This is a genomic window from Pseudarthrobacter cellobiosi (assembly GCF_023913755.1).
Classification (GTDB): domain Bacteria; phylum Actinomycetota; class Actinomycetes; order Actinomycetales; family Micrococcaceae; genus Arthrobacter; species Arthrobacter cellobiosi.
Genome location: NZ_JAMXBJ010000046.1, coordinates 57,672 through 114,820 on the forward strand (window position 1 = coordinate 57,672; position 57,149 = coordinate 114,820).

The following is a 57,149-nucleotide window of genomic DNA, read 5'->3' on the forward strand; positions in this document are numbered from 1 at the left end:
ATCGCCAGGCCGGCCCTTGGGGGTCTCCATGGCCACGGAAAGGGCTGCGATGTCCATGCCCAGCTCGCTGCGGGACCGGTCCAGTTCCGCGACGTTTTCCGGCGTCATCGGGATCTGGGAGATCTCGACGGCGTTGTAGCCGATGTCGCTGACCTTGCGGAGCGTTTCGAACGCCCCGATTTCGGTGAAGCTGTCCTTCAGCATCATTGCCTGCACGCCAATTTTGGCCACGTTATTCCTCCATTGTTGTTGCTGTTGAGTTAGTTCGGGCACGAGCCCTAGGCAAGGACAGCGGCCTGCTCGTTCTGCTGGCGCTGTTCTTCGAGCAGCCGGTGACGGTCGGCACGGCGCTTCTCCTGGCGGTCCGGATCCGGCACCGGGGAAGCGAGCAGCAACCGCTGCGTGTAGGGGTGCTCGGGGTTGCGCGTGACGATCTCTGCCGGCCCCTGCTCCACGATTTCTCCACGGTACATCACGGCTACACGGTGGCTGATGTGGCGGACCACGTCAAGGTCGTGGGAGACAAACAGGTAGGAGACGCCAGTGTCCTTCTGGATCTGCAGGAAGAGATCCAGGACGCGGGCCTGGGTGGACAGGTCCAATGCGCTGACCGGCTCATCACAGACGATGAGCTTGGGAGACAGCGCCAGGGCGCGGGCAATCGCCACGCGCTGGCGCTGGCCGCCGCTGAACTCGCGCGGCAGCCGGTGGATGGCATCCGACGGGAGGCCAACCTGGTCCAGGAGTTCCTTCACGCGCTTCTTTGCTGCTGCCTGCTCCATGCCCTGCACGCCCAGGGGTTCGGCCAGAATGTCGCCAATTTCCAGGGCGGGGTTCAGTGACGTGTAGGGATCCTGGAAGACCACTTGCATGTCACGGCTGAGGACGCGCCGCTGCTTGCGGGTGGCGTGGCTGATGTCCTGGCCTTCGAAGGTGATCTTGCCGCCGCTCACCGGCGCGAGACCCAGTACAGACCGGCCCAGGGTGGTCTTACCCGACCCTGATTCGCCCACCAGGCCCAAGGTCTCACCCTGGCCGATGCTGATATTAATGTCGGTCAGGGCGCGGAATTTCCGTGCACGGAATCCTTTGCCGGGGTACTCGACCACCAGGTTTTCCACGCGAAGGAGTTCTTCGCGTGCCGGGGCTGATACCGCGGCGCTTGAGGCTGCAGTTTCCGTCACAGGACATTCTCCTTAGCACTTGATGACGCGGTTGAAGACGAAGCAGCTGAAACCAGCATGGTCATCGGTTCTTTGCCTTCCAGCATCGAAGCCAACAGAGTCTGGGTATAGCGTTCCTTCGGTTCGCGCAGGATCTCCCGCACGGGGCCTTCCTCCACCAGCCGGCCGTTCTGCATGACCACAACACGGTCGCAGAGGTCAGCCACAACGCCGAAGTTGTGGGTCACCAGGATGACGCCGACGCCGAGCCGGCGCTGGAGGTCGCGGATGAGGTCCAGCACATCGGCCTGGACCGTAACGTCCAGTGCCGTGGTGGGCTCATCGGCAATGATGAGGTCCGGTTCGCAGCTGATAGCACCGGCGATGAGCACACGTTGGGCCATGCCACCGGATACCTCGTGGGGGTAGGCCTTGAAGGTGCGCTCCGGGCTGACGATGCCGACGTCGGAGAGGAGCTTCATGGCTCTCTTGGTGGCCTCTGCCTTTGAGATTCCCAGGACGCGCATCATGGGCGTAACCAGCTGGTAGCCGATAGTGAAGGCCGGGTCCAGGTTGCTCATGGGTTCCTGCGGGATGTAGGAAATCCGTTTGCCGCGCAGCTTGGAGAGGCGGTGCTGATTGACCTTGTCCTCACCTGGAGCGACCGTGTAGTTGCCATCGAACTGGATGGCGCCGCCCACGATTCGTGCGGTGTCCGGCAGCAGGCCCAGGATGGAGAAGGCCGTCTGGGACTTACCCGACCCGGATTCGCCCACGATGCCGAGGATTTCGCCGCGGTCAACGTGGAAGGAGACGTCATCCACCACTTTCTTGATGGATCCGTCGGCCTGGGGGTAGCCGACGCCGAGGTTGGTCACCTTAACGAGGTGGTGTTCGGTTCCGGCCTCGACGGCCGCAATGGTCTTGCGCGCCGCCTTGGCGGCGCTGGCTGCGGCCGCATCTTCGGCTTGATGAGCTTTCTGCCTGCGGTGCTTGATCTTTTCGCCGTCTTCCAGGGCGTCGCGGATGGCGTTGCCCAAGAGGACAAGTGCACCGATGGTCAGCGCCATGGCAAATGCAGGCCAGAAAAGCAGCGTCGGGGTGAGGTAGACGTTTTTGAAGCCTTCGCTGAGCATCACACCCCAGGTGGCCTTGGCCGGATCGCCCAGGCCCAGGAACTCGAGTCCGGACTGGATGGCGATGGCCACGCCGGCGATCGCCGCCGTCTGGATGATGATGGGCGCGCGGACCACGGAGAAGATGTGGCGGGTGATGATGCTGAGGTCTGACAGCCCGGAGACGCGCGCGGCGTCAACGTAGAGCTCGTTGCGGACCGACTGCACCGCTGAGCGCGTCAGGCGGAAGTAGGAAGGGCTGATCAGCACACCGAACGCGATCATGGCAATCCACACTGACGGACCGAAAGCGGCCCGGATGGTCAGCAGGACGATCAGGCCGGGGAGGCTCATGAGGATGCTGACAACCCAGTTGGAGACGGCTTCGAACTTGCCGGCGTAGTAGCCAGCCACGAGGCCGGCGGGCAGGCCGATCGCGATGGCGACGGCGGCGCAAAGGAGCGCGGAGCTGAGCGTCAGCTGCGCCCCGAAGAGCAGCCGGCTCCAGACGTCACGGCCTGAGCTGTCAGTGCCCAGGATGTTAACCGCGTCCGGGGCTGCGAGAGTCTTGGAGATGTTGGCGAAGTTTTCGTCGAACGGGGCCAGGACATCGGCGAAGACGGCCATGCTGGCCATGGCCAGAAGGATGGCGATGGAGATGATGCCCATTGGATTCTTGAACAGCCGTTTGAGGACTGTTGACCGGACGACAGTTCCGGTCTGGCCTGACGTTCCGGGGATGGGTGTCAGGGCTGAGGTTTCGACGGACTCGGTCACGAGGCACGCACCTTCGGGTTAAGCCAGCCGTTGAGCAGGTCAACGATGAGGTTGACCACAATGACGACGGCGACAGTGTACATAACAACGCCCATGACCACCGGCTGGTCACTCTGGCTGGTGGCGGCTACGGCCAGCGGCCCCATGCCGGGAAGGGCAAAGATCTGCTCGATGATGACCACGCCGCCCAGCATGCCGATCAACTGGAGGCTGAGCACGGTCAGTCCAGCCGGAGCTGCGCTGCGCAGGACGTGCTTGAACAGGACCTCGCGCTCACCGATGCCGCGGCTGCGCAGGGTGCGGACGTAATCGCGTTCGAGCTGCTTGATGACTGCGCTGCGAATCTGCTGGGCACCGCCGGTGACGCCGTTGATCAGCAGGGCGATCACCGGAAGGGTCAGGGAAAGCACCCAGGCATCCGCGCCGACACCGGGCGAAATGGTACTGGTGGCGGGGAACAGGCCCATCTGGATAGCAAGGATGGTCACCAGGATGATGCCGATGACAAAGCCGGGGACAGAATCGCCGATGATGGCACCGATCTGGACCACGCGGTCCACCCAGCCGCGCTTTACTGCTGCGGCGACGCCGATGAGGGTGGCGATGATGGAGATCAGGAGCATGGCTGCAATCACCATGGTCATGGTCACCGGAATGCGCGTGGCGAGGGCGTGGGAGACGGGTTCAGAGGTGAACCAGGATGTGCCCAGGTCCCCCTGCAGGGCGCCCGTGAGCCAGCTGAAGTAGCGCGTGATGATGGGCTGGTCCAGCCCCAGCTCGGCTTCCTTCACGGCCAGCTGATCCGGCGTGGCCTGGTCGCCCAGGATGTTCCGCGCAATGCTGCCGCTCGATACGTAGAGCAGGGAAAAAACGAGGATCGAGACGGCGAACAGGACTACGAGTCCGCTGCCGAGGCGTTTAAGGATGAAAGTGATCATTGCTGGCTCCATTGAACTGGCATGGATTGGTTGCCCGGTCCGGCAGCCCATCGTTGGTGATGGGCTGCCGGACCTGCGCAGGGTTATTGTGTGGCTACGTACCCGGTATTACTTGGCCGGCGAGTAGTTGTAGATCGACGGAACGGCCTGCTGGACCTGCGGTTCCACGGTGATCTTGGAGTTGTGGTAGTACATCTGGTTCACGCGGAACATCGGGGCGAACCAGGCCTGCTCCACAACGTACTTGTTGACTTCCTGGGCCAGCTTGCCAGCGTCCTTGCCGCCCTTCTCGACTGCATCGATCTTGGCCTGCAGCTCGGGAGTGGTGTTCTTGAACGGGTTGTAGAGGGCCTTCGTGGAGATGATCTGGTTGGTGGCAACCCACGGCTCACCCTGGAAGAGGGAGAAGAACATGGTGGTGAACTTCTGGGCGGCGACATCGCTGGTGAACGTGTTGGTGATGGCGGCACCAATGTTCACGGTGATTCCAACGTCCGCCAGCTGCTGCTTGATCACTGCGAGCTGGGTTTCCCAGCCCGGAACCGACGGGATGTCGAGGACGACGCCGGTCTCGTAGCCGGCTTCCTTCAGGAGGGCCTTGGCCTTGGCCGGATCGTAGCTGTAGTAGTTCTCCAGCTCTTCGGTCCATGCACCGCTGGCCTTGCCGAACGGCTGCGACGTGGGGGTGCCCTGGCCCATCAGGACCTGGTCCAGGATGGTCTTGCGGTCAAAGGCGTAGTTGATCGCCTGGCGGACCTTGACGTTCCCCAGCGCGGGGTTCTTGGTACCGTCGCGGTCCATCAACAGGAGACCCTGCCAGTCCACCTCGGTGGCGACCAGGTTCATCTTGGCGCCTTCAGCCTGCTTGCCGGTCTTGGGGTCCAGCAGCGTGGCGTCCACCTGGCCCGAAACGAGGGCGTTGGTGCGGGCGGTCAGGTCAATCAGGATCTTGAAGGTGACCTTCTCGAACTTCTGGAGGTCCTTGTTCCAGTAGTCCTTGCGGGCGGCGAACACCGACTGCGAGTCCTTCACTGTGGCGGCCTTGTCCATAACATACGGGCCGCTGCCTACGGGCTCGGTCTTGATGGCGTCGGTGCCCAGCGCCTTGGGGCTGCCCATCAGGCCGGCGGCCTGGCTGAGGTAGAACTCCAGGGACGGATCCGGGGCGGTCAGGTTCAGTTCGATGGTGTCGGCGTCAACAACCTTGACGTCTGAGACGGCGGTCAGCTGGGCCATCTGCGGGCCGTTGGCCTTCTTGAAGTGGTCCATGTTGGCCTTGGCGGCCTCAGCGTCGAACTTTGCGCCGTCGCTGAAGGTCACGTCCGTGCGGAGGTCAACGGTGAGCTTGGTGTTGGTCTCGTTGTACTTCCACGCGGTGGCCAGCATGGGGCTGAGCTTGCCGTCCGGTTCCCGCAGGATCAGGGAGTCGTACGCTGCCTGGTAAGGCTGGAGATAGTGACCGACGTGGGCCTGTGCCGGGTCCCAGGAGCGGAGTTCCTGAACTGCACCCAGTGACAGCGTCGCTGTTTTGGCCGTTGCGCCGGCGCCGGCGGGAGCGCCGCCGCCGCAGGCGGTCAGCGCCAGTGCTGAGCTGATGATAAGAGCGGCAGCTGCCGCCTTGGGACCTAACTTCATTGTTGGCTCCTGAATCTGTGGAACGTGAGAGTTGCGATTGGGCCGGTGTGGCGTGGGCCACACCGGCCTTCCGAGATTCAGAGTACGCATGATTGCCAACTTTGGCAACCGATTGTCAATATTGTTGCAATCTAAGCGAGAATCGCCGTGAATGAAACGTTCTAAAGGCCTTCAACCGGTTGCCGCGAGGAGGTCAGGAGTCTTTCGCCGCCGCGTCCGGGTAGCTCTGGCGGTAGATTTCCTTGACGATCTTCAGAGATTTCTCTGCTTCTTCCGGATCGATCCAGAACGGGCCTTCGTCACCGAGCCGGGCATAGAAGTCACTGATGAGCAGCTCATGCGAGACCCCCCAGTAGGCGCGCCCGCCGGACTCCACCACACGCTCGGGGACCACGTCCACGCGGCCGTCCGCATAAGTGACCGTCAAGTCCCCACGAAGACTGAGAGTCGCTCTTTCCGTGACAATGTCCAGCGTGACCGGCGCGTTCACGGCGTTGGCCAGCGTTGCGTAGAAGGCGCTGCGCGCACCGTTGGCGTGCTGGGCAACAAACTCCGCCGTATCCTCCACCTCGATGGTTTCGCCCAGGAACCTGGTGGCCGCGTTGCCGGACAACGAAACGACGTCGCCCACCAGCCACTGCAGCAGGTCCACGGTGTGGATGGCCTGGTTCATCATGAGCCCACCACCGCCACCCGCCCAGGTGCCGCGCCAGGGCCGGCTGCGGTAGTAGTCGGCGTCGCGGTGCCACAGCACCGTAGCTGACGCCCCTAGTACCGCGCCCAGTTCGCCGGAGGAAAGCAGTGCGTGCATGGCCTGCGCGGTGGCGTTGTAGCGGTTCTGGAAGCAGACGGCGATCTTGGCAGTGGACGCTTTGGCGGCCTCCACCAGCCGGCGGCCCTCCTCGAGCGTATGCGCCAGCGGCTTTTCCACAATGACATTCACGCCGCGCTCCAGGCAGTCCGCCGCGATGGAGGCATGCATGTTGTGCGGCGTCGTAATGTGCACAACATCCGGCCCCACGGCCTCGATCAGGCTGAGGTGATCCGGGAATCCCGGGACGCCATAGGCGGCCACAGCGGCCGCAAGGCGGCCGGGATCTGAGTCACAGACACCGGCCAGCCGCGCGCCGTCGAGCTTTGCGATGGCCTCAAAGTGCACTGCCGAAACATCACCGCAGCCGATGACTGCGGCCCTGAGGCCGGTCACGAAAGTACGATTCCGTTCTTGGCAGCCAGGCCCGCGAAGGCGCGGGCGGCGGAGCCAAAGGCAACCGGCCCCGAGAAGCCGCCCAGTTCGTGGTGGCTGGCCAGGTGGGGCTCAAGGGAGGCAAAGCCGGCATAACCGTCCGCCTTCAGGGCGGCAATGGTGGCGTCGAGTTCGCCGTCGCCCTCGCCGGAAGGCACAACTTCACCCGTGGCCATGATGGCGTCCTTAACCTGGAGGTATTCGAGGTACGGGCGCAGCATGGCGTAGCCGTCGGTGTAGGGCCGGACGCCCACCTGGACGAAGTTGGCGTTGTCCCAGGCGATCCGCAGTGCGGGAGAGTCCACGGACTCCATGATGTCCAGGACGCGCTGCGGCGTATCGCCGTAGATGTCCTTTTCGTTCTCGTGCAAAAGTACGACGCCGGCGCTTGCGGCTTCAGCGGCCAGTGCCCGCATGCGCGTGATGACGTCGTCGCGGATTTCCTCCGGCGTCTGGTCTTCGCTCCGGAAGAAGGAGAAGATCCGGATGTACTTGGTGTCCAGGCCCTTGGCCACGGAGATGATCTGGCGGAGGCGCTCCACCTCGTGCTCCACGGGCAGGCTGATGTCCACCTTGCCGATGGGGCTGGCGACGGCGGAGACCTTCAGGCCCTTGGCGTCCAGGAGTTCCTTGAGCTCGGATACCTGCCCAGGCGTCAGTTCGGAGACGTTAACGCCCCAGGCGCTGCGTACTTCGATGTAGCTCGCCCCAAGTGCCAGCAGGACAGCGGCCTGGATGGCGGGGTCCGTATCCACTTCATCGCCGAATCCTGAGAGCGTCCAGACTGTGCTGGCCGCTTCGGTTGTTGCTTCGGTCACGGGAATCTCCTTCGGTATGCCCGCGACGGGACAGCCTTGGTGCCGCTCCGGCGCGCGGGTGACTCAGTTCACAAAAAGTGCTGCCCTAAGTCTAGACACGTCAACCATCAATGACAACCGATTGCCAAATGATTGCATGCTGTGGCAACCTAGAGCTACAGGGATGTGGCAACCGTCACAAGCCCCCTGTCATCCCGTTCAGTGAGGAGCGCGCCATGGCGATGCAAGCAGCCGGAACAGACCGCCCGGCCACCATCCATGACATCGCCGCGATCTGCGGGGTGGCCGCCTCCACCGTGTCCCGCGCACTTTCCACTCCGGACCGGGTCAACATCCGTACCCGTGCGCGGATCGAAGCGGCAGCGGCCGAACTGAACTACACGCCGAACAGCCAGGCGAAGGCGCTGAGCTCCGGCCGCACCGGCGCCGTCGGCGTCCTGGTGCCTGACATCACCAATCCGTTCTATTTTGACCTCATCCGTGGCACACAGCTGCAGCTCAAGGCGGCCGGATACACCCAGCTGCTTGTGGACACGGAAGAGTCCGACGAGGTGGAGGCCTCCACCGTGGAGCAGCTGCGCAAGAGCGCTGACGGAATCATCGTCACCGCGTCCAGGCTCAGCGATGAGGCGCTGCTGGCCGCGGCCGCCAAGATTCCCATGGTGACCATCAACCGCGACGTACCCGGCGTTCCCGCCGTCGTCATTGACACGCCGTCCGCCACCAGCCAGGCACTGGACCACCTGATTTCCCTCGGCCACATCCGGATCGCCTACATGGCGGGACCACTGACATCCCAATCCAGCACCCTCCGCTGGACAGCCCTGGCGGCCGCCGCCGAGGACCGCGGCGTGGATGTGCGCAGGCTGGGCCCGTTCGCCCCTAAGACGCAATCAGGTGCCGCCGCAGCAGACGCGGCCGTGCACTCCGGTGTCACCGCCTGTATTGCCTTCAACGACCTCATCGCCATCGGCATGCTCCAGCGGCTACGCGAACGCGGCATCCGGGTCCCGGAGGACATGAGCGTGGTGGGCTGCGACGACATCTTCGGCGCGGACTTCTGCAATCCCCCGCTGACCACCATGGCTTCCCCGATCGAACAGGCCGGCCGCGTGGCCGTGTCCATGCTCCTGGCCCAGCTCAACCCGCTGGCGGGCGGTGGCAGCCGCAGCCGCTCCCTGATGCCCACGCATCTCACAGTGCGCGGTTCAACCGGAGCGGCACCCGCAGCGCTGTAGCCCCGGGCCCCAAGTGTCCCTTCGCGCTGGGTTTTCAATTGTCCGTTCGCGCCGGGCGGTGAGTGGTTCGGGTGGACACGTGGGTGGTTCGGGTGGACACAGTTGAGCGTTGTTGACAGCGCTGACTAGGCTGGATCACATGCGCGAACTCCAAGCCACCATCATCGAAGAAATGGGCGTGCAGCCCCGGATCGACCCCCTCGGGGAGGTTCGCAAGCGGGTGGATTTCCTGAAGGATTACCTCCGGGCAACCCACACCAAGGGCTTTGTCCTGGGCATCTCGGGCGGGCTGGACTCCTCCCTCGCCGGCAGGCTGGCCCAGCTGGCTGTGGAGGAGCTGGAAGCCGAAGGCGTGGAGGCCAACTTCGTGGCGGTCCGCCTTCCGTACGTCGTCCAGCATGACGAGGACGACGCCCAGGCCGCACTGGACTTCATCCAGGCCAAGACGGAATGGACCTTCAACATCTCCGCCGCCGTGGATGGCTTCGAGGACGAATTCGAGAAGACTGTGGGCAACGGAATCTCCGATTTCCACAAGGGAAACACCAAGGCACGCACGCGGATGATCGCCCAGTACGCGCTGGCCGGCGAACACAACTACCTGGTGATCGGCACCGACCACGGCGCAGAGTCCGTCACCGGGTTCTTCACGAAATTCGGCGACGGCGGCGCGGACATCCTGCCGCTGTTCGGCCTCAACAAACGCCAGAACCGTGAACTGCTGGCCGAACTGGGCGCCCCTGCCCGGGTCTGGGAAAAAGTACCCACCGCGGACCTTCTGGACGGCAAGCCCGGACGCACCGATGAGGACGAACTGGGCCTGAGCTATGACCAGATCGATGATTACCTAGAAGGCCGGGACATCCCCGAGGCGGCCGCCGAGCTGATCGAGCAGAAGTACCTCCGCACGCGCCACAAGCGCACCGTGCCGGTCACCATCTTCGACACTTGGTGGAAATAGGCGGCAGCCGAGGTACGCCGGGTCGGGCTGTCAGCCGAACCGGGGCACTTTGAACCCTGTCTGGACCGGTCCCGCCCGGAACACGGCGTGTCCGTGTCAAAGTGCCCCACAATGGCCCGCGGGGTATCCCTGGCGCGCTCCAGCCGGCGCGCTTCCAGCCGGTGCGCGGGTCAGCCACACTCCGCCGAGCGGTTCAGACGGCGCCCGGCGAACGGGTCAGCACCGTGGTGATCCGGTGGGCTTCCTCCATCAGCAGTTTGCCGAGGAACTCCTGTCGTTCCGGCCGGAACCGGGGTTCGATGCCGGTGAGGGACAGCGCGCCAACCGGCCGGCCCAACTGGTCGAACACGGCCGCCCCCATCCCCCAGCTTCCCTCAAGCACCAGGCCGGGATTCACGGCGAATCCATGCAGCCGGGTCCGTTCCAGATTCCTGCGCACCACGTCCACGCTGTGGCCTGCTGCGAAACTGCCGGCGTGATGGTCCCAGCCGGACAGGATGGCGTCCTGAACGTCATCCGGGAGGAACGCCATGATCGCAGTCCCGGCCGAGGCCACGCCCAGCGGAAAACGGACTCCCTCATGCAGCACAAAGGAGCGTACCGGGAAGCTGCCCTCCTCCCGCAGCACGCAGACCGTCTCCTGGCCCCTGCGGATGGAATAGAAGGCGCTTTCGCCGGTCTCCTCGGCCAGCCGGCGCAGGCTTGGCCGCGCCAGGTCCTCAAACGGGAAGCGGGCCGCCGCCACTGATCCCAGCAGGAAAATCTCCGGGCCCAGGATCCAGTTTCCGCTGCGGGCATCGTGGTCCAGGAGGCCCTCCGCGGCAAGGGATCTCAGGAGCCGGTGGACGGTGGGGCGGGTCAGCCCGGACTCCCGGACCAGCCCGGCAATCGAGCTGCCCTCCGGCTTCCGGCCGACAAGCCGCAGCAGTGACGCCACACGGCCCACCACCTGCGCCCCTTGGACTGGATTTGTCATTCGGCTTACCAACTCTCAAAAATCCTCCACAATGTGGACACCTCAAAGTCTAGCGTCCACGCTGTGAAATATCTGTCATTCTGGCAAGTTTTCGCCGTTGACCAGCTTCAGCGCGCCGTCTAGGCTCCCTTATCAAGACCCGTGTCCACAAAGTGGATATCCCCGAATGGCTCTGCATGCTCGATGACGAGGAGACGGAATGTCCAAACTGAAATCCAACGCCGCCGCTACCCTGGCCGAAGTGCTCCGGGACGGCATGACGCTCGCCGTCGGCGGATTTGGCCTGAGCGGCATCCCGGCTGACCTCATCGAGGCCGTGCGGGACTCCGGCGTGCGTGATCTGACCGTGGTGTCCAACAACATGGGTGTGGACGGGAAAGGTCTCGGCGTGCTGATCGAAGCCGGCCAGGTCCGCAAGGTGATCGCCTCGTATGTGGGCGAGAACAAACTCTTCGCCGAGCAGTACCTCGCGGGCCTGCTTGAAGTGGAGTTCACCCCGCAGGGCACCCTGGCCGAGCGCCTCCGCGCCGGCGGCTCCGGCATCCCGGCCTTCTACACCAAGACCGGCGTGGGAACGCTGGTTGCGGAAGGCAAGCCGCTGGCAGAGTTCGACGGCGAAACGTACGTCCAGGAGCGCGCCATCCGCGCCGACGTCGCGCTGGTCCACGCGCACACCGCCGATACGGACGGGAACCTGATCTACCGCTACACGGCCAGGAACTTCAACCCGGTGGTGGCCACGGCGGGTGCGGTGACCGTTGCGGAGGCCGAGGTCATAGTGGAGCCGGTCTCACTGGATCCCAACCACATCATCACCCCGGGCGTGTACGTCCAGCACCTGGTCCAGGCGAGCGGCCGGGTGAAGGACATCGAACAGCGCACCGTCCGCCCCCGGACCGCGGCAACAATCCCCGCCTGAACGCCACCCCACCGGCGCGAACGAACACTTAAGCCCCCACAAACTTTGAACCCAAGGAGAACCCCATGGCCTGGACCAGGGACGAAATGGCTGCCATCGCGGCCGAGGAACTGAACGACGGCGACTACGTGAACCTGGGCATCGGCATCCCCACGCTGGTGGCCAACAACCTGCCCGACGGCGTCCGCGTGGTCCTGCAGAGCGAAAACGGCCTGCTCGGCATGGGCCCGTTCCCGTATGAGGGCGAGGAAGACGCGGACCTCATCAACGCCGGCAAGCAGACCGTCACGGTGCTGCCCGGCGGCAGCATCTTCGACTCCGCCACATCGTTCGGAATGATCCGCGGCGGCCACGTTAAGGTGGCCATCCTGGGCGCCATGCAGGTCTCCGGCAACGGGGACCTCGCCAACTGGACCATCCCCGGCAAAATGGTCAAGGGCATGGGCGGCGCCATGGACCTCGTCGCCGGCACCCCGCGCGTGGTGGTCCTGACCGAACACAACGCCAAGGACGGCACGGCAAAGATCGTCACCGAGTGCACCCTGCCGCTCACCGGCCTGCGCTGCGTGGACCGGATCATCAGCGACCTCGCGGTTTTCGACATCGTGAAGACCGAACAAGAAGCGGACGACGACGGCGGGCGGCAGCTCACGCTGACCCGACTTGCGCCGGGGGTCACCGTAGAGGAAATCCGCGAAAAGACCGACGCCGGGTTCACCGTCGCCCTGGAATCAACACTGAACGAATCAACGCTGAACGAATCAACGCTGGAAGGAGCCAGGGCATGAGCCTGAAGGAACAGTTCGGCAAGGACGTCTTGCTCACAGGTTGGGGCCACAGCCGGTTCGGCAAGCTCACCGACGAGACCCTCGAGTCCCTGATCGTCCAGGTGGCCGCCGAGGCCATCGGCAACGCCGGGATCGAGCCCGGCCAGATCGATGAGATCTACCTGGGCCAGTTCAACTCCGGCATGATGCCGCTGGCCTTCCCGTCGTCCCTGGCGCTGCAGGTCTCGCCCGACCTGGCCAACGTCGCGGCCACGCGTGTGGAGAACGCCTGCGCCTCCGGTTCGGCCGCGTTCCAGCAGGGCACCAAGTCGCTGCTTGCCGGGACGGCGAAGACCGTGCTGGTGATCGGGGCCGAGAAGATGACCCACGCCGGTGCCGACGTTGTGGGAGCCGCCCTGCTGGGCGCCGACTACGACATGGCCGGCCAGACGTCCACCACCGGCTTCACGGGCCTGTTCGCGGACGTCGCCAAGCACTACGAAAAGCGCTACGGTCGCGGCGACGGACAGCTGGGCGACGTGCTGGGCTCCATCGCGGCCAAGAACCACCGCAACGGCGTGGACAACCCCTACGCCCAGCTCCGCAAGGACCTCGGCGAGGAGTTCTGCCGCACCGTTTCGGACAAGAACCCCATGGTGGCCGGTCCGCTGCGCCGCACCGACTGCTCCCCCGTGTCCGACGGCGCCGCCGCCGTTGTGCTCAGCACCTCGCCAACCGGCGGGGCCGCTGCGCCGGTCAGGCTGGCCGGTTTCGGCCACGCGAACGACTTCTTTCCGGCTGAACGCCGGGACCCTACCGCCTTCGCCGCCACGCGCATGTCCTGGCAGCGTGCGCTGGGGATGGCCGGCGTCGGGCTTGAAGACCTGGACTTCGCTGAGGTGCACGACTGCTTCACCATTGCCGAGCTGCTGATGTATGAGGCCATGGGACTGACCGAACCGGGCCAGGGTGCCCGCGCTGTGCAGGAAGGCTGGGTCTTCAAGGACGGCAAGCTGCCCATCAACGTCTCCGGCGGGCTCAAGGCCAAAGGCCATCCCGTCGGCGCCACCGGCGTCTCCCAGCACGTCATCGCCGCCATGCAGCTCACCGGGACCGCCGGCGACATGCAGCTCGCCAACCCCCGCCGCGCCGCCGTGCAGAACATGGGCGGCGTCGGCATCGCCAACTACGTCAGCGTGCTCGAAGCCGTGTAACCGGGATCTCCGGGATCTCCGGGGGCGGCCTGGCTGCGTCTCCCCACCTTTGACGCCCGACGGCGGCGCGTCGCACCAAAAGTGCGGCGCGCCGTCGTACGTTCATGGCAAAGGTGGGGAATATCAGCGGGGCACTGCGTTACTAACCGTGGCCACGAATCACGTTGGCGATCTCCACAAAGCCCAGCCGTTCGGCGTTCTCCAAGGCGGTCCGCCCCTGGGGATCCCGGATGTTCGGGTCTCCACCCGCATCCAGGAGTTGGCGCACGACGTCCTGCTGCCTTGGCCCGCCGTTGTTGAGCAGGATAGCCTCCTGCATGGCGGTCCAGCCCAGGTTGTTCACATGGTTCACGGGCACTCCGGCAGCCAGGAGGATGCGGACCGTCTCCACATGGCCGTGTTCGCTGGCCGGGATCAGTGCCGTGCCGCCGTACCGGTTGGTACTGGCAACGTCCGCGCCGGCCGCCAGCGTCAGCCGGAGCACCTCGTTGAATCCCTCGGCCCCGGCATAGAGGAAGGCGGAATCCTGGATGGCGTCCTTGACGTTCACGTCGCCGCCGCGGCCAATGAGTTCACCTACCAGCGCCACGTCGTTGGCCTTCGCTGCAGCGATCAGCTCCTGGTCCAACAGGGCCTGGGCTTCGGCCGATAGGGCTGGCGGCTTGGTGGCCGCCGGGTTAGGGGCGGACGGTGATGCGGCCGGCGTGGAAGTGGCCGGAACCGGGGGCTCCGGGCTCGCCAGGACGGACGACGACGGCGACTCCACCCGCGGCAGCTCACCGGGACCCGTCTGGCAGGCGGCCAGGCACACTGCAACCCCGCCCGCGATCGCGAGTATCGCCGCTGCCCGGCCTGCCCGGCACCCGGTCCTGAACCGCGAGGTCCTAAACCGCCAGGTCCTAAACCGCCAGGTCTTGAACCGCCAGGTCTTGAACCGCCTCATGGAGCCGAGCCTACTTGCCTGGGCCGGCAGCCGCAGCGGCAATGGCCTCGGCGCCTGCGGTGGCGCAGGCTTCGTCCAGGTTGCCGTCGGGGGCGCCGCCCACGCCAATGCCTGCTACGGACACACCATTGACCTTGAGCGGCACGCCGCCGGGCAGGAACAGGGTGCCGGGAAGGTCCGCGATGCTGGGGCCGTTGCCGTTGATGCGCTTGGCCAGCTCGCTCGTCGGCGCACCGAAGGCGGCCGCGGTGTACGCCTTCTGCTTGGCTGCTTCGATCGTGTGCTCGGCGGCGTTGTCCCCGCGCAGGAGCGCCTGGACGGTGCCGAACCTGTCCACGAGTGCCACCGTGACGAACGGCAGCTTGTCGGCCTGGCATTTGGCGAGGGCTGCGCTGACGGCGTCGGATGAGGCGCCAACGGTGATGCGGTTCTGCGCCACGACGGTTTCCGGTGCCGGCGGGATGTCGACGGCGGGTACCGCAGCGGGAGCGGCCGCCTGGCTGGTCCCGGCATTGGCCGCAGCGGTCAGCCCTCCCGTCAGCAGCAAAGCTCCGGCGGCAGCAGCGGCGGCGGCAATCTTGTTGTTCTTCTTCACGGTGTTTCTCCTTGGGTTGATGGACGCACGTTGATGGACTCACGTTGGCGGAATCCAGTGGAACGGGCATCGGCTCCATCCATCCTGTCCAGCCCCGCCGCGGTAAGCATCGGGCCTTCGGCTGCCTCCCGGTCCCCCGGATGGCCAGCAGCATCAGCTAAAAGGCGGAGAGACCAGCAACGGCGCGGGCAATAGCATGGGATAGGAACGCCCCTGACCTGAACCGGACCCCATGCCCTCCCCAGCCACTCCCTGTAAAACCCTGACCGACGGATCCTCGCTGACCACCGGGCCCGCTCTGCCTGCCAGTCCGGCCGCCGCCTCTGGCCGGTTCGGCCGGATCGACGCCGCCGTCCACCTTGGCTTCGCGGTCCTGCTTGTTGCTTCGGCCGTCCGCTATGCCATGCGGCACAGCCTTCAGGACAACGTCCTGGTCCTCGGCCTCGCGGGTGCCGTCTGTGGCCTGTATTGCGTAATCGCCGTGCTGGCCCGTCAGAGACGCCAATGGGCGGTCTGGATGCTCGTGTTTGTGGCCGTCTGGGCAGCCTTGGTCATCGCCGCGCCCAGCTTTGCGTGGTGTTCCTTTGCGATCTTCTTTCTGTGCCGGACTGCCTTTACGGGCGCCGTGGGCTATGTGGCGGCGGGCGCGACGGCGGCCGCCACCGCGGTCGGGCTGTTCCGGCTCAGCGACGGCACGGACCTCGCGATGCTGCTGGGGCCGCTCGCCGTTGGCGTGATGCTGACGCTGATCTACGACCGGATCGAGCACGACGCCGCGGAGCAGCGCCGTCTCCATGCCGAGGTATCGCTGGCACACGGGCAGCTGGCGGCCAGTGAGCGCCGGGCCGGCACCATCGCCGAACGCGAGCGCGTATCGCGGGAGATCCACGACACCGTGACGCAGGGCCTGGCCAGCAGCCTGCTGCTCCTGGAGGCCGCTGACCGTTCGTGGCCAGGCCCGGGATCGCGCCAGGAGCTCAACCAGGCTACGGAACTGCTGCGCCGGAATCTCTCCGAGACGCGCAGCCTGGTCCACGAGCTCGCCTCCCCGGGCCTCGACGCATCGCCTCTGCCGGAGGCCCTGCACCAGGCGGCCGCCCAGTACGTCCCGCACGCCCGGCTCCTGGTCACCGGCGAACCGAGGGACGTCCCGGCGGAAGTCCGGCACACCCTGCTGCGGGTGGTCCAGAGCGCGGCCGCGAACATCCAGCAGCACGCAAACGCCGCCACCACAACCCTGACGCTGGGGTTCCTTCCCGGCTCGGTCACCCTTGACATCTACGACGACGGGACGGGCTTTGACCCGTCAGCGGCAGCACCGCCGTCGGACGCCGGAGGATACGGGCTGCGGGCGATGCGCAAGCGCGTGGAGCAGCTGGGCGGGGTATTCTCGGTGGAAAGTTCCCCCGGCGAAGGGACCATCGTGGCCGCACAGGTGCCGGCACGGTTGCAGTCAGCGCCACGTGGCCAGCAGATGACACCGGAGGACGCATGACTACCATCACTGTCCTCCTGGTGGACGACCACCTGGTGGTCCGGAGCGGCCTCAAGGCACTGCTGGGCACGCAGCCTGACTTTGACGTGGTGGCCGAGGCCGCTTCCGGCGAGGATGCCCTGGGGCTGGTGGAACAGCACTCCCCTGCCGTGGTGGTGATGGATCTGGCCATGGGCGCCGGAATGGACGGAATCGAGGCCATCAAGCTGTTGCGGCAGCGCAACAGCCGGCAGGCCATCCTGGTGTTCACCACCTACGATTCCGACGCGGACATCGTCCGGGCAGTCGACGCCGGCGCCATGGGCTACCTCCTCAAGGACGCCGCCCCGGACGAAATCTTCGCCGCCATCCGCGGTGCCATACAGGGGAAGAGCGTCATGAGCGCCCCGGTGGCCTCCCGGCTCTTCCAGCAGCTGCGCAATCCCGACGAGGTCCTGACGCCCCGGGAGGCGGAACTGCTGAGCCTCCTGACCGAGGGGCTCAGCAACCGGGAGCTGGGCCAGCGGCTCTTCATTTCCGAGGCCACAGTCAAGACCCATTTGGCGCACATTTACGCCAAGCTCGGGGTGGAAACCCGCGCCGCTGCCATCGCCACGGCCATCCGCCGGGAGGGTATGCGCTAGCCCGCAGCGGCTAAGGCAAACACAGCCATGGAGCGGGGCGGCAGCTGACGTCGGCGGCCCGAATAGGACCAATTCGCGTGTACCACTTCTGTAACAGGGGTGACACTTGATGACTGCAGCTATTGCACGCCCACCGCGCAGCCCCTAGGTTTGAGACAGCGGACTACAGACTCCGCGTCTGCCTGCCGTCCGAGCAGGACCAGAAAAGGGTTACAAAGGAAGTTAGCAATGGCAACAGGCACAGTTAAATGGTTCAACGCTGAAAAGGGCTTTGGCTTCATCGCTCCGGACGACGGATCCGCCGATGTTTTCGCGCACTACTCCGCAATCGCCAGCAGCGGCTACCGCTCGCTGGATGAGAACCAGAAAGTCGAATTCGATGTGACCCAAGGTCCCAAGGGCCCGCAGGCAGAGAACATTCGCCCGCTCTAAGGTTCTGATCAACTGCCCTGGCCGTGCTGCAAAGCATGGCCAGGGCAGTTTTTTGTTAAGTTGTTGTTATTTGCGAATTTCTACACGAAGGCCGATTTTCCGGTGACGGCCCGGCCAACAATCAGCGAATTGATTTCGTAGCTGCCCTCATAGGTATAGAGGATTTCGGCATCACCAAAGAGCTTACCCATTTCAAAGTCCGAGCTGATCCCGTTGCCGCCCAGCAGCGAGCGTCCCATCGCCACCGACGCGCGGGCCAGCCGGGTGCACGTGGACTTTGCCATGGCCGCCTGCGCCATCTCCAGCTTGCCGTCCGTCTGGATCCGGGCGAGCTGGGCCATCAGCGCCAGTGACGCGGAGGCGTTGCCCAGGATCTCCGCCAGTTGCTGCTGGACCAGCTGGAAGCATGCCAGTTCCTTGCCGAATTGCCTGCGCTCCAAGGAGTAGGAACGGGCGACGTCGAACGCGGCCAGCTGGATCCCGGCACCTTGCCAGCCGACCCAAGCGCGCGAATCCCGTAGGAGGTCGTTGGCTTTGGAGAAGTCCGTGGCGCCCGGCAGCATGTTGGACGCCGGAATCCTGACGTTGTCCAGCAAGATGTCCGCGTTCTGCATGATCCGCAGGCCGATCTTGTTGGCAATCTTGGTTGCCCGGTAGCCAGCGCGGTCCGTCTCCACAATGAATCCTTTGATGTGCCCGTCCGCTGCGTCGCGCGCCCACACCAGGGCAAAGTCCGCGATGGTCCCGGAGCCGATCCAGCGCTTCGCGCCGTTGATCACCCACTCGCCGCCCTCCAGCCGCGCGGATGTTTCCAGCCCGCCGGCGATGTCCGAGCCGTGCTCCGGTTCGGTCAGGGCGAAGGCGCCCAGCTGGGTAAAGTTCTTCAGGCCAGGCAGCCACTGCTGCTTCTGTTCCACGGAACCGAGGGCGTCGATCATCCCCACGATCAGTTCGTTGTGGATCCCCACGAGTGCCGACAGAGAAACGTCCGCCCTGGCCACTTCGACGTACATCAGGCCCTTGAAGAGCTTGGATGTGCCGTCCGTCTGCAAGGCGCCAAGCCCGTGCTTGCCCATTTCCGCCAGCAGCCCGAACGGGAATTCCTCGCGGTTCCAATAGTCAATGGATGCCTGCCGCACGGTGGACTGCAGGAACGCCCGGACCTCCAGGTAGCGCGCGCGCTCCTCTGCGGGCAGGAGGTCCACGATGTGCATCAGGTCTGCTTCTGGAAAGGGCGGGGCTTCGGTCACAACACGCTCACGTCCTTGTGGCTGCACGCTTCATATCCCTTCGGTCTTCCAAACCCTTGGATGTCCTAGTATATTGCACAGGGATGGATTCTTAGTGATGCGCATCACTGGACGAAAGGCCCCCATGTCAGTCACCGATGACTTCCGCGAGGCACGCGACCGCCTGCTGACTCTGCATTCCGACTACCACCAGGCCAGGCGCGAGTTCGTGTGGCCGCGCTTCACGGAATTCAACTTTGCCCTCGACTGGTTCGATCAGATTGCCTCCGATCCTGAGAAGGCCAACAATCCGGCCCTGGTCATCGTGGAGCAGGACGGTTCGGCCACCCGCCGGAGCTTCGCGGACCTGGCCGCCCGTTCCAACCAGGTGGCCACCTGGCTGAGAAGCCAGGGCATGCGCCGCGGGGACCGGATGATCATCATGCTGGGCAACCAGGTGGAGCTCTGGGAGCTGATGCTGGCCGGCATCAAGCTGGGCATCGTCCTGATCCCCACCACTACCCTGATGGGTCCGGAGGACCTGGCCGAACGCGTGGAGCGCGGCGAGGCGGGCTGGGCCGCCGTCGGACGTTCCAACATCGGTAAGTTTGCCGGCGTCCCCGGGAACTACAAACTGATCGAAATCGCCGCCGGTGGCGGTTCAGCCGGCACCCCTGGGGCCCTCCAGTACACGGATTCGACGACGGCGGCAGTCACCTTCACAGCCGACGCCCCCACCCACGCGGACGAGACGCTGCTGCTGTATTTCACCTCCGGAACCACGTCGAAGGCCAAGCTGGTGGAGCACACCCATACGTCGTACCCGGTGGGGCACCTCTCCACTATGTACTGGATCGGCCTGGAACCCGGCGACGTGCACCTGAATGTGGCATCGCCGGGCTGGGGCAAGCACGCGTGGTCCAATTTCTTCGCCCCGTGGATCGCCGAGGCGTGCGTTTTTGTGTACAACTACGAACGGTTCGACGCCCGTGCCCTGATGGAGCAGATGGACCGCGAGCACGTCACGAGCTTCTGCGCCCCGCCCACGGTCTGGCGGATGCTGATCCAGGCGGACCTGAAAGTGCTGAAGACCCCGCCCACCAAGGTGGTCTCCGCGGGCGAACCGCTGAACGCCGAAGTGATCGAACAGGTCCAGCGCGCCTGGGGCCCGACCATCAGGGACGGCTTCGGCCAGACCGAAACCACCGTCCAGGTGGCCAACACGCCCAGCCAGCCGGTCACCATCGGCGCCATGGGGCGGCCGCTTCCCGGCTACGACGTTGTGCTGGTGGATCCGAACACGGGGGAAGAAGCCGAAGACGGCGAGCTGTGCCTCCGCCTGGACCCCCGGCCGGTGGGGCTGATGAAGGGCTACTATGGGGACGCGGAACGGACTGCCGAGGCGTTCCGCGGCGGCTATTACCACACGGGCGACATGGCCAGCCGGGACAAACACGGTGTCATCACCTACGTGGGCCGCGACGACGACGTCTTCAAATCCTCCGACTACCGGCTCTCGCCGTTCGAACTGGAGAGCGTGCTGCTGGAACACCCCGCCGTGGCCGAAGCGGCTGTGGTTCCGTCACCGGATGCGCTTAAGCTCTCCGTCCCCAAGGCCTATGTTGTCCTGGTGTCGGGACTGGAGCCGGGGCCGGAGCTGGCGGAGGACATCCTGCGGTACTGCCGCGAACACCTGGCGCCGTTCAAGCGGATCCGGCGGCTGGAATTCGCGGCGCTGCCCAAGACCATCTCGGGCAAAATCCGCCGTGTGGAGCTGCGGCACAATGAGGAGCTCCGGCATGGCGGGGGCGCCCATCCCGACGGCTTGGGCGTGGAGTACGCCGAGGCGGATTTCCCGGGGCTGAAGGGCTGAGGATGGCCGCGCCACTGCCCCGGGACCCCATCGCGGACGCCCAACGGAACTGGGAGGAGCACGGCTGGGCCGACGTCGCCGCTCCCATGGCTGCGATCACCGCGATCATGCGCACCCAGCAGATCCTGCTGGCCCGGATCGAGGGCGCCCTGAAGCCGTTCGGGCTGACATTCGCCCGCTACGAACTGCTCGCGCTCCTCAGCTTCGCCCGCAGCGGCGCGCTGCCAATGAACAAGGCGAGCGCCCTGCTCCAGGTCCATCCCACCTCGGTGACCAACGCCGTCGACCGTTTGGAAGGCTCGGGACTGGTGGCCCGTTCGCCGCATCCCACGGACGGCCGCACCACCCTGATCGAGCTCACCGCGGAGGGGCGGATCGTTGCCAAACGCGCGACGGCGGTGCTCAACACCGAGGTGTTTGGCCAGTCAGGTTTCGACGCGGCCGATGTGGACAAGCTGATCCGTATCCTGGGCACGTTCCGCCGGAATGCCGGGGACTTCACGGGCTAAGGGCGTCCCTTAGCGTTTGGCGGCCCAACGGGTCTAGGAGCGCGGTATGGCTCTCACGTGCATGCGTTCGCCCTGGGTTCCGAAGAGGCTGAGGAACTCCACCGCTTCGGTGTCCGCCCGGCCGAACCAGTGGGGTACCCGGGTATCAAATTCGGCTGCTTCGCCGGGACCCATCACCAGGTCCTGGCCGCCCAGGACCATCCTGAGTTTTCCGTTGAGCACATACAGCCATTCGTACCCCTCATGGACCTGGGGGTCCGGCTGGTCCGGCGTGCCGGCCGGCAGGATGTGCTTGTAGGCCTGGATCCCGCCGGGCCGCCTCGTCAGCGGGATGATGGTCATGCCGTGGCGGACCATGGGGCGCAGGTGCAGGCGGGGATCGCCCGTGGCGGGAGCCCCGACGAGTTCGTCCAGCGGGACCCGGTGCGCTTTGGCCAGAGGCAGCAGCAGCTCCAGGTTGGGGCGGCGCTGACCGGATTCCAGCCGTGAAAGTGTGCTGACTGAAATCCCGGTGGCCTCGGCGAGGGCCGCCAGGGTGGTGTTGCTGTTGCGGCGGAGGGCCCTGAGCCGCGGCCCCACCGCTGCCAGCACGTCGTCGAATGCTTCATCCATGTTCCCAGTTTGCCATTCCAGCAAATTTACTTGCCACCCGGAGCAGGTGCCGCGAACCATGGAGGCATGAGAACAGAAAATGACAACACGTACGATGTCCTGATCACCGGTGGAGGGGCCGCCGGCCTGAGCGCCGCGCAAATGTTGGGGCGGTCGCGCCGCTCCGTGGTGGTGGTTGATAGCGGCGAACCCCGCAACGCCCCCGCCCAAGGGGTCCACGGATTCCTGTCCCGCGATGGTGTCAGCCCCGCCGAACTCCTGAGGATCGGACGTGCCGAAGCCCAGCACTACGGCGCACGGCTAGTGGAGGGCGAGGCCGTTGCCGCTGCGGGCAATGCCTCCGACGGTTTTTCCGTGACCCTGGCGGACGGCAGCGTGATCCGCGGGCGCCGCCTGCTGATCACCACCGGGCTGGTGGACGAACTGCCGGAGATTGCCGGGCTCCGCGAGCGCTGGGGCAAGGATGTGCTGCACTGCCCGTTCTGTCACGGCTGGGAAGTGCAGGACCAGGCCATCGGCATCCTGGGCAACGGTCCTTGGTCCGTGCACCAGGCCCTGCTCTTCCGGCAGTGGAGCGGCAACATCACCCTCTTCCTGAACGACCTGACCCTGCCCACCGACGACGAGTCGGAGCAGTTGGCCGCCCGGGGCATCAGGGTGGTGGCGGGTGCCGTTGAATCCTTGCGGGTGGAGCAGGACGTCCTGCGCGGCGTCGCCTTGGCTGGCGGACCCGAGATCGCCGTGGACGCGGTGGTGGTGGGACCCCAGGTGCGCGCACGGCTGGATGCCTTCGCCGGGCTTGGCCTCGAGCCGGCAACCTATCCAATGGGGATCGGGGACTTCCTGGAGACCGATGCCGACGGCGCCACCGCGGTCCCGGGGGTGTGGGCGGCGGGCAACGTGACGGACATGCGCGCGCAGGTCCTGGCCTCCGCGGCGGCAGGGGCGTGGACCGCCGTCGTGATCAACAACCATCTGATGGCCGAGGAACTGGCCGCAGACGTTACCGCCCACCGGGAATCCCTGTCGGTTGCTCCGTAACTGCCCTTTAGGGCGCTGAAAAGGGCCGTTGCGGAGCAATGGATGGGTACGGGGTGGGTCAGCGGTGGTTGAACTCGGGCTGGCGCTTCTCCGTAAAAGCGGCCATGCCTTCCTTCTGGTCCTCGCTGGCGAAGAGCGAGTGGAAGATCCGGCGTTCGAACAGGACCCCCTGGGCGAGTCCCGTTTCAAAGGCCGCGTTGACGGCTTCCTTCGCGAGCATGGCCACGGGCTTGGACTTGGACGCGATGACCTCCGCGGCCTTGAGCGCCTCCTCCACCACGCTCTCCGCGGGCACCACTCGTGAGACGAGGCCGGAGCGTTCGGCCTCCTCGGCGCCGATGAAGCGCCCGGTGAGGATCATGTCCATGGCCTTGGCCTTGCCCACCGCGCGGGTGAGCCGCTGCGAACCGCCCATGCCCGGCAGCACGCCGAGGTTGATCTCCGGCTGGCCGAACTTGGCGTTGTCCCCGGCGATGATGAAATCGCACATCATGGCCAGCTCGCAGCCGCCGCCCAGGGCGAAGCCGGACACGGCCGCGATGACAGGGATCCGCAGCCGGGTGAAGTCCTCCCAGCCCCGGAACCAGTCTGCGGCGTACATGTCCATGTAGCCCTGCGACGCCATTTCCTTGATGTCGGCCCCGGCCGCGAACGCCTTTCCCGAGCCGGTGATCACCACCGCGCCCACGCCCGGATCGGCGTCCATGGCGGAGACTGCTGCCACGAGCTGCTCCATGGTGGCCTTGTCCAAGGCGTTCAGCGCCTCCGGCCTGTTGAGCGTGATCAGGCCTACCCGGCCGCGCTGTGCCACCAAGATGTTCGTGTACTCCGTCATGCCTGACCTTTCAGCTGTTTTCGCGAGTTGCTGGTGCTGCAGATGGTGCTAGTGCTGCGATTTGTCGCGGATGTCCGTAATGATTCCGGAGAAGTCCCGGCCGGCTCCGCCTTCAGCGGCAAACGTATCGTAGATTTCCGAGGCGAGCGGTCCCAGGCGGGCCGCCACCCCGGCACTTTCCAGCGCATTCAGCGCCAGCCGCAGGTCCTTCGCCATCAGCGCCCCCGCGAAGCCCGGCTGGTAGTCGCGGTTGGCGGGGCTGGTGGGGACCGGTCCGGGAACAGGGCAGTTGGTGGTCAAGGCCCAGCATTGTCCGGAGGCGTTGGAGGCGACGTCGAAGAGCGCCTGGTGCGTCAGGCCCAGCTTCTCGCCCAGCACAAAGGCTTCGCTGACCGCGATCATGGAGACCCCCAGGATGAGGTTGTTGCAGATCTTGGCGGCCTGGCCGCCGCCGTGCCCGCCGCAGTGGACCACCCGTTTGCCCATCACCTCGAGCAGCGGCCGGACAGCTTCGAAATCCGCCGCCTCGCCGCCCACCATAAAGGTCAGCGTGCCGGCTTCCGCACCCACCACACCGCCGGAGACCGGGGCGTCCACAGCCCGGTGGCCGGCCGCAATGGCGAGCGCGGAGGCTTCCCGTGCCTCGTCAACGTTGATGGTGGAGCAGTCCAGGAACATGGTCCCCGGCTTGGCCTCGGCCAGCAGGCCCGGCTGTCCCTCCGCGCCGCGGTAGGCGTCCAGCACATGCTGGCCGCTGGGGAACATGGTCAGTACAACGTCGGCACCGGCAATGGCGTCCAGCGGACTGGCCGCCGTGGGGACACCGTGCGTTTGGGCGGCCGCCAGGGCGGCGGGGACCACGTCGAAGCCCGCCACGGTGTAGCCGGCACGAACCATGTTAACTGCCATGGGCCCGCCCATGTGGCCCAGGCCCAGGAAAGCAACGGTAGTTTGTTCAGGCATTGTCCGGCTCCTTTGTGTGCAGGTTGAGCTCCCGGTCCCCCAGCGGCGCGAAGAACCGTTCCACGTCCGCCTCGTGCACCTCGTGCAGCGTGGCCGGCTTCCATTGCGGCGTACGGTCCTTGTCCACCACCTGCGCGCGGATCCCTTCGCGGAAGTCCGGCGCGGCCAGGAACCGAAGCCCCACCCGGTATTCCTGCGCCAACGCTTCGTCCAGCGTCAGTTCCTTGGCCCGGCGGAGAGACTCCAGGGTCACCTTCACAGCCGTAGGGGACTTCGCCTCGATGGTCGTAGCGGCCTCGGTTGCTTCAGACCCAGGCTCCCCGCCCGGCGCGCCGCCCAAGGTCCGCAACCGCCGGACAATGTCCTCAGCGTCATCACTGGCATAGGCGGCATCGATCCAGTCGCGCTGCGCCTCCAGCCCGGAGGGCGGCGGGTCCTGGGCAAAGCGGACGACGGCGGCTTCCGCACTTTCGAGTTCCAGCGCCGCCGCCAACTCCGGCAGGCTCCCCGACGGGACAAAGTGGTCCGCGAGACCCAGGAAAACGGCATCCGCCCCGGTCAGGTGGGCTCCCGTCAGGGCCGCATGCGTGCCGGTTTGCCCAGGTGACTTCGCCAGCAACCAGGTCCCGCCGACGTCGGGCACAAACCCGATGGTGGTCTCCGGCATTCCTGTCCGGGTCCGTTCGGTAACCACCCGCACCGAGCCGTGCGCGGAGATTCCCACGCCGCCGCCCAGCACGAGGCCATCCATAAAGGCCACATAGGGCTTGGGGTAGGCGGCGATGAGGGAGTTCAGCCGGTATTCGTTCTGCCAGAAGTCAGCAGTTTCCGTACCGCCGCCAAGGATGTCCCGGTAGATCGCCACAATGTCGCCCCCGGCGCAGAGGCCACGCTCGCCGGCGCCGTGCACCAGGACAGTGGCCACGCCGTCGTCGTCCGCCCAGGCGGTCAGCTGCGCCAGCAGGGCGTCCACCATGCCGGCATTCAGGGCGTTGACGGCTTTGGGCCGGTTGAGCGTGATGACGCCAAGGTGGCCGCGCTTCTCGAACAGAACCTCCGTCATCAGCTGCCTTCCGGCATGATGAAGCTGGCACCCTGGCGGATGCCGGAAGGCCAGCGCGTGGTGACTGTCTTGGTCTTGGTGTAGAAACGGAACGCGTCGGCGCCGTGCTGGTTCAGGTCGCCGAACCCGGACGCCTTCCAGCCGCCAAACGTGTAATAGGCGATAGGAACCGGAATGGGCACGTTGATGCCCACCATGCCCACCTCCACCCGGCTGGCGAAGTCCCGGGCGGCGTCGCCGTCGCGGGTAAAGATGGCCACGCCGTTGCCGAATTCGTGCTCGGAGCACAGCCGGAGGGCTTCGTCGTAATCGGCGGCACGGAGCACGCTGAGGACGGGGCCGAAGATTTCCTCCTGGTAGATCTTCATGTCCTTGGTGACGTGGTCGAAGAGCGTAGGTCCCACCCAGAAGCCGTCGTCATAGCCTTCCACCCTGAGGCCGCGACCGTCGGCCAGCAGGGTGGCACCCTCGTCCACGCCGGACTGGATGTAGCCCTCGATCCGTTCCTTGGCACTCGCCGCCACCACGGGCCCGAAGTCCGAGTCCTTGTCCAGGCTGTGGCCTACCCTGAGGTGTTTGACGCGCTCGGCCAGCTTGGATACCAGCGCGTCCGCGGTCTTCTCCCCCACCGGGACGGCCACGGAAATGGCCATGCAGCGCTCGCCGGCGGAACCGAAGCCGGCGCCGATCAGGGCGTCGGCAGCCATGTCCAGGTCCGCGTCCGGCATGATCACCATGTGGTTCTTGGCCCCGCCGAAGCACTGGGCCCGCTTCCCGTGGGCGGCCGCGGTGGCGTAGATGTACTGGGCGATGGGCGTTGAACCCACAAAGCCGATGGCCTTCACGCGGGGATCCTCCAGCAGCGCGTCAACGGCCTCCTTGTCCCCGTTGACCACGTTGAACACCCCGTCCGGTAGCCCGGCCTCCGTGAACAGTTCGGCCAGGCGCAGGGGAACCGAGGGGTCCCGTTCGGAGGGCTTGAGGATGAAGGCGTTTCCGGCGGCGAGGGCCGGGCCAGACTTCCACAGGGGGATCATGGCCGGGAAGTTGAACGGGGTGATGCCCGCGACCACCCCAAGTGGCTGGCGAAGCGAGTGGACGTCGATGCCTGCACCGGCGTCGTCGGAGAACTCGCCTTTGAGCAGGTGCGGGGCTCCCGCCGCGAACTCCACTACTTCAATGCCGCGCTGGATATCGCCCTTGGAATCGGCGAAGGTCTTCCCGTGTTCGGAGGACAGCAGCGTGGCGAGTTCATCCATGTTCTCGTTGACGAGGTCCACGAATTTAAGCAGGATCCGGCCGCGGCGCTGCGGGTTCATGGCGCCCCACTGGACCTGTGCCTTCTCGGCGGCGGCCACCACGTTCCGTACCTCCTCCCCGCTGGCCAGGGGCAGACGCGCCTGAACTTGGCCCGTGCAGGGGTCAAAAACGTCACTGAAGCGGCCGGAGGTCCCCGTCACCCGTTGTCCGTCTACGTAATGGGATAGTTCGCGCACCATGATGCAACGCTCCTTCGCATGTGATCCAGGTCATCTCTGCAAGCGAATATACTCGGACTTCCTACTAAATTCCAGACTGGCCCGGCAGCGGTGGACAACGGTGTCAGTTTCCGAAGTCCTCTGTACGGAATGTTCAAAGTCGTCTGCACCAGCTCACGGATGGTCCTAGAGGGACCCCATTAGGGGACTGTGCAAACCGTGGGCGTTGACCACAGCGATACGCTGTGGGAAATGTCCACGCAGTCCGAGAGGGGACACAAGATGAACGCCAGGGCCGTCATGGTCGCCCTCGTCGGTACCGCCTTCTTGGTCTTCGCTTTCCCCCACGTCCTTGCCTCGTTCAGCATGGCCCCGAACGTCACGGAGACCCTTTGGCTCGTCGTCGTCTTATGGGCCGTCTGCTGGGTAGCGAGCCGCGGCCTGGATAAGCGCCGCCGGCTGCACCGTTGATCGAAGCTAGAAGAGGCCTTCCCGATCCATAGCTACAAGGCACTCGTCGTCCAACAGGCCAAGTCCCGCAGAAGTCTGAACCAAGGCCTCCGCGGGACTTCGGCCTCAGCGGGCGACGGGTTCCTTGACTTGCTCGATTGCACTAAGCCGTGCATCCAGCAGGCCTGCCGCGACTGCCGGAGCAAGCCCGGGCGCCAGCGGAAGACGCGGGACCACCAGGCAGTGCCACAAGTGATAAATGTCAGCCTTACCGGACCAGACGGTCGAGGTGACATTGCCGTTCTCGTCGAGCTCCTGCTTCCAAGATCCGTGCTCGTAGTCTATGAACCAGTCGCGGACGTGGTCCCAAATCCGCTCGTACCAGTCCGCATACTTCTTGTCGCCGGTGGCGCTGTAAAGAGCTGCCGCACCCCCGATTGCCTCGGCGGGAACCCAGCGAATGCGGGTCGTGACAACCGGCTTGCCTTCCCAGTCGACCGTGTATACGAATCCAGGATGACCGTCCGGCTCCCACGCGTCGCGGATGGCAGCGTCGAACAAGCCTCGCGCGTCTTCAAGTAGCCAGGCTGGGACCTCCATCCCACGAGCTTCAAGCCCGGCGCGGACGTGGAGGAGCAGGCGCGCCCACTCGGTCCAGTGGCCGGGGGTTCCGCCGTACGCTCGGAATTGGCTGGCCCGGTCATCGGCGTTGTACTCCGGCAGCGGGTTCCACTCCGGGTCGAAGTGCTCGAAGACCCGGTAGTTATTGTTGCGCGCAAATTTGTGGATAAGCACCTCGGCGATATGAAGGGCTCGTTCGAGCCAGCGGTTCTCCCCAGTCACATCAGCGACAATTAGGTACGCCTCGACTGAGTGCATGCTCGCGTTCCCACCACGGTATGCCTCAGTCTCCGTGAAGTCGCGGTTCCACGAGTCAAGGCACATGCCGGCTTCGTGGTCCCAGAACTTCGTGTCAGCTATCCGCAACGCCTCGTCGAGCAGTTCTCGGGCTCCGGGGCGCCCCGCCGCAACCGCGCTGGCAGCAGCGAGGAGCACGAAGGAGTGCTGGTAGCCGGACTTGGTGTCGTTCACCGGCCCGTTCTCGTCGACCTCAGCGTACCAACCGCCGAACTCATCATCATGGAAAACTCCGTTGAGCGCGGCGATTCCATGGTCGACGAGTGTCGCTGCACCCGGGCGTCCCATCAGGGCGGCGACAGCGAAGCTGTGGATCATCCGCGCGGTAATCCAGAGATGGGTCGCCTTGTCGGTGAATACCGCGCCTTTGTTATCGAGCCAGCCGAATCCCGTCGGAACCTTTGAACCTGCGGCGAAATTGATAAGCCGATCGGTTTCCGCTTCGAGCCATCGCGCGTGAGCGGCACTGTTCAGCCACATCATGTTGTTTCCTCTCTGTTCTATTGCAGCCACTGAACAGCGACTGTTTCCGATCCTACGCCAAATGAAGGAAATCGACCATGAAATGTTGAAATTCGGACATATCGAGCCCGGCCATCGACCGTACCGGGCTGATACACCGCGCCCATAGGAAAGTTGTAGAGACGTCCATCAAGACACCCGGCCCTCAAGAACAGAGGCGCTGGCAGTGTCCGCGCCGGCGCCTGAACTGAACCAGGCATGGAGCTATGGTGACTTTCCGACACTTTGTGTTAATTTGATAACATGGGCGCGTGAGACAATTCCCGTGGATCACCGTCCACGGCAGGGAGAAAAGCGGGAGCAAGAATGTCAACGTTGGAAAACGGCGGAGCCGCCGGGCAAGGGTTAACCACCCCCTGCCACATTAGGGTTCGAGGATGATGTCTCATGGGGCCTAGTAGTGCTGTTCGGCTGACACCACGCCAGACAGCGATCCTGGATCAACTGGGGCGACGTGGCTTCATCTCTACTACCGAGCTGGCCGAAAGTTTTGAAGTCTCTGACATGACGGTACGACGCGATACGCGCGTCTTGGCCAAACGCGGGCTTGTCCGCGTCGTCCATGGTGGAGTCAGCGGAACAGCGATGCCGGGCCAGACGGCAGATTTTGCTGCCAGGGTAAGGGAAGACGCGGACGCCAAGCACAGGGTTGCCGTGGCTTGCCTGTCCCTGATTGGCAGCCAGGACGCCATCATTCTCGACGCGGGTACGACGACTTTTCAAATCGCGAACGAATTATCCTCCTCGTTCACCGGAACGATAATCACTCATTCCGTACCCACAATCCAGCGATGCATGCAGCTCACTGCAGCTCGAACTATATGCCTCGGCGGTGAGCTGCTAATCGATAGCCAAGCGTTTACAGGTCCAATGACGACCACAGCTGCAGAGGGACTCCGTGCTAGAACCGCTTTCATAGGCGTGAGCGGAATTCATGACGAGGCTTTTTATATCGAACGCGACCTTGAGCGCTCGACGAAAATAGCCCTTATGGCGGCCGCCGAGCGCGTCGTTGTAGTAGCGACTCATCAGAAAATGCAGCGTTCTGCTTTGGCCCGACTGACGGCATTCAGCGACGTTGACGTCCTTGTCACGGATGCTCCGCCACCGCTCGAAATTGCAGAAGCCCTGGAAGCTGCATCCGTTCAGTTGATTGTGGCCTCATGAGCCGCACACTGAGCGTCAGCTTGCCAGATCAAAAAATCTTGCCCTATCTGACCGGCCGCCCGGAAGCAGAGTTCTTAGTTTGGGACATGACGGAACCGCCCCCGCGACCGGTGATTGACATCGTCGTACCGCCCTACATGGGCAGGATAGATCTCCTAAGAGCCCTCGACGGAGTGACTACAAGCCTTGTTCAGAGCCAATCCATTGGTTTTGATGGCGTGGCAGAGGTCCTTCCCCAGGGAAGCATTTTTGCAAATGCTGCGGGCGTCCATGAGACGTCTACTGCCGAACTGGTGTTGGCATTGCTTCTTGCGAGCCAGCGAAGCCTACCAGAATATGTCCGGCAACAGGACCGGGGCGAGTGGAAGCAACTAACCAGCCCCAGCCTCGCAGACCGGCGGGTTCTTATTGTCGGCTACGGCGGCGTAGGAAAGGCCATTGAAGAGCGGCTGCTGCCCTTCGAAACGCATGTAACCCGCGTTGCAAGGAACGAACGGACGGATGAGCGCGGCACCATCCATGGGATGGCGCAACTGCCGGAGCTGCTGCCCCTGCAGGACATTGTCATAGTTGGAGTCCCTTTGACTCCGGGGACACGGCACCTTATCGATGATGACTTCCTGTCGGCCATGGCTGACGGCTCGCTCCTGGTCAACATCGCCCGGGGACCGGTGGCCGATACCGAGGCGCTGGTAAGGCACACGTCCACCGGCAGGCTTCGGGCAGCGCTAGACGTAACAGATCCGGAACCGTTGCCCTCGGAACACCCGCTCTGGCGGACACCGGGAGTAATCATTACCCCTCACGTCGGCGGAGCCAGTTCCGCAATGCTTCCGAGAATGGCACGGCTCCTGGAACGGCAAATTAACCTGCTGCTTTCAGGCCAGACACCCGTCAACGTGGTCCTGAGCGTATGAGCCTCCCGGACCTGCGGGTGCTCGTTGCCCCTGATTCGTTCAAGGGCTCGGCAACCTCCTTTGAAGCATCCTCGGCGATCGCTTCCGGTTGGCTCCGCATGAGGCCAGGCGACACCGTGCAGCTGACTCCTATGGCCGACGGGGCGAAGGCACCCTGGACGCCGTCGAGGCAGCGTATCCTGACTCCCGGCGGATGCCCGTCAGGGTCACCGGCCCCGCGGGAGATCCCGTTTCGGCAGAATGGCTGTTGCTGGCCGACGGTCGAGGTGTTGTTGAACTTGCAAACACGAGCGGCATTACCTTGCTCAGCGAGTTGGTTCCGGATGCGCACACCGTCGGCTTTGGACAGGCTATAGCGGCAGCGCTTGACTTCGGCGTGCAGGGGCTCATTCTTGGAATCGGTGGCAGCTGTTCCACTGACGTCGGTACGGGAGCGCTCTCCGCTTTGGGAGCCCGATTTCTTAGTTCAGAAGGGTGCGAAATCCCTGCTGGCAACTGGGTCTGGATTCTCTCGTTGTAGCTGATTTTCGGCTGTTCGGCCTCTCCCGCCCGGAGGGGTGGTCGTCATCACAGACGTCACCAGCCCCCTGCTGGGTGAGGAAGGCGCGGTAGCTGTATTTGGCGCGCAGAAAGGAATTTCGGCAGCAGACAGGTCCGCTTATGAATGCAGACTCGCCGGCTTTGCTGGGAAGATCACTCATGCATCGCCTGATATCTCCGGCGCAGGCGCTGCGGGGGGACCGGCTTTGGCCTTCACGCCTGGGGCGCGCAGCTGGTTCCCGGCGCTAGGGCGGTTGCCTAGGCTCTTCAGATAGGGTCCCTGCTTCTGGAAAGCGATCTGCTGATCACCGGCGAAGGCTGCTATGACGGCCAGTCCGCAGCGGGAAAGGTTCCGACCGAACTGGCAGGCCTTGCCGATGCTGCTGGCATCAGGACCGCCTTGGTTGCCGGATCGATCCGGGCCGGAACCGAGCACTTCACTACCGCCGTCTCTCTCGCGGAGACGGCCGGAAGCGTCGAGGCAGCCATCAGCAGCCCAGGCCATTGGCTGGAAGAGGCCGCAGCCATACTGGCCCTGCGTATCTCGGAGCAAACCGAGCCGCCTCTGCCGGCGCCCGGGAGCGCGAAGGTTTCCTGAGTACACGGCACCTGCCATTGCGCACGGGCGCCATGGCAAGTGACGAGGGGGTGATGACTGGCGGGCGTGGGGGAACACCGCTGTGGCCGATGGCCTGGTTCTGGCTACTGCCGGATCAATGTAAGAACCTTGTCCCGTATTGATTCCATGGTCGGGACGTCGATGCCCTCCGCGTTCAGCCGCAAATACGGTTCTGTATTGGAAGGCCGGAGGTTGAACCACCAGTCCCCCGATGCCGCGGTGAAGCTCATTCCGTCAAGATCATCGATCAGGACGCGGACGTCATCGAACTCTGCCCGTACCCGATTCATTGTTTCCAGCGGTTCCGGGACCACGGAGTTGATCTCGCCGCTGGCAGCGTAGGGGTCAAACTCCCGAGCCAGTTCCGATAACAGCTCTTCCTGACTTCCAAGGGCAGCGAGAACATGCAGGGCTGCGAGCATGCCCGTGTCTGCGTTGTAGAAATCACGGAAATAGTAGTGACCTGAATGCTCTCCTCCGAAAACAGCGGAGTTAGCGGCCATTTCAGCCTTAATGAACGAGTGGCCCACTCGTGTCCGAACAGGTCGCCCTCCTGCGGCTGACACGATTTCCGGAACTGCCCGTGAGGTGATGAGGTTGTGGATGATGACCGGCTCCGCTTCACCGGCGGCAGTTGCGCGTGCTATTTCACGAGTGGCGATGAGCGCTGTGATTGCCGATGGCGAAACCGCATTTCCGTTTTCGTCCACAACGAAGCAGCGGTCAGCGTCTCCATCAAAGGCAAGACCCAAGTCGGCCTGCTCTTCTATGACTGCCCGCTGGAGATCGCGAAGGTTTTCCGGCTCCAGGGGATTTGCAGGATGGTTGGGGAACGAACCGTCCAGCTCAAAGTAGAGCGGGACGAGCTGCAACGGGAGGGCGGGGAGGATGTCATCGCCCAAAACCGCCGGTGCGGTTAGTCCGGCCATGCCATTGCCTGCATCAACAACCACTTTCAGCGGTCGGATTGCGCTCAGATCCACGAGACTGCGCAGAGCCCTGGCGTACTCACCCAGTACGTTGCTGTGGCTGACGTCTCCACAATCAGGAAGTGCCCCGATCCCAACCTGGAGGTAGTGCTCAGCACGAATCCGGATATCGTCAAGGCCACTTTCGGCTGACACTGGAATAGCACCGGCCTTGGCCATTTTGATCCCGTTGTAGCCGGCCGGGTTGTGGCTGGCCGTGAAGATGACGCCCGCCTTATCCCAGGCTCCGCAGGCGTAATAGAGCTCATCTGTTGAGATAAGGCCGAGGACGGTAACGGAAGCTCCGCGGGCGACAGCGCCGTTGGAGAACGCCTGAATGAAGTCTTCAGACGAAGGCCGCATATCCCCACCCACCAGGATGGTCTCACCACTTAAGCCAAAGACGTCTACGAAAGCGGCTCCCACCGCTTCCACGATTTCCGTGGTTATGGTTTCGCCGACGACGCCGCGCACGTCGTACGCCTTAAAGCAGGATTTGAGGTTCAAGTTACTCCTTACACGGCAGCAAGCCGAAACGGCAAGAGCGTTCGTATAGGAATGCCCCAGGAACGTCATTGACGGTTCTTCAACATTGTATGTCAGTTTACGAACATCAGCATGCTGCCGGGAAAGGAGTAACTAGGGAAGGAATAGATGGCTAGGACTTTCGCGCCGCCTGCTCGGTGTAGGTGTAGGAGCCTGGTTGCGTCGCTGAATGCGGATGATGGCAGCACGCGTTGTCGGCTACTTCCAAGCGAATGACAGCAGGCTCGGGGCCACCCACTCGTAGGGTGATGGGCTCGGCGTCTCCGACGGCCACCGTGATTGTGTTGACTGTACTGGTTGATTCACTCATGGTTTTCCTTTTGGTTATTGTTCGGTACTTCTTGTGCTTTGCTGCTTTGGTTGTGTAGTCATCTGTGGTTGCCCTTGGCACAGCTAGGCAATGGCGTCGAAGACTCCCCGCGTCACCGTTGCTGCCGCGCCTAGATATGCCAGGACGATGAGGACAATCTGGGCAGCCTTAGGGGAAACCCGTTTGGCAAACAGTTCGCCAACTCCAAGACCAACCAGACAGGCCACCGAGATCGCGACCCACATGTGCCAAGGGATATCGGGAAACTGAGCCGGTGTGGTTGCTGCCTTGGCCACGAGAGACAACGAACCAATGGTGAAGAAGTAGGGCTGCATGGTTGCTGCGAATGAACGGTGCGGCCATCTGGTTGCCAGAGAGTAGATACTGACGGCCGGCCCCCCGACGCCGGCGGAGGCGTTCATGAATCCGCTCATCGCACCCGCGGCCCAGAGGAACCTACGTCGTGGAGCCAGGTGGGCTGACCGCATGGCCAGCAAAACCGTCAATCCAGCAGCAAGCAGAAGGCCGATTCCTATTTCGAGTACCGCGGGGGGCATTATTCTGACAGCGAATGAGGCAGGGACGATACCGACCACTGCAGCCGCAGTCAGGATGCCGTATGTCCTCCAGTTCACGTCGCGGAAGACCCTGAAGATGATTGCTCCAGCGGTGACCGCGCCACAGAGGTTGACCAGAATGACGCCTTCGACGGGCCCCAGGAGGAGAACGAGAAACGGTGCGGCAACCAGTGCAAAGCCCATTCCCGTAAATCGCTGCATACCCGCCCCCACAAAGACGGAAACTAGCACCAGAGCAGTTGTGGTCATTACGGCTTCCAGGCCACGTACTGAACCTCCTCAAACTCTTCCATTCCCAGTTCGGCACCTTCCCTACCCAGACCGGACTGTTTGACCCCGCCCATCGGCGCAAAAGCAACGGAGGGCAGGGGGTCATTGACGCCGACAATTCCTGCTTCTATACGTTCCGGAAACTCCCAGCTCCGCTTCGGCGATTGAGTCCACAGGTAGGCTGCCAGGCCCATCTCGGTTGCGTTCGCCTTCTCGACGGCGTCTTGCTCATCGGAGAACGTGACGACGCCAGCAGCAGGCCCAAAGACTTCTTCGGTAATCAAGCGAGCATCGCCGGGAACATCTGCCAGCAGCGTCGGTGCGAGGAAGGAGCCGCCTGCTGGAACGTCGGTCCTTTTGGTGACACGCCGGGCGCCCCGGTCAATGGCGTCATCAATGAGCGCCTGGACGGCTGCGACCCGGTCGTTGTCGATGACAGGTCCCAGGTCTGGCACCGCAGAACCGTCCATGGGCGCCCCGTGGCCGATGGTCATGGCGTCAAAACGCTCTCCCAGCCGAGCAGTGAACTCTTCAGCAACGCCCTCTTGTACCAGGAACCGGTTGGCGGCAACACAGGATTGGCCGGTGTTGCGTAGACGCCCCAGAACGGCGCCTTCCACCGCCAAGTCCAGATCGGCGTCGTCAAAAACAATGAACGGGGCGTTTCCGCCCAGCTCGAGCAAGGGTCGGACGATCCGCCCCGACGCCTGTCCCATGATCTGGGCGCCTACGCCAGTTGATCCAGTGAAGCTGACGGCCCTGACCGCAGGATGCTCGAGCAGGGCGGCCGTTGTTTCTCGAGAGGGGCCATGCACCAGATTAACGACTCCCGCAGGGAACCCGGCATCGACCAGAACTTCGAACAGGCCGGTTGCCGCCAGGGGTGCCTTTTCAGATACTCGACCCACCACGGAGCAACCAGCAGCGAGCATCGCAGCCAGTTTGCGTGCCTGGATCGATACCGGGAAGTTCCATGGGGTGAGACTCAATGCGACGCCGATGGGCTTGCGCACGGACATGTGCCTGCGGCCGTTCATCTCGGGGGGCCGGATGGTGCCAGTGGAGCGGCGGGATTCCTCAGCGAACCAACGGAAGTATTCGACTGAGAAATCAACCTCGCCCTGGGCTTCGGGCAGTCTCTTGCCGGCTTCCAGCGCGAGAACATGGGCGAGCTCATCTCTGCGCTCAGCCAGAAGGTCTGCAGCATTGCGGAGAAGGTCTGCCCTGATACGTCCCGTGGTCCGGGACCATGAGGGGAAGGCAGCTGCTGCAGCGTCGGCTGCAGCAGTGGCGTCCACTGCAGATCCCCACGACACCTGGCCCACGACAGCGCCGTTGCCCGGATCAATGACGTCCTTGCTCGCGTCACCTGCGTACCAAGTGCCATTTACCAGGTGCTGGGCTTCTTTCAGGTTCACGTGTCTCTCTTTTCTAAAGTTCCAGGAGGTCGGGGCGTTCCCGACCCCCGATGTTCAATGTCGGCCACCGGCTGTCGGCAGTGAGTATGTCCACGCCGGTGGCGGTGACCAGTGCCGTGTCTTCGACTTTGAAGCCGGCCGCGGAGGGGTTCCATCCGAGGACCATCCCCTCTTGAAGGACCAGGTCCGTATCTGGAGTGGCGATCAGCTCACGCGGGCTGTAGCCGGTGATGCCTCCCTGGTGGTGTCTGTGCCACTCGTCCGGATCAAACCTATTCGCTGCGTAGGCGTTTGCCCCCTGGAAAATACTTCTCCAAGGACAGCCCCGGGTTTGCTGTGATCGAGAAACGCGCGTTCTACCTCAAGAAGCGCGGCGTATTTGCGGGCCTCGTTGCGCAGTGGTCTGAAGGAAGCCATCCGGGTGATCGAGCCGACGAGTCCGCGGCGCCGCCCACAGCATGCGACCATGACCCTGTCGTGCGCCGTGTTGCTCGTCGGCAGGGGGTGCCTGTGCGCGCCAATCCTTTCATCGCTTCCGACGAAAATCGCGACGCACTCGATTCCCTCCTTCAGCAATGCCGCGATCAGGGTCCCGGCGATGTTCTGCTCGGTGATTCCCGGTCGTAGGGCCGAGACAACGTCCCCGGTAATCCGCGCCAAGTCTGCGCTTAGATCCGTGAGATCGGCGCGTTGTTTTTGGTTGAGGATTCTGCGGAGCCCTGCCAAATCCGCCTGGATGTCAAGCGATGCACCATCACCGGTGTCGACTGCCACTGACCGTCCCGTCGGCAGCCGTGACGCTCGGTTCTCCGTCCAGGGCACGACGTTAAACTCGACGTCTTGGCCCGCGAACTCAATATCACGCAGCCGTGGAGCTTCGATGGCGTTGGTGACGACACGAACCTCAGGGATATTGCCGGGTCCCAAGCCAGTGAGAACAACGTCAAAACAGGCGGTGTTCAGCGTGAGCGGAACGTGCCATCTCGCGCCCGTGAACCACGACAGGTTCGGTGGATCCCTGAGGACTATGGTGTCCACGCCAAGCTTTTCCGCAAGATGAGACAGTGAAACCAGTTGGTCATCCCACCTTGCCCGTGTCAGGGCAGGATATTCCTCCAATTTCATCCCTTGGTCGCGCCCGATGTGATTCCGGCGACGAAGTAGCGCTGAAGGAATATGTAAGCCAGAACAACGGGGAGGGATGCCAGGATGACCCCAGAGAAGAGCAGCGGATAATTGGTCTGGAACTCCCCCTGGAAGCTAAGCAGCGCCAACGGGAGTGTCCTGTTTGCGGGCGACTGGATAAACAGGAGCGGGTACAGCAGTTCGTTCCAGTGAATGACGAATAGGAAGATCCCTGCCGCCGCCAGGGACGGCGTGGACAGTGGCATCACGATCGAAGAGTAAGTCTTCCACGGGCCGGTACCGTCAATCGAGGAGGCTTCATAGAGCTCTTGGGGAAGGGTGCGCATGAATCCTCCGAGAATGAACACCGCGATCGGCAAGGTGGAAACGACATTTGCCAGAATGAGGCCGGTAAGGTTATCCAACAGCCCGAGGCGTCCAAAGAGTACATAGAGAGGCACCATGTTTGCCTGTGCGGGGATGGCCATACCCAAGACGAGGAATCCGAATATCGCGGCTGACCAGAATCCTCTGATCCTTGCCACGCCGTATCCGGCGAGACTGGCCAGAAACAAGGTCAGAGGCACGGACACCAGGGTGACTATGGTGCTGTTCATGAACGACTGGCCCATATCCTGGCCAGTCATAACCTCAGCGAAGTTGGTGGGCGCCAGAGATTGAGGGAGATTGAAAGGCCCTTCGAAGAGCTCCTGCGTGGACTTGAAGCTGCCAAAGATCACCACAGTCAATGGGACAAGAATGATGACGGTATAGATGGCGAGGATACCGCGGCGGGATATTGAGGCGAACATGACGCTATGCCTCCTTCTGGGTAAGGCGTAGTAGTCGACGCTGGAGCCAAGTGACGAATGCGATCATGGCCATAAAGATGATTGACTGGGCAGCGGCGTAGCCGAAGTCGGAATTGGCGAAGGTGCTGTAGATCCGGGTTGAAAGGATGTCCAGAGACTGTTTTGGAGGGTTTCCTGCGATGCCGAGGATCAAATCAAAGGCCTTAAAAGATTGAATCGTTGTGTAGGCGACAACAATGGCAGTGGCCGGGGCCACGAAGGGCCAGGTAATCGTTTTGAACCGCTCCCACTTACCGGCGCCATCCATCTCCGCGGCCTCGTATAGTTCCTTGGGGATGGCCTGAAGGCCGGCGACATAGACCACCATCATCTGCCCGGCATGGAACCAGACCTGAGTGACGGCCACCCAGTAGAGGGCTTGCGCGTTGTCGCCCAGGTATGACCCCTGCAGCCCTTGAAGTCCGATGGCTCCCAAAACGGAGTTCGCGAGCCCGAAGTTCGGGTCGTAGATGAACTTCCAGATGAACGCCACGGAGACTGAAGAAAGGATCGTCGGAAAGAAGAAGATTGCTCTCAAGGCGACACTGCTACGGGAGTTCTTTGTCAGGAGCAGCCCGAGCATCAGCGAGAATGCGGTCTGTGCAATCACCACAACCAGCATAAACTTCAGGTTGTTCGCCATGGCGTTGGCGAACAGTGAATCGTTGGTAAAGGCACGAACGAAGTTATCCAGGCCCACGTAGTTGAAGGCTGCGGAGAACCCGTTCCAGTCGGTCAGTGCGTACTGGAAAGCCTGAAGAGTCGGCAAGACCAGGAAGAACATGATAATGACGACAGCCGGCAACGGAAACAGATAGAGAGCCGGATTAACACGGGTCGGCGACCGGCGCCGGCCGTTCCTGGCTGGCGGTGTGGGAGGAGACTTTTTCCCCTTGGCTATCGAGGATTTCCCTCCAATGTTGACGCTCATAGCCGTTCGTCTACGATCTTTTGTGCTGCTTCCGCCGCCTGCTGGGGGGAAGTGCCAGATATGACGGAGGTCGCCGTGGCTTCTACAGCATTCCGGACATCGAGGTTCTGGAACTGGAACCTTGGCGCCAAAGCCGTCTTTTTCTTCAGCCAGGGGCTCATGCGCTGCAGATCGGGGTTGGTGTAGTCCACGCCGGACACTGCGACGTGCTGCGCCGTTCCGTTGGCGTAGTAGGAGGCATTCTCCGGGGTGGACAGGAAGTCGACCCAGGCCATCGCGGCCGGTTGGACGTCGCTGGCGGAGTTGACGCCAAGGATGAATGTCGCGTTGTAGACCCCTTCAAATTTGGGCGTCCCGGACGTCGTCGTTTGGGGAAAGATGAGGTCCATGGGGAACGCCGCTCCGAGGTTACGGACTGCTGCGATGTGGTATGAGCCGGTGGCAAGCATCGCCGCCTGCTGCCGGGCGAAGAAGTTCTGTGCGGGCTCAACCGCTGTGCCCGTGGCGTTCGGCTGCAGAAACGGGATCAGGTCACGGTACTGCTCGAGCATCCTGATGAACCAGTCGTCAGTGAGCTTGAGCTTTCCCTGCTCGATCTGTGTACCCACATCGACTACGGGTGCGTTGTTGACGATCATGCAGTTGAAGAGCTGCCCGCCGTTTCCGACGTCACCGCCGGGCCAGGAGATCGGTATGACCCCGGAGGATTTGAGTGAATCGCAGGTGCCGAGGAATTCATCCCACGTCTTAGGGGTCAGGTTGGCTCCGGCTTTGTCGAACAGGTCCAGGTTTGCCAGCGGCATGGGGAAGACTACCTGATAGGGCAGGCCAACGACCTTGTCCCCATTCTTTCCGGCAGCCAGCAACTCGTCCGTGTACTGAGAGGCCGCCTTGGTGGACGTCAAGTCGGTGTAGATGCCGGCCTCGTTGAAGTTCTTGAACTGCGACCCCCGGAAAGTGGCGAACGCGTCACCGATCGCAGCCCCACGGACCTTCTGCAACCCCTGCGCGTTGTAGTCATTCGAGGTAGAAATGTCCTGCGTTACGGTCGTCCCCGGGTTCGCATCCATGAAGCGCTTAATGAGCTCATCAAAAACGACTTTGTCCTCGCCACGCCAGTGAGCGAAGGACACCTTACCCGTAACAGCTCCGGTAGCGGGGCCGCCCGCTCCTGTTGTCGGGGCAGTAGTGCCACCGGGTCCTGCGCAGCCCGCGGCGGCTACGCCGATACCGGCAAGCCCGAACAGGCTGAGTGCGTGTCGGCGGGAAATCTGGTTCACGGTATTCTCCTCATTGAGTACTGATTGTGCTGGTGTAGGAATTGCGTATTTGCTGCGGTGTCACCATCGATAACGAAGGTCGGCGGCAGTGGCGAGCATCAGGACGCGGGGCTTGCGTTTTCCTGGCTCATGCGATGGTCCGCTGCGCCGAAACCACCTCATCGACAACGTCGCAGAGTCGGGTCAGCCGCTGCACGGCGTCCGTTTCCAGCGACTTGATTACATCCTCGGATCCAATGCATGACAGCCACACGGCGCGGCCGGCAAGGAAGCCGCTGGCACCTTCAAGGCAGGCCCAGCGCACCGCAACCGGGAAGACGTCTTCGGGGACGCCGGAGGACAAGACCACCCAGGGACCGTCTACGGCGCGGGTAATTTCAGCACACGCTGCGCGGACCTCGGACTCGGATGCCTGACCATGGAACGGAATTTCGGCCTTGTACAAGTCGGCGCCGAGTGAACCCAGTTCCTTTGCGGCCTCAATGACTCCCTTGTCCCAGTCGAATTCGCCGCCACCGAGCGGTTTGCGGGACAGTGGTTCGATGATGCTGATCAGTCCTGCGGCGCGGCACTGCTCCACAAATTCCTTGACCATCGCGACTCGACCCCCAGCAGGCTGGTCCGGACGGTAGAGGACGAGGAGCTTGAGCGCTTTGACTCCCAGTGCGGCGTATTTGTGGGGCTCAACCTCGCGGTCGATGCTGACTTCCCCGACCAGTTCACCGTGGGCTGTCTCGAAGTGGTCAGCTGAGGCAATTAGCCCGCACTGGTCGGCCACGACGCCAGCCTCAATAGCCTGATCAAGCGCGAACTGCTTGTCGATCAGGATCGCTGAAGCGTAGGGCGTAAGAATACGAGCTGCGTTCAGCTTAAAGTTTGTCAGGTCGGCATCGGTGACGGGCTCATCCTGGTGTTCGGCGAACATATTTCGCATGGCTTCACGTTGGTCAACGGCGAGCATGGCGAAGGCACCAGACGGGCGCTGGAGGGCGGAAAGATCGGTACGTGACATGACTGCTTCTTTCAATTAGACGGATTGAGTAAAAGTTGAGGAGGCTGTGAGGGTCAGCCGTGGGATCATCGACCGGCCATCAAGGCCCTCGCAGGACGTCGTGGCCACCTGGCCTGCTACCGCTGCGGCTTCGACCAAGTCCAGACCGGCCGATACTGCTGCCAGTAGGGCGCCGTGGTAGACGTCCCCGGCTCCTAGAGTCGAGACGATGGTTGCTGTAGTCGGCGGGACGTGGACCGCGCTTCCGGTCCCCCGATGTACCCACGAACCCTGGGATCCTGCCGTGGCCACAACGCACGAGGCGCCTTCGTCGATGGCCCGCTGCAGGAGCACCACTTCGTCCAGGTCAGCCCCGTATCTTGAAGACAGCTGCTCGATAGTCGGTACGTAGAGACTCACTTCGGCCGGATGGAACCCCGGAATAGGATTACCGGCGTCCACGCTGATGTTGAGTCCTTTGAATCCGGACACCGCACCCCACCCCAGGTGGTCCACATGGACCCAAGCGGCGGCTTCCACCGCATCGCGGAATGCGCCCGTTGCGGGGAAACGTACAGGGGGAAGGGGCCGGGTCACGATAGCCCGGCTCTGACTTTCGCGGCTAACGACAATGACACTCGCCCCAGTCCGGACACTTTTATCGCGGACAACGGCGGTTGTGTCTATGCCCTCTGCATTGAGCCCGCTGATGACGCGGTCCCCTTCTTCGTCGTCGCCGACTATTCCGGCAAAGGCAGCCCGGGCTCCTAGCCTGGCTGCCGCCACTGCCGCAGTTGCTGCCGGCCCGCCGCCGGCGGTGACGAAGTCCTCTGCGATCGTCCGGCTGTCAGCGGTCGGGTATTCCGATACCAGCGCAATCGAGTCGAGAGTTGCGCAGCCCACGAACAGCAGGGTTCCGCTTGATGACGTATCGGACACAGTCCACCTCGTTGTAGATAACGGCTAATACTGATGAAATATACACACGCTATGTTGGAAAGACAACACTTTCTGTATAGTTCTTAGGGTAAATACTCAGGCTTACCCCACCCTCAACGTAGAGAAAGCGGAGCATCTCATGTCAGCACCGAGCACCGAAGAATCAGTACGGACAGTCCGATATGGCCTGATTGGAGCTGGACACATGGCTAGGGAGCATGTCCGGAACCTGGCACTCATCCCAGGGAGCCAGATCGTGGCCGTTTCGGACCCTGAACAGTCATCCCTGGATAAGACGCGTGACCAGATCGGATATGGCGTGGAGAGCTTCACCAGCCACAAAGAGCTGCTGGAGCACGCAACCGTGGATGCGCTCGTCATCGCCAGCCCCAATGACACGCACATGGAGATACTTAAGGACATCTTCAGCAGCGGCAGGGAACTTGCCGTGCTGGTCGAAAAGCCGGTCTGCACCACAGAGAAGGATGCCGCTGAACTGGAAAGCCTTGCAGCCTCCTACCCGGCCCCTGTGTGGGTCGCAATGGAATACCGCTACATGCCTCCTGTTCAGGAGCTCATTCAGGCGGTGCACAACGGTCGGCTTGGTAGGCCCGTGATGCTGTCAATCACCGAACACCGGTTCCCGTTCCTGGAGAAGGTTGGAGACTGGAACCGTTTCAATGAGCGGACCGGCGGGACTCTGGTCGAGAAGTGCTGCCACTTCTTTGACCTGATGCGCCTCATCCTGCAGGACGAACCCACTCGTATTTACGCAAGTGGCGGAAGCGATGTGAATCACCTGGACGAGAAATACCAGGGACGGACACCGGACATCATCGACAACGCCTTCGTCATCGTCGATTTTCAGAGTGGAAAGAGGGCCATGCTGGATCTTTCCTTGTTCGCTGAGGGCTCCAAGTTCCAGGAGCGGATTTCGATCATCGGAGATGAAGCAAAGATTGAATGTCTCATCCCGGTTGCCGCCAGCCACTGGATCGAGGGCGATGAGCATGAAGCAGTGGTCGAATTCAGTCCCCGGTCACCGCTGGGACCCGAAAGCCACGAAGTTCCTGTAGATGAGGCTGTCCTGGCCGCCGGTGCACACCATGGTTCGACGTATTACGAGCACTTAGGTTTCCGCAAAGCCATCCTGGGAGAAGGCCCGGTGGAAGTAACCATTGCAGACGGTGTTCAGTCTGTGCGCATGGGCTTGGCCGCCGAGCGCTCGATCGCGGAGGGCCGTCCGATCGAGCTTGCCAACGCTAAGGCGGCAGTAGCGGGCTAATCGCTAAGAACCGGCGGAAGAGGGGCAAGGTTCGGGCAGCACAAGCTGCCCGAACCTGAATCAGCACGCCCAAAATGCCCTCCAGCCGGTCATTCTCTCCTCTCAAGCCGGCCGAGGGGGACTAGTCGACGCCATACCGCTGGGCATCCGCTACTGCCACCGACTCCGGATCTGGGCCTGCTTCGTGGCCACCAGTGCAGCAAGCCAAGAACGACCAACAGCTATGACGACGAAAACGGGCGCGAAGTCGCCTCACTGATGCCCCATCAAGAAGAGGAATGCTTTGACCAACCATCATCTTCCCCAGCTCCCCGATGCCAAGAAGCGCCGGCAGTCCGTCACGAACCTGCAGGACCGCCCCCCCGCGCGCAAGTACTGATTATCGGTGGCGGTGTAAACGGAGTGGGTACCTTACGCGATCTCGCGTTGCAAGGCATCGACGTCGCCCTTGTGGAACGCGGCGACTTCTGCCAGGGAGCATCCGGCGCCTCCTCGCACATGATTCACGGCGGGATCCGTTACCTGGAAAACGGGGAATTTCGCCTGGTGAAAGAATCTGTGACCGAGCGCAACGCACTGCTCAACCTTGCTCCTCACTACGTCAAGCCGCTGAAGACCACGATCCCTATTTTCAGTACTTTCTCCGGAGTACTCGCTGCTCCCCTCCGCTTCCTCACCCACAAACAGCAGTGCAGGCCGAAAGAGCGGGGAGCGTTCCTCATCAAGGTCGGATTAAGTCTTTACGATGCGTTTTCCAGGGATGGGGGTTCGGTTCCCCGATATGAGTTCAAGGGACGCAAGAAAGCCCTGCGCGAGTTGCCTCGGCTCAATTCCGGGATTAAGTACACGGCCACCTACTTCGATGCACACAATCCCGAACGAATGACGCTTGACCTCCTTCAAGACGGCGAGCGTACCAACGAGAACGCCCGGTCCTGCAACTACGTCAACGTATCGGGCATCCGCCAGGACGGCATCGAACTGACCGATGAGCTGACCGGAGAATCCTTCACTTTCGCCGCCGACGTCATTGTTAACACCACAGGAGCATGGGTCGATCTGACCAACCAATCCCTCGGCGCTCCGACATCCTTCATGGGCGGCACTAAAGGTTCCCACATAGTGCTTGACCACCCTGAGCTGCTGAACGCGTGCAACGGCCGGGAAATCTTCTTCGAGCACACAGATGTGACTGTTGGTTCGAAATGGCGGTTTCTTCACAGCTCGCTTTGGCGGTTAGCTGATTCCTATTACGAGGGTTGAGCGTGCGGCCTCGATGACGTCGTCCGTGATCGTGTTGAGCTCGTTGATTTTCATGACCCGTTCGACCTGGGTGAAGAGCCGGTCGATGAGGCGGATGTTGCCGCGGGTGATCCGGGCGACGGCCGCGATGGCCTGGGCGTCGGTGAAGTCTTCCGGGTTCAGGGTCTGGCCAAGTTTGTGCCACCGGCGCTCCAGGACGAAGTGCAGTTCTTCCTGGGCGAGCGGACGGTATTCGTGGGCGAAGCCGACCCTGCTGTAGAGCTGTGCGTAGCGGCTGAACCATTTTTCGATCCCGGGCATCCCGATGAGAATCAGGGCTATGTTGTCCCGGTCGTAGCGGTCACGCAACAGCTCCAGGGCCGTGGCGTTGAGCCGCTCGGATTCGTCAATGATGAGCAGCTCCACATGCTTGCCGGTGCGGGTGGGTGGTCCTGTCTTCTTGCCGATCTTTTCCAGATGCTGGTCAACACAGATCGATACGCGGGTGCTGATGTGCTCGAGTTCGGCATGGATCTGTTTGGGCGAGGTGAGCGCAGCGGGGGTGTAGAAGACGCTGCGTGCCCCGGGCCAGCGCTGCATAGATCTGGTAGTCAGAGTCGTCCCGGGGACCCCACTGATCAGGAGGTTCTCGGCCTTGTGCCAGTTTGCGTAGCGCCTGGCGGAGAGGGTCTTGCCGATTCCGCGAACCGGCGGTGCTCTTTCGTTGCGATGAAGCTCTGTGTAGTCATTGGCCGTCCTCCAGGTAGGTGCTTAGCTTTGGGCGCTTCTTGGGTGGATCAACAGCGTCCGGGGCGGGAGTCGGTTTCGCTGATGCCAGGTCCGGCAGGTGCCGGGCCACGACTGCGATGCGCTGGTTGATTTGTCCGCGCAGTTCCCGGCGGCGGGCCGATCGCGCGGCCTGGATGTCTTTCAAAGTGAGAGTGGAGGTTTCATGGTCAGGGTCCACGGCCCTGCAGATGAACTGGTTCTTGTGGAAGACGCGGATCTCGGTGATGTCCCGCGGGTCGTAGCGGACGATGACCGGTTCTCGGACGTAGGCGGCCAGGAGTGGCGAGACGTATCTGAGCCCCTGGAAGTGCACGCCGTCGCGGTGGACGATCCGGGATTTGGCCACGGTCAGCAACAATAGATTCAGTTCGTCCATGGTTGCCGGGAGCCTGGGCAGCCAGCCGTCGCCTACCCAGGCAAGATGCGGGGTGTCTTTGATCTCGAGGTGCTCGCTCTGGCGGTAGTCATCCGTGATGAAACGGCAGATGGCCGTGTCTAGCTCTTTGAGGGTCAGCACCGGTGCCGGCTGCGGGTGTCCGCGGGTCAGGTGTCCGGGCAGTTCGGTCAACAGCTCGGTATTAACGCTGCCGGGTGGGTCGGCCACGCGGCGAGGTGCCCTTGATGGGGTCCTTTTCCGCGTGGCCTCCCTCCGAACCGGACGTGCCAGTTTCCCGGCATCCGACTCTCCAATGATGTTGACGTGACGCCAGAAAACCCGCCTCATGAAAGATCGAGGCTAGGGCATGTCTCCTAATTCCTTGAGGCAGATGGTGATGGCGCGGAGCACAACTCCGCCGCGGTAGGTCAGGGCGGGCTTGTCGTCGCGGTGGCGAGGCCACGCCATTTGCTTGAAGATGTTGAAGGACCGTTCGGCGACGTTTCGGCGCTTGTAGGCTTCCTTGTCCAGCCCTACTGGTCTGCTGCGGCGTTTGCGGTTCGCTTCCTGAACGGACCGTTCCGGGATCACCGCCTGGATGCCGCACCGGCGCAGAAGTTCCCTGTTGGCCTTTGAGGAGTAGGCCTTGTCCGCCAGGGCTCGGGCGGGAACGGGCCCAGCCCGGACCCAGCCGGGGAGCGCTGAGGGAGTCCAGCAGGTGCGGGAACATTGGGGAGTCCCCGCCCTGCCCGGGACCGAGCAACATGACCAGTGGGCGCATCTTGCCGTCGCAGAGGTGATGGATCTTCGTTGTCAGCCCGCCGCGGGATCTCCCGATCCCGTGGTCAGGCGGTTCCTCTAACAGATTCATGTAATTCGACAGGTCCCCCTGTGTGGCGGGGAAGGTTCGTGGCGTGTTGGTGGGCCCGGTTGACCGTGGAGTCGAGGAGACTTCCCAGTCGGTCATCCCGGCCGCGTCGGCCTCCGCCAGGATCCGGGAGTGGATCTTGTCCCAGGTTCCGTCGCCGCTGAAGCGGCGGTGGCGTTTCCAGACTGTCTGTCACGGGCCGAAGGCCTCCGGCAGGTCGCGCCAGGGAATTCCCGCCCGGAAACGGTAGATAATGTCTTCGACGATCAGACGGTGGTCTTGGAACGGCCTCCCACGGCTCCCGTCGGAACTGGGCATCAACGGTTCAATCCGCTCCCATTGGGCATCGGGCAGGACGGGCAGTTCGCGACATGATTCCAGCATGCCAGAGCAGACAATAACCAATTGGGAGACACGCCCTAAGTGCCTTACGCATGCTGGTCAGGGGAAGCTGGGTACGTAGCTGGGCACCCCGACGGCGTCCGTCGAGACCGGAGCGCCGGTGTCGTTGATGACGTGGTCCAGGGTTCCTGCGCCGAGGTTGACGGTCAGCAGGCTGTGGAGCTTCACTCCGGGTGTGACCGGTACTTCGAAGCCCCGGGTGGCGTGAATCGTGGGGTCGACGTTGTTGTAGACGTAGCTTCCCCCGCCCCAGAGTTCGTGGGTCTTGACGGAATCGGCGATTTTGTAGCCCGCCCAGCCAAGGACCCCGTCATGCTGCCAGGCTGCCTGGTTGGGAGCGTCGTAGGGCAGTTCGTTCTGGAAGAACACCGTCCTGCCGTGTTCGCCGTTCCAGATGACGTTGTACTGCTGGTAGTGCTCCACGAACAAGCCGGTGGCCGTGACGTGGTCGCCGTTGATGATGACGCCGTTGTCCCCCGTATTGGTGGTCCAGCCGACGCCGTTGCCGTGATCCGCCCGCCAGGCCCAGATGTGGTCCAGGAGCACGTTGTCGCTGTTGACTTCCAGGCTCACCGAGGCTTTGCCCACGTGCGGGCCGCCGATGCGGAAGAACACGTCGTGAAGCGTGGTGGGATTGGCCGGGTCGCTGTGATTCAGGGACTTCCGGGCTGCGCCGGCCTCAGGTTTAGCGGCCTTCCCGATTCGCATCAGCGCGGGCGAGTTGACCTCGCCCGCATCAACTGTGATGGCGGCGATATCGACGCCGGGGACATCCGCGACCGTCAGTGGCACGGCGCCATTGACAGCCGTGAGGGTAGCCATGCCGAGTCCGAGCACAACCGTGTTGGCACGCTTGACCTCAATGCTTTGGTCGATGTCGTATACCCCGGGGGTCAGCAGCAGGTCCTTGCCGCGAGCCAGCTGGGAGTTGATGGTCTTGACTGAATCACCGGGCCTGGCCACGTAGAAGTCGGACAGCGGGATACTGCGGCCGGCCGTAGGGCCGTTTTCCCACGTCGTCCCGGCGGAGTCCTTGCGGACCGCGGGAACGAAGACGCCGTACTGGCCCGCGGCGTCGAGGGTGAGGTATGGCTTCTCCCGGCTGACCGGGGTGCTCGCCAGATTGGTGTACGGCGGATTCGGGAAAGACTGCTCCGGGGCGCCCTCCACTCCGGAGAAGACCTGATTCCAGACCCCGTTGGACCAGTCGCCGATGCTGCTGTCACGCACGAAGTACTGCTGCTGTGAACCGTTGATCACAGGGCCGGTCTTCGAGTCGGAAATGAAGCCGCCGCTGGCATACTGCGGTCCGGCGGTGCAGTAGTCCATGAGGGAAAGGTTGCCGCCGGTGACGTTGACCCGCCGCATGGGGGAGGCCTGCGAGGCAGCCCAGAAGTTGGCCGAACTGCGGCAGCCCTCGAGGCCGGTGACGTTGATGGTGAGGTTGGACAATGAGCGCCAAAAGTTGTTTAGGGCAATGCAGTTGTCCGCGGTCAGGCACCGGTTGTAGACGTCAACGTGCCCGTTGATGGTGACGTCCGTGGGTGAGGCGCCCAGGCCCGCGACCTCCGTCGAGTAGCCAACCTGGACAATGAGGGGCTCCTCGGCGCTGCCGTAGGTTCCGGGCTTGAACAGCAGGGAATACCGCTTGGATCCCATTTCGTCGTCGACCTGTTCGGCCGCAATGGAGTCGACGGTGGCCTGGATATCGGCCACCGGCATGCTGGGGTCGAAGATTCGGACATTGGGGCCGAAGCCGGGGTCGCCCGCCTGCGGGGCGGCCGGGGCCTGGCGGGGTGCGGGCGCGGGGGTCTGCGGCGCTCCCGCCACCGAGGCAGCCGCAACGCCGCCGCCGCTGCCGATGAGGCCGATGAGGAGTGCGGCAGTGCCGGCAATGGACCGGATCCGGAGACGCCGCTGCTGCGGAACGTCGGCCGGGGTGCCCGCTGAACGAGCGGGGAAATGGGCTAGCGGCATTGCTGGTCCTGTTCTCTGAGGGCGGGTTTCGTCGCGTTCGGCGGGAAAGGCGGTTGATCCCGACTGGACCACCACCGTAGTGGGAGCGCTCCCGCACTGGAGCGTAACATCGCCCCAGGCCCCGGGCAAGGGTTTGCTACCCCGGAGGAGCCCGGCCTTGACAAGCGGATGTGAGGTGGGACACCATGTTCGTGAGAGCGCTCCCATATGATCGCCCAGCCCGCAGACGGTGCGGCTGACCCCCCACCGGCCACGGCGACTTCCGGCGCTGTGAACCGGATGGAATCTTGACGAAGGAGTCTTCCCTGTGAAAAACCCAAACAAGTTCTCTGTGCTGTCGGCTGCGGCCGCCTGCCTGGCCCTTTCGCTGACGGCCTGCGGTTCATCCGCCCCCGAGAAGGCCGGTGCGGACGGGGCCACCGGTTCCAAGCCGGTGACCCTGACGGTTGGCACGTTTAACGAGTTCGGCTACGAAAAGCTTTTTGAAGAATACGAAACGCTGAACCCCAACGTGACCATCGAGCACAAGAAGGCCGCCACCACCAACGAAGCCCGGGACAACCTCACCACCCGGCTGGCCGCCGGCTCCGGATTGTCCGACATCGAAGGCGTCGAGGTGGACTGGCTGCCCGAGCTGCTGCAGTATCCGGACCGTTTTGCCGACCTAAGCGACCCCGCTGTTGAAGGACGCTGGCTGGACTGGAAGGCCGACGCTGCGAAGACTGCCGACGGGAAGCTTCTGGGCTACGGCACCGACTCCGGGCCCGAGGCGGTCTGCTACAACGCCGAGCTGCTCAAGAAGGCAGGCATGCCTACCGAGCGCGGGGAAGTTGCGAAGATGCTGGGCACAACCTGGGACAGCTACTTCGAGGCCGGCAAGACATTCAAGGCCGCGAACCCGGGAGCGGCGTGGTTCGACTCCGCAGGAGCCATCTACCAGGGAATGAGCAACCAGCTCGAAAAGGCCTATGAGGAGGAGGACGGGACCGTCATCGCGACGGACAACGAGAAGGTCAAGGACACCTACAACCAGGTCCTGGAAGCCTCCACCGCGGACGGGCTTTCGGCCCACCTGGGCCAGTGGAGCGATGACTGGGCTTCCGGTTTCCAGACAGGCGCCTTCGCCACAACGCTTTGCCCGGGCTGGATGCTCGGGGTCATCGAGGGCAACGCGGCCGGAGTTACGGGCTGGGACGTGGCCAACGTCTTTCCCGGCGGCGGCGGAAACTGGGGCGGCTCCTACCTGACCGTCCCGACCCAGAGCGAGAACCAGGCCGAGGCCAAGAAACTGGCCGGCTGGCTGACCGCCCCCGAGCAGCAGGTCAAGGCTTTCACCGCAAAGGGCACCTTCCCGAGCCAGAAGGCGGCACTGGAAAGCAGTGAGCTGCTGGGCCAGACCAATGCGTTCTTCAACGGTGCCCCCACCGGCAAGATCTTCGCCGAGCGGGCCAAGGCCGTCGAAGTGACGCCGTTCAAGGGCACCAAGTTCTTTGCCATCAACGACGCCATGCAGCAGGCCCTCACCCGTGTGGACGTTGACAAGACGGACGATGCAGCCTCCTCGTGGGAGAAGTTCGTCACTGCCGTGAAGTCCCTGTAAGCCATGACGGTTACGGACCAGGTCAAGCCCGGGAGCGCCGGTGCTGAGGCACCTCCGCCGGACGCCGGCGGCAGGGGTGTCCGGCGTCTGGCCTTCTCCCAGCAGGTCTCCAAATGGGACGTAAAACTCTCCCCCTACCTCTACATTTCCCCGTTCTTCCTGCTGTTTGGCGTCACGGGCCTCTTCCCGCTGCTCTACACGGGCTGGGTATCGCTGCACAACTGGAACCTCATCGGCGGGCAGGGGAAGTTCACGGGCCTGGAGAACTATGCGTTCGTCCTGGCGCAGCCCTACTTCTGGAACGCGGTCGGCAACACCCTCAGCATCTTCCTCCTCTCCTCCGTGCCCCAGGTCATCATTGCCCTGGTGATAGCGGCGGTGCTGGACGCGAACCTGAGGGCCCGGACGTTCTGGCGGATGGGGGTCCTGGTTCCGTTCGTCGTCGCGCCGGTGGCGGTGGGCCTGATCTTCAACAACCTCTTCGCGGACCAGTTCGGCCTGGTCAATGAGATGCTGAAAGCTATTGGCCTGGACCCGGTCCGGTGGCATTCCGAGTCGCTCGCCAGCCACACGGCGATCGCCACCATGGTGAACTTCCGCTGGATCGGCTACAACGCCCTCATCTTCCTCGCAGCCATGCAGGCGATCCCGCGGGATGTGTTTGAAGCTGCCACGATCGACGGCGCCGGCCGGCTGCGGCAGTTCTTCTCCGTCACCGTACCCATGCTGCGGCCCACCGTGATCTTTGTGGTCATCACGTCCACCATCGGCGGACTGCAGATTTTCGATGAGGCGCGGGTCTTCGACCAGTCCGGGCTGGGCGGGGCCGACAGGCAGTGGCAGACCCTGACCATGTACATCTGGGAACTCGGCTGGGGCCAGCGGAACTTCGGCAGGGCCTCCGCCGTGGCGTGGCTGCTCTTCGTGATGATCGTGCTGATAGCCCTGCTCAACTTCATCATCACCAAGCGCATCGCAAGCCAGGGAGGCCGCAAATGAGCTCCATCCCCATGATCGAACAGAGCGCCGGCAAGGGCGCCGCCCGGGCCGCGGCACGGCGGGGGCCCGGCGCCGGGCACCGAACGGGCTCCTCCAGCGTCCGCCGGCCCGGGTTCCTGACGTACGGGTTCCTCGGCGCCGTTCTGCTCGCATCCCTTTTTCCCCTGTACTGGTCCTTCCTCGTAGGCAGCCATGACAACACCGTCCTGAGCCGGGGAATCCCGCTGCTGCCGGGCGGGAACTTCCTGGCCAACGCGGGGAAGGTCTTCGACAGCATCCCGTTCTGGAAGGCCATGGGCAACAGCCTCATCGTCTCCAGCGTGACGGCGGCATCCGTCGTGGTGTTCTCCACGCTCGCCGGGTTCGCCTTCGCGAAGCTTAGGTTCCGGGGGAGCAAGGGGCTGCTGGTTTTCGTTGTCGCCACCATGGCGGTCCCGACGCAGCTGGGTGTGGTCCCGCTGTTCATTGTGATGTCCAAACTGGGCTGGACCGGCTCGCTGTGGGCCGTCATCATTCCCGGTGTTGTCACGGCTTTCGGGGTGTTCTGGATGACCCAGTATCTCCGGGACGCCCTACCGGACGAGCTCATCGAGGCGGTGCGGATGGATGGCGCCTCGATGATCCAGGCCTTCTGGTACCTCGGATTCCCGGCCGCCCGGCCCGCGGCCGCCATGCTCGCCCTCTTCACGTTCGTAGCCACCTGGACAAACTTCTTCTGGCCGTTCATCGTCCTGGACCCCTCAAACCCCACCCTTCCGGTGGCACTGCAGCTGCTGCAGGCCGCACACTTTGTGGACTACTCGGTAGTTCTGGCAGGTGCGGTCCTGGCCACCGTTCCACTGCTGCTGTTGTTTGTCGCTGCCGGCCGCCAGCTCGTTTCCGGAATTATGCAAGGAGCAGTAAAAGGATGAGTTCCACCCAATTTCCGTTTCCGCAGGGCTTTCTGTGGGGGGCAGCTACCGCTGCCTACCAGATCGAAGGCGCAGCGCACACCGACGGCCGGCAGGACTCCATCTGGGATACGTTCGCACGGATCCCCGGCGCCGTAGCAGACGGCCACAACGGCGATCTGGCCTGTGACCACTACCGTCGCTACAAGCAGGACGTGGCGCTCATGAGCCACCTGAACATGAAGGCCTACCGGTTCTCCACGTCGTGGGCCCGCTGCATGCCCGACGGCGTCACCCCGAATCCCGAAGGCATCGCCTTCTACTCCCGGCTGGTGGATGAACTGCTGGCAGCCGGAATCACGCCCTGGCTGACCCTCTACCACTGGGACCTCCCCCAGGCCCTGGAGGACAAGGGCGGCTGGGCCGACCGGGACACCGCCTACCGCTTCGCCGAGTACGCAGCCCTCATGCATAACGCGCTCGGGGACCGGGTCCGGATCTGGACCACCCTCAACGAGCCGTGGTGCTCGGCTTTCCTCGGCTACGCGGCAGGCATCCACGCGCCGGGACGGCAGGACCCGCGGTCAGGGCTGGCTGCCGCCCACCACCTGCTGCTCGGTCACGGTCTGGCGGCCCGTGATCTCCGCAGCCAGGACCCGGATGCCACCCTGGGCATCACGCTGAACCTGACGGTCGCCGACCCGCGGGACCCCGACAGCGCCGGCGACCGCGACGCCGCGCGACGGATCGATGGCCAGTTCAACAGGATCTTCCTGGACCCGTTATGCAGGGGAGAGTATCCGGCCGACCTTCTGGCAGACGTGGCACACCTGGGAATAGCTGACTTCGTCCACGACGGGGACCTGGACATCATCTCCACCCCCGTGGACCTGCTCGGTGTCAACTACTACCACGGGGAATCGCTCACCAAAGACCCTGCGGACCCGGAGGACCACGCGGAGCAGAAGACGGCGGCGGACCCGGAACAGGCGGCCCGCCCGGTGTCCTCCCCGTTCGTGGCAGCCGACGGCGCGCGCTCGGTATCCCGCGGCCTGCCAGTGACGGGAATGGGCTGGGAAGTCCAGCCGGAAGGGCTGCGGCGCCTGCTCAACCGGCTGCAGGCCGAATACACCGGCCCGGCCGGGATTCCCATCTACATCACCGAGAACGGCGCAGCCTACGACGACGTCCCTGACGACGTAGGGTTCGTGGACGACCAGGACCGGCTGGGATTCTTTGCAGCCCACCTCCAGGCGGTGCACGGCGCCATCGCAGACGGCGTGGACGTCCGCGGGTACCTGGCCTGGTCGTTGCTGGACAACTTCGAATGGTCCTTCGGTTACCACCAGCGCTTTGGCCTGGTCCGGGTGGACTACTCAACCCAGGAACGCATCCCGAAAGCCAGCGCAGTGTGGTACGCGGCGGTGGCGGCCACCAACGCCATCCCGGTCGGCAGCATCCCCGTGCCGTCTTCGGAGTCTGGTGTCGTATTGTCTGTGTAATGAACGAAAACACCCGCCGCCCTGCCCTCCTGCAAGCAGGGCGGCCCAGTCCGACGCTGGAGGATCTAGCCACGGCTGCCGGAGTGTCCCGCTCCACCGCGTCCAGGGCGATCAACGGCGGACTGAAGGTCAGCCCCGCAGCCCAGGCCGCCGTTGACGCCGCGGTCGTGGCCCTCGGGTACACACCCAACCGGGCGGCGCGGAGTCTGGTAACAAAGCGCACCGCTTCGGTTGCGCTGGTGATTCCGGAGCCCGACGCGCGGGTCATGATGGATCCCTTCTTCGCCGCCGTCATTACGGGCGTCAATGAGGCCCTCCGGGGTACCGACATGCAGTTGGTGCTGCTGATGTCCCGCGCAGGCGATGACTCCGCGCGGACCATACGGTACCTGCGCGGCGGCCACGTCGACGGCGCCATTGTCGTCTCGCACCACAAGGGCGACGACTGGGCGGAGACGCTCGGGAGCACAGGCCTGCCGACCATCTTCATAGGCAGACCCTGGGATACGAGCTTCGGCGTTCCGTTTGTGGATCTGGACAATTTTGAAGGCGGCAGGTTGGCCGCACGGCACCTGGCCGGCATCGGACGCACCCGGCTTGGGACTGTGGCCGGACCTGTTGACATGCCCGCCGCAGCCGACCGTCTCGATGGATGGCTGCAGGGGTTGCGGGACGCCGGATTGCAGCCTGGGCCCGTCGTCCATGGGGACTTTACGACGCCGGGCGGTGCGGATGCCGCACGGCACCTGTTCACCGAGGCGCCGGAGCTGGATGGCGTTTTTGCCGCCTCGGACCTGATGGCGCTGGGCGTGATCGAGTTAGTGCGGAGCGGAGGCCGCAGGGTGCCGGAGGATGTAGCCGTCGTGGGGTTCGATAATCATGCTCTCCTGGCAGCCCACGGCTTGGGCCTGACCACGGTGACACAGCCCATGGTGGACATGGCCGTGACGGCCGGGCAGCTCCTGATCCGTGCCATTGAAGATCCGGAGCTGCCTCTGGAGCCGGTTATCTACCCGGCCGAGCTCGTGGTGCGCGGCAGCACTGCAGGGCCAACCACTTAGAACCCGGGCCCGCCTGCTGGGCCCGTTTCACTTTTCCGTCACCCTCCCGAAAAAAGTCCTTGCGCTTTCCAGCGGGGATGCCTACTCTGTGTGAGAGCGCTCCCACGACCCCGTATGGGTTGACCCATGGGTTGCTTGCCCGTGAAGCAACGTCGCGACACGGAACACAGGGAGAGCATCATGACCATCCACCACAACGTCCGGGCACCAGGAGAGATCCGAAGGAGGGGAGGCACCACAGCCTCCCGGCTTGCCGTTCTCAGCGTCGCCGCCGTTCTCCTTGGCGGGCTTATCCCGGCCGGCGCGGCGCAAGCCGAGACCCTGCCCGCTGGCAGCGGCAGCTACACCACGGACACCATCGGCCCGGCTCCCGAGGGTTGCGCACCGCTGGCCACGGATGCCCGCGCCTACGTGACCGACACCGCCCCGGCCGGAGCTGTTCCCACCAATGACTGGTGGTCCTCGCTCCTCTTCAAGAAGTACAACTGCGTCGGCAGCGAGCCCCTGCACGCGCATCCGCTCTCCTACCTCCCCCAGGCCGCCGGCCTGGGACTCTCAAACACCACGACGCCGACCATGAGCGGCACCCCGGGCGAAATCGGCGAGTTCCACTATGCCTACGCGCAGGACGTGACGGTCGGCGTCGCCGGGCTCACCGCCCCGGTCGTCGAGGTCGCCGACTGGACCGACTGGACTGTCACCCCCTCGTGGAGCGACGGCACCCGGTCGATGACCGCGACCATCGGCCACGGCCTGCCATTCAGCTGGTACGACATCGCCGGCGGAGACGCAGTCATCACCGCAGGAGCCGACCTGCGCGTCTGGCTCAATGACGGTGAGCGCATCGGGTTTAGCTCCGGCGGCGGGGACTACGTCGCGTTCGCCCCCACCGGCGGGGCCTGGACTGTCTCGGGCACGAAATTGAGCAGCACCCTCGACGGGAAGGGGTATCTCTCCGTGGCGGCACTGCCGACGAGCCCCACCGACACGGACGCGGCGCGCACCGCAGTCGCCGACAGCTACACGCCGTACGCGTACGCCAAGGTCACCGGAACCCGGGCTGATTTCGTCTATAACGAGGCCGGGAGCGTGGTTGAGACCACCTACTCGGCCGAGACTAAGGTGCAGGAGGGAGCCAACTCAGGCACCGTGCTGTCGCTCTACCCGCACCAGAGCGCCTACCTCGATGGCGTGACCGGCGACGGACCATCGGCCGGAGCGACCCTGGACCGCACCTACGTGTCCCCCCGCGGGGCCATGACCACGCTGGTCGGGGCAACCTCCTTCACCACGGCCACCCCCTTCACCGGGGTGCTGCCCGAGGTTCCCGCCGTTGCGACCGGGGCCGGTGACGCCAACG

54 protein-coding genes and 3 pseudogenes (2 of these 57 cut by a window edge) are annotated in these 57,149 nt (G+C 63.7%); 25 read left to right on the plus strand and 32 right to left on the minus strand.

All coding sequences use genetic code 11. The annotated features are described in order from the left end of the window. The 7 genes from NG696_RS12465 to NG696_RS12495 all read right to left on the minus strand — a co-directional run. Positions 1-231, minus strand: the beginning of a protein-coding gene (locus tag NG696_RS12465) for a sugar phosphate isomerase/epimerase family protein (protein WP_252575601.1). Its footprint begins 630 nt before the window's first position; only the first 231 of its 861 coding nucleotides appear in the window; it begins with the start codon at positions 229-231; its stop codon lies beyond the left edge, outside the window. A gap of 47 nt (positions 232-278) precedes the next feature. Continuing rightward, positions 279-1,184 (minus strand): ATP-binding cassette domain-containing protein, encoded by a 906-nt coding sequence (locus NG696_RS12470; RefSeq protein ID WP_252566822.1) that lies wholly within the window; start codon positions 1,182-1,184, stop codon positions 279-281. Beyond that, positions 1,181-3,055, minus strand: coding sequence for a dipeptide/oligopeptide/nickel ABC transporter permease/ATP-binding protein (locus NG696_RS12475; RefSeq protein WP_252566820.1), 1,875 nt, complete (start codon positions 3,053-3,055; stop codon positions 1,181-1,183). The genes NG696_RS12470 and NG696_RS12475 overlap by 4 nt, the downstream gene beginning before the upstream one ends. Continuing rightward, positions 3,052-3,993 carry an ABC transporter permease gene (locus NG696_RS12480; protein ID WP_252566818.1) on the minus strand — a complete coding sequence of 314 codons (942 nt, stop codon included), beginning with the start codon at positions 3,991-3,993 and terminating at the stop codon, positions 3,052-3,054. The genes NG696_RS12475 and NG696_RS12480 overlap by 4 nt, the downstream gene beginning before the upstream one ends. A gap of 108 nt (positions 3,994-4,101) precedes the next feature. Beyond that, positions 4,102-5,628 (minus strand): ABC transporter substrate-binding protein, encoded by a 1,527-nt coding sequence (locus NG696_RS12485; RefSeq protein WP_252566817.1) that lies wholly within the window; start codon positions 5,626-5,628, stop codon positions 4,102-4,104. 193 nt (positions 5,629-5,821) lie between these two features. After that, a complete protein-coding gene (locus NG696_RS12490; RefSeq protein WP_252566815.1) occupies positions 5,822-6,835 on the minus strand; it encodes a Gfo/Idh/MocA family protein in 1,014 nt (337 codons plus the stop codon). Continuing rightward, positions 6,832-7,692, minus strand: coding sequence for a sugar phosphate isomerase/epimerase family protein (locus NG696_RS12495; RefSeq protein WP_252566811.1), 861 nt, complete (start codon positions 7,690-7,692; stop codon positions 6,832-6,834). Before NG696_RS12495 ends, NG696_RS12490 begins: the two co-directional genes overlap by 4 nt. A 221-nt stretch (positions 7,693-7,913) precedes the next feature. On the opposite strand from NG696_RS12495, the gene NG696_RS12500 reads away from it, so the two are divergent. Next, positions 7,914-8,930 (plus strand): LacI family DNA-binding transcriptional regulator, encoded by a 1,017-nt coding sequence (locus NG696_RS12500; protein ID WP_252567170.1) that lies wholly within the window; start codon positions 7,914-7,916, stop codon positions 8,928-8,930. Positions 8,931-9,069: 139 nt separating this feature from the next. Then, positions 9,070-9,891 (plus strand): NAD(+) synthase, encoded by an 822-nt coding sequence (nadE, locus tag NG696_RS12505; RefSeq protein ID WP_252575603.1) that lies wholly within the window; start codon positions 9,070-9,072, stop codon positions 9,889-9,891. Positions 9,892-10,084: 193 nt separating this feature from the next. Here nadE and NG696_RS12510 read toward each other — a convergent pair whose 3' ends face one another. Beyond that, positions 10,085-10,867: an IclR family transcriptional regulator gene (locus NG696_RS12510; protein WP_252575604.1), complete on the minus strand. Its 783-nt coding sequence runs from the start codon at positions 10,865-10,867 to the stop codon at positions 10,085-10,087. Between the two features lie 199 nt (positions 10,868-11,066). On the opposite strand from NG696_RS12510, the gene NG696_RS12515 reads away from it, so the two are divergent. From NG696_RS12515 to NG696_RS12525, 3 genes are all read left to right on the plus strand, one after another. Next, positions 11,067-11,786 carry a CoA transferase subunit A gene (locus tag NG696_RS12515; protein ID WP_252575605.1) on the plus strand — a complete coding sequence of 240 codons (720 nt, stop codon included), beginning with the start codon at positions 11,067-11,069 and terminating at the stop codon, positions 11,784-11,786. Between the two features lie 65 nt (positions 11,787-11,851). Further along, positions 11,852-12,574, plus strand: a complete 723-nt coding sequence (locus NG696_RS12520) for a CoA transferase subunit B (protein ID WP_252575607.1) — start codon at positions 11,852-11,854, stop codon at positions 12,572-12,574. Further along, positions 12,571-13,767 carry an acetyl-CoA acetyltransferase gene (locus NG696_RS12525; protein ID WP_252575608.1) on the plus strand — a complete coding sequence of 399 codons (1,197 nt, stop codon included), beginning with the start codon at positions 12,571-12,573 and terminating at the stop codon, positions 13,765-13,767. The genes NG696_RS12520 and NG696_RS12525 overlap by 4 nt, the downstream gene beginning before the upstream one ends. A gap of 142 nt (positions 13,768-13,909) precedes the next feature. On the opposite strand, the gene NG696_RS12530 is transcribed toward NG696_RS12525, so the two are convergent. Next, the gene (locus tag NG696_RS12530; protein ID WP_252575609.1) at positions 13,910-14,710 is read right to left on the minus strand and encodes an ankyrin repeat domain-containing protein; all 801 of its coding nucleotides are present in this window, start codon (positions 14,708-14,710) and stop codon (positions 13,910-13,912) included. 10 nt (positions 14,711-14,720) lie between these two features. After that, complete coding sequence (locus tag NG696_RS12535) at positions 14,721-15,305, minus strand: GlcG/HbpS family heme-binding protein (protein WP_252575610.1); 585 nt, start codon at positions 15,303-15,305, stop codon at positions 14,721-14,723. A gap of 232 nt (positions 15,306-15,537) precedes the next feature. Here NG696_RS12535 and NG696_RS12540 point away from each other — a divergent pair, with 232 nt between their 5' ends. From NG696_RS12540 to NG696_RS12550, 3 genes are all read left to right on the plus strand, one after another. Further along, positions 15,538-16,800, plus strand: coding sequence for a sensor histidine kinase (locus NG696_RS12540; RefSeq protein ID WP_252575612.1), 1,263 nt, complete (start codon positions 15,538-15,540; stop codon positions 16,798-16,800). Then, on the plus strand, positions 16,797-17,423 hold the full coding sequence (locus NG696_RS12545; protein ID WP_252566791.1) for a response regulator: 627 nt from the start codon (positions 16,797-16,799) through the stop codon (positions 17,421-17,423). The genes NG696_RS12540 and NG696_RS12545 overlap by 4 nt, the downstream gene beginning before the upstream one ends. Positions 17,424-17,651: 228 nt before the next feature. Next, positions 17,652-17,855 (plus strand): cold-shock protein, encoded by a 204-nt coding sequence (locus tag NG696_RS12550; RefSeq protein ID WP_013599688.1) that lies wholly within the window; start codon positions 17,652-17,654, stop codon positions 17,853-17,855. A gap of 80 nt (positions 17,856-17,935) precedes the next feature. Here the strand turns inward: NG696_RS12550 and NG696_RS12555 are convergent, their stop codons facing one another. After that, on the minus strand, positions 17,936-19,069 hold the full coding sequence (locus NG696_RS12555) for an acyl-CoA dehydrogenase family protein (RefSeq protein WP_252575729.1): 1,134 nt from the start codon (positions 19,067-19,069) through the stop codon (positions 17,936-17,938). Between the two features lie 160 nt (positions 19,070-19,229). Here NG696_RS12555 and NG696_RS12560 point away from each other — a divergent pair, with 160 nt between their 5' ends. Both NG696_RS12560 and NG696_RS12565 read left to right on the plus strand, forming a co-directional pair. Further along, positions 19,230-20,957 carry an AMP-binding protein gene (locus tag NG696_RS12560; RefSeq protein ID WP_252575613.1) on the plus strand — a complete coding sequence of 576 codons (1,728 nt, stop codon included), beginning with the start codon at positions 19,230-19,232 and terminating at the stop codon, positions 20,955-20,957. Between the two features lie 2 nt (positions 20,958-20,959). After that, complete coding sequence (locus NG696_RS12565; RefSeq protein ID WP_252575615.1) at positions 20,960-21,466, plus strand: MarR family winged helix-turn-helix transcriptional regulator; 507 nt, start codon at positions 20,960-20,962, stop codon at positions 21,464-21,466. Between the two features lie 33 nt (positions 21,467-21,499). Here NG696_RS12565 and NG696_RS12570 read toward each other — a convergent pair whose 3' ends face one another. After that, complete coding sequence (locus NG696_RS12570; protein ID WP_252575617.1) at positions 21,500-22,078, minus strand: helix-turn-helix domain-containing protein; 579 nt, start codon at positions 22,076-22,078, stop codon at positions 21,500-21,502. A 66-nt stretch (positions 22,079-22,144) separates the two neighbouring features. Between NG696_RS12570 and NG696_RS12575 the strand changes: the two genes are divergently transcribed. Further along, on the plus strand, positions 22,145-23,119 hold the full coding sequence (locus NG696_RS12575; protein WP_252566779.1) for an NAD(P)/FAD-dependent oxidoreductase: 975 nt from the start codon (positions 22,145-22,147) through the stop codon (positions 23,117-23,119). A gap of 58 nt (positions 23,120-23,177) precedes the next feature. Here the strand turns inward: NG696_RS12575 and NG696_RS12580 are convergent, their stop codons facing one another. The 4 genes from NG696_RS12580 to NG696_RS12595 are packed head-to-tail and all read right to left on the minus strand — an operon-like array spanning position 23,178 to position 27,479. Next, a complete protein-coding gene (locus NG696_RS12580) occupies positions 23,178-23,954 on the minus strand; it encodes an enoyl-CoA hydratase (RefSeq protein WP_252566777.1) in 777 nt (258 codons plus the stop codon). A 48-nt stretch (positions 23,955-24,002) separates the two neighbouring features. Beyond that, positions 24,003-24,917: a 3-hydroxyisobutyrate dehydrogenase gene (gene mmsB, locus NG696_RS12585; RefSeq protein ID WP_252566774.1), complete on the minus strand. Its 915-nt coding sequence runs from the start codon at positions 24,915-24,917 to the stop codon at positions 24,003-24,005. After that, positions 24,910-25,980, minus strand: a complete 1,071-nt coding sequence (locus NG696_RS12590; protein WP_252566771.1) for an enoyl-CoA hydratase/isomerase family protein — start codon at positions 25,978-25,980, stop codon at positions 24,910-24,912. The genes mmsB and NG696_RS12590 overlap by 8 nt, the downstream gene beginning before the upstream one ends. Further along, positions 25,980-27,479, minus strand: a complete 1,500-nt coding sequence (locus tag NG696_RS12595; protein WP_252575618.1) for a CoA-acylating methylmalonate-semialdehyde dehydrogenase — start codon at positions 27,477-27,479, stop codon at positions 25,980-25,982. The genes NG696_RS12590 and NG696_RS12595 overlap by 1 nt, the downstream gene beginning before the upstream one ends. A 198-nt stretch (positions 27,480-27,677) precedes the next feature. On the opposite strand from NG696_RS12595, the gene NG696_RS12600 reads away from it, so the two are divergent. Continuing rightward, entirely contained in the window at positions 27,678-27,929 is a 252-nt protein-coding gene (locus NG696_RS12600; RefSeq protein ID WP_252575620.1) for a hypothetical protein, read from the plus strand. A gap of 105 nt (positions 27,930-28,034) precedes the next feature. On the opposite strand, the gene NG696_RS12605 is transcribed toward NG696_RS12600, so the two are convergent. Next, a complete protein-coding gene (locus NG696_RS12605) occupies positions 28,035-29,309 on the minus strand; it encodes an AGE family epimerase/isomerase (protein ID WP_252566763.1) in 1,275 nt (424 codons plus the stop codon). A 426-nt stretch (positions 29,310-29,735) separates the two neighbouring features. Here NG696_RS12605 and NG696_RS12610 point away from each other — a divergent pair, with 426 nt between their 5' ends. The 5 genes and pseudogenes from NG696_RS12610 to NG696_RS20985 all read left to right on the plus strand — a co-directional run bounded on the left by NG696_RS12610 (position 29,736) and on the right by NG696_RS20985 (position 32,570). After that, positions 29,736-30,515, plus strand: a complete 780-nt coding sequence (locus NG696_RS12610) for a DeoR/GlpR family DNA-binding transcription regulator (protein WP_252566760.1) — start codon at positions 29,736-29,738, stop codon at positions 30,513-30,515. Next, a complete protein-coding gene (locus NG696_RS12615; RefSeq protein ID WP_252566757.1) occupies positions 30,512-31,432 on the plus strand; it encodes a 2-hydroxyacid dehydrogenase in 921 nt (306 codons plus the stop codon). The genes NG696_RS12610 and NG696_RS12615 overlap by 4 nt, the downstream gene beginning before the upstream one ends. Next, positions 31,429-31,952: pseudogene (locus NG696_RS20975) on the plus strand (glycerate kinase). Before NG696_RS12615 ends, NG696_RS20975 begins: the two are co-directional and overlap by 4 nt. Before the next feature lie 37 nt (positions 31,953-31,989). Further along, on the plus strand, positions 31,990-32,247 hold the full coding sequence (locus tag NG696_RS20980) for a glycerate kinase (RefSeq protein ID WP_252566754.1): 258 nt from the start codon (positions 31,990-31,992) through the stop codon (positions 32,245-32,247). Positions 32,248-32,276: 29 nt separating this feature from the next. Next, on the plus strand, positions 32,277-32,570 hold the full coding sequence (locus NG696_RS20985; RefSeq protein ID WP_252567166.1) for a glycerate kinase: 294 nt from the start codon (positions 32,277-32,279) through the stop codon (positions 32,568-32,570). Between the two features lie 104 nt (positions 32,571-32,674). Here NG696_RS20985 and NG696_RS12625 read toward each other — a convergent pair whose 3' ends face one another. From NG696_RS12625 to NG696_RS12675, 11 genes are all read right to left on the minus strand, one after another. Continuing rightward, entirely contained in the window at positions 32,675-34,135 is a 1,461-nt protein-coding gene (locus tag NG696_RS12625; protein ID WP_252566751.1) for a phosphomannomutase/phosphoglucomutase, read from the minus strand. Positions 34,136-34,217: 82 nt separating this feature from the next. Continuing rightward, positions 34,218-34,415, minus strand: a complete 198-nt coding sequence (locus NG696_RS12630; protein WP_252575622.1) for a hypothetical protein — start codon at positions 34,413-34,415, stop codon at positions 34,218-34,220. An 83-nt stretch (positions 34,416-34,498) separates the two neighbouring features. Further along, positions 34,499-35,242: a sulfite exporter TauE/SafE family protein gene (locus NG696_RS12635; protein WP_252575623.1), complete on the minus strand. Its 744-nt coding sequence runs from the start codon at positions 35,240-35,242 to the stop codon at positions 34,499-34,501. After that, the gene (locus NG696_RS12640; RefSeq protein WP_252575624.1) at positions 35,242-36,681 is read right to left on the minus strand and encodes an NAD-dependent succinate-semialdehyde dehydrogenase; all 1,440 of its coding nucleotides are present in this window, start codon (positions 36,679-36,681) and stop codon (positions 35,242-35,244) included. Before NG696_RS12640 ends, NG696_RS12635 begins: the two co-directional genes overlap by 1 nt. Positions 36,682-36,694: 13 nt before the next feature. Then, complete coding sequence (locus NG696_RS12645; RefSeq protein WP_252575625.1) at positions 36,695-36,847, minus strand: hypothetical protein; 153 nt, start codon at positions 36,845-36,847, stop codon at positions 36,695-36,697. A gap of 38 nt (positions 36,848-36,885) precedes the next feature. Beyond that, on the minus strand, positions 36,886-37,719 hold the full coding sequence (locus NG696_RS12650) for a M24 family metallopeptidase (RefSeq protein WP_252575628.1): 834 nt from the start codon (positions 37,717-37,719) through the stop codon (positions 36,886-36,888). An 83-nt stretch (positions 37,720-37,802) separates the two neighbouring features. Continuing rightward, positions 37,803-38,618 carry a carbohydrate ABC transporter permease gene (locus NG696_RS12655; protein ID WP_252566739.1) on the minus strand — a complete coding sequence of 272 codons (816 nt, stop codon included), beginning with the start codon at positions 38,616-38,618 and terminating at the stop codon, positions 37,803-37,805. Positions 38,619-38,622: 4 nt separating this feature from the next. Further along, a complete protein-coding gene (locus NG696_RS12660) occupies positions 38,623-39,588 on the minus strand; it encodes a carbohydrate ABC transporter permease (RefSeq protein WP_252566737.1) in 966 nt (321 codons plus the stop codon). Further along, entirely contained in the window at positions 39,585-40,868 is a 1,284-nt protein-coding gene (locus NG696_RS12665; protein WP_252575629.1) for an ABC transporter substrate-binding protein, read from the minus strand. Before NG696_RS12665 ends, NG696_RS12660 begins: the two co-directional genes overlap by 4 nt. A gap of 127 nt (positions 40,869-40,995) precedes the next feature. Beyond that, positions 40,996-41,880 (minus strand): aldolase, encoded by an 885-nt coding sequence (locus NG696_RS12670; protein ID WP_252575631.1) that lies wholly within the window; start codon positions 41,878-41,880, stop codon positions 40,996-40,998. Between the two features lie 15 nt (positions 41,881-41,895). Next, positions 41,896-42,762 carry a carbohydrate kinase family protein gene (locus tag NG696_RS12675; RefSeq protein ID WP_252575634.1) on the minus strand — a complete coding sequence of 289 codons (867 nt, stop codon included), beginning with the start codon at positions 42,760-42,762 and terminating at the stop codon, positions 41,896-41,898. A 175-nt stretch (positions 42,763-42,937) separates the two neighbouring features. Between NG696_RS12675 and NG696_RS12680 the strand changes: the two genes are divergently transcribed. Both NG696_RS12680 and NG696_RS12685 read left to right on the plus strand, forming a co-directional pair. Beyond that, positions 42,938-44,083 carry a Gfo/Idh/MocA family protein gene (locus tag NG696_RS12680; RefSeq protein WP_256472193.1) on the plus strand — a complete coding sequence of 382 codons (1,146 nt, stop codon included), beginning with the start codon at positions 42,938-42,940 and terminating at the stop codon, positions 44,081-44,083. A gap of 283 nt (positions 44,084-44,366) precedes the next feature. Further along, positions 44,367-45,271, plus strand: a pseudogene (locus NG696_RS12685) (FAD-dependent oxidoreductase); the annotation flags it as partial. Positions 45,272-45,319: 48 nt separating this feature from the next. On the opposite strand, the gene NG696_RS12690 reads toward NG696_RS12685, so the two are convergent. The 4 genes and pseudogenes from NG696_RS12690 to NG696_RS12705 form a co-directional block, all read right to left on the minus strand. Further along, positions 45,320-46,024, minus strand: coding sequence for an AAA family ATPase (locus NG696_RS12690; protein WP_308291972.1), 705 nt, complete (start codon positions 46,022-46,024; stop codon positions 45,320-45,322). A 46-nt stretch (positions 46,025-46,070) separates the two neighbouring features. Next, the gene (locus tag NG696_RS20990; protein WP_252575640.1) at positions 46,071-46,718 is read right to left on the minus strand and encodes a Mu transposase C-terminal domain-containing protein; all 648 of its coding nucleotides are present in this window, start codon (positions 46,716-46,718) and stop codon (positions 46,071-46,073) included. 132 nt (positions 46,719-46,850) lie between these two features. Beyond that, a pseudogene (locus NG696_RS12700) lies at positions 46,851-47,742 on the minus strand (IS5 family transposase). Positions 47,743-47,799: 57 nt separating this feature from the next. Continuing rightward, positions 47,800-49,737 (minus strand): pectate lyase-like domain-containing protein, encoded by a 1,938-nt coding sequence (locus tag NG696_RS12705; protein ID WP_252575642.1) that lies wholly within the window; start codon positions 49,735-49,737, stop codon positions 47,800-47,802. 307 nt (positions 49,738-50,044) lie between these two features. Between NG696_RS12705 and NG696_RS12710 the strand changes: the two genes are divergently transcribed. The 6 genes from NG696_RS12710 to NG696_RS12735 all read left to right on the plus strand — a co-directional run. Further along, positions 50,045-51,337 carry an ABC transporter substrate-binding protein gene (locus NG696_RS12710; RefSeq protein ID WP_252575643.1) on the plus strand — a complete coding sequence of 431 codons (1,293 nt, stop codon included), beginning with the start codon at positions 50,045-50,047 and terminating at the stop codon, positions 51,335-51,337. A gap of 3 nt (positions 51,338-51,340) precedes the next feature. After that, on the plus strand, positions 51,341-52,336 hold the full coding sequence (locus NG696_RS12715) for a carbohydrate ABC transporter permease (RefSeq protein WP_252575644.1): 996 nt from the start codon (positions 51,341-51,343) through the stop codon (positions 52,334-52,336). Beyond that, positions 52,333-53,247, plus strand: a complete 915-nt coding sequence (locus tag NG696_RS12720) for a carbohydrate ABC transporter permease (RefSeq protein WP_252575645.1) — start codon at positions 52,333-52,335, stop codon at positions 53,245-53,247. The genes NG696_RS12715 and NG696_RS12720 overlap by 4 nt, the downstream gene beginning before the upstream one ends. Further along, entirely contained in the window at positions 53,244-54,728 is a 1,485-nt protein-coding gene (locus NG696_RS12725) for a glycoside hydrolase family 1 protein (protein ID WP_252575647.1), read from the plus strand. The genes NG696_RS12720 and NG696_RS12725 overlap by 4 nt, the downstream gene beginning before the upstream one ends. Continuing rightward, complete coding sequence (locus NG696_RS12730) at positions 54,728-55,789, plus strand: LacI family DNA-binding transcriptional regulator (RefSeq protein WP_252575649.1); 1,062 nt, start codon at positions 54,728-54,730, stop codon at positions 55,787-55,789. The genes NG696_RS12725 and NG696_RS12730 overlap by 1 nt, the downstream gene beginning before the upstream one ends. Before the next feature lie 180 nt (positions 55,790-55,969). Next, on the plus strand, positions 55,970-57,149 hold the start of the coding sequence (locus tag NG696_RS12735) for a glycosyl hydrolase (protein ID WP_252575652.1). It continues 2,354 nt past the right edge of the window; the window shows 1,180 of its 3,534 coding nt (coding positions 1-1,180); the start codon lies at positions 55,970-55,972; the stop codon falls past the right edge of the window.

Coding starts and splice junctions, on each gene's coding strand:
- NG696_RS12480 (WP_252566818.1), bottom strand. CDS start 3,993: ATGATCACTTTCATCCTTAAACGCCTCGGCAGCGGACTCGTAGTCCTG.
- NG696_RS12485 (WP_252566817.1), bottom strand. CDS start 5,628: ATGAAGTTAGGTCCCAAGGCGGCAGCTGCCGCTCTTATCATCAGCTCA.
- NG696_RS12500 (WP_252567170.1), top strand. CDS start 7,914: ATGCAAGCAGCCGGAACAGACCGCCCGGCCACCATCCATGACATCGCC.
- nadE (WP_252575603.1), top strand. CDS start 9,070: ATGCGCGAACTCCAAGCCACCATCATCGAAGAAATGGGCGTGCAGCCC.
- NG696_RS12510 (WP_252575604.1), bottom strand. CDS start 10,867: ATGACAAATCCAGTCCAAGGGGCGCAGGTGGTGGGCCGTGTGGCGTCA.
- NG696_RS12515 (WP_252575605.1), top strand. CDS start 11,067: ATGTCCAAACTGAAATCCAACGCCGCCGCTACCCTGGCCGAAGTGCTC.
- NG696_RS12520 (WP_252575607.1), top strand. CDS start 11,852: ATGGCCTGGACCAGGGACGAAATGGCTGCCATCGCGGCCGAGGAACTG.
- NG696_RS12525 (WP_252575608.1), top strand. CDS start 12,571: ATGAGCCTGAAGGAACAGTTCGGCAAGGACGTCTTGCTCACAGGTTGG.
- NG696_RS12530 (WP_252575609.1), bottom strand. CDS start 14,710: ATGAGGCGGTTCAAGACCTGGCGGTTCAAGACCTGGCGGTTTAGGACC.
- NG696_RS12540 (WP_252575612.1), top strand. CDS start 15,538: ATGCCCTCCCCAGCCACTCCCTGTAAAACCCTGACCGACGGATCCTCG.
- NG696_RS12545 (WP_252566791.1), top strand. CDS start 16,797: ATGACTACCATCACTGTCCTCCTGGTGGACGACCACCTGGTGGTCCGG.
- NG696_RS12550 (WP_013599688.1), top strand. CDS start 17,652: ATGGCAACAGGCACAGTTAAATGGTTCAACGCTGAAAAGGGCTTTGGC.
- NG696_RS12555 (WP_252575729.1), bottom strand. CDS start 19,069: ATGCACATCGTGGACCTCCTGCCCGCAGAGGAGCGCGCGCGCTACCTG.
- NG696_RS12560 (WP_252575613.1), top strand. CDS start 19,230: ATGTCAGTCACCGATGACTTCCGCGAGGCACGCGACCGCCTGCTGACT.
- NG696_RS12565 (WP_252575615.1), top strand. CDS start 20,960: ATGGCCGCGCCACTGCCCCGGGACCCCATCGCGGACGCCCAACGGAAC.
- NG696_RS12570 (WP_252575617.1), bottom strand. CDS start 22,078: ATGGATGAAGCATTCGACGACGTGCTGGCAGCGGTGGGGCCGCGGCTC.
- NG696_RS12575 (WP_252566779.1), top strand. CDS start 22,145: ATGAGAACAGAAAATGACAACACGTACGATGTCCTGATCACCGGTGGA.
- NG696_RS12580 (WP_252566777.1), bottom strand. CDS start 23,954: ATGACGGAGTACACGAACATCTTGGTGGCACAGCGCGGCCGGGTAGGC.
- mmsB (WP_252566774.1), bottom strand. CDS start 24,917: ATGCCTGAACAAACTACCGTTGCTTTCCTGGGCCTGGGCCACATGGGC.
- NG696_RS12590 (WP_252566771.1), bottom strand. CDS start 25,980: ATGACGGAGGTTCTGTTCGAGAAGCGCGGCCACCTTGGCGTCATCACG.
- NG696_RS12595 (WP_252575618.1), bottom strand. CDS start 27,479: ATGGTGCGCGAACTATCCCATTACGTAGACGGACAACGGGTGACGGGG.
- NG696_RS12605 (WP_252566763.1), bottom strand. CDS start 29,309: ATGATGTGGCTGAACAGTGCCGCTCACGCGCGATGGCTCGAAGCGGAA.
- NG696_RS12610 (WP_252566760.1), top strand. CDS start 29,736: ATGGGGCCTAGTAGTGCTGTTCGGCTGACACCACGCCAGACAGCGATC.
- NG696_RS12615 (WP_252566757.1), top strand. CDS start 30,512: ATGAGCCGCACACTGAGCGTCAGCTTGCCAGATCAAAAAATCTTGCCC.
- NG696_RS12625 (WP_252566751.1), bottom strand. CDS start 34,135: ATGACGTTCCTGGGGCATTCCTATACGAACGCTCTTGCCGTTTCGGCT.
- NG696_RS12630 (WP_252575622.1), bottom strand. CDS start 34,415: ATGAGTGAATCAACCAGTACAGTCAACACAATCACGGTGGCCGTCGGA.
- NG696_RS12635 (WP_252575623.1), bottom strand. CDS start 35,242: ATGACCACAACTGCTCTGGTGCTAGTTTCCGTCTTTGTGGGGGCGGGT.
- NG696_RS12645 (WP_252575625.1), bottom strand. CDS start 36,847: ATGGTCCTCGGATGGAACCCCTCCGCGGCCGGCTTCAAAGTCGAAGAC.
- NG696_RS12655 (WP_252566739.1), bottom strand. CDS start 38,618: ATGTTCGCCTCAATATCCCGCCGCGGTATCCTCGCCATCTATACCGTC.
- NG696_RS12660 (WP_252566737.1), bottom strand. CDS start 39,588: ATGAGCGTCAACATTGGAGGGAAATCCTCGATAGCCAAGGGGAAAAAG.
- NG696_RS12670 (WP_252575631.1), bottom strand. CDS start 41,880: ATGTCACGTACCGATCTTTCCGCCCTCCAGCGCCCGTCTGGTGCCTTC.
- NG696_RS12680 (WP_256472193.1), top strand. CDS start 42,938: ATGTCAGCACCGAGCACCGAAGAATCAGTACGGACAGTCCGATATGGC.
- NG696_RS12705 (WP_252575642.1), bottom strand. CDS start 49,737: ATGCCGCTAGCCCATTTCCCCGCTCGTTCAGCGGGCACCCCGGCCGAC.
- NG696_RS12715 (WP_252575644.1), top strand. CDS start 51,341: ATGACGGTTACGGACCAGGTCAAGCCCGGGAGCGCCGGTGCTGAGGCA.
- NG696_RS12720 (WP_252575645.1), top strand. CDS start 52,333: ATGAGCTCCATCCCCATGATCGAACAGAGCGCCGGCAAGGGCGCCGCC.
- NG696_RS12725 (WP_252575647.1), top strand. CDS start 53,244: ATGAGTTCCACCCAATTTCCGTTTCCGCAGGGCTTTCTGTGGGGGGCA.
- NG696_RS12730 (WP_252575649.1), top strand. CDS start 54,728: ATGAACGAAAACACCCGCCGCCCTGCCCTCCTGCAAGCAGGGCGGCCC.